Genomic DNA, 55867 nt, shown 5'->3' with positions numbered 1-55867 from the left:
GGAACAGATAGGCGGCCAGCATGCCGATGACCGGGAACATCCAGCGCATGATCACCGAGGGCACGAACAGATATTCGGCGACGCTGTCGCCCTTGTTGCGATCCGGGTGATCGTCGTCGAAGGCATTCTGGACACGCTGCTGTTCCGGCGCTTCCAGGCTGTCGGCCTGCGGGCGGAAGCGCAAGAGCAGGGCGAAAACCGTCAGCGCGACGATCGCCAGAACGCCGATTTCGCCAAGCGTGTCGAAGCCGCGGAAGTCGACGAGGATGACGTTGACGACATTGGTGCCACCGCCCTCCTTGTAGGCGCGCTCGAGGAAGTAGCTGGCGATCGTCTCGGGCAGCGGACGGGTCATCATCGTATAGGCGATGAGCGCCACGCCGCCGCCGGCGGTGATCGCCAGCAGGAAGTCGCGCAGGCGCCGGAAGCGGACCTGCAGCGAAAGCAGCTCCGACTCTTGCGTATCCTCGATGCGCTTCGGCAGCCAGCGAAGACCGAGCAGGATGAGGACGGTCGTGACGATCTCGACGAGGAGCTGGGTCACTGCAAGGTCGGGCGCCGAAAGCCAGACGAAGGTCAGGCAGGTGGTGAGACCGGCGCCGCCGAGCAGCACGAGCGCAGCCAGGCGGTGGAATTTCGCGAGAAGCGCCGCGCCGATCGCGCAGGCAATGCCGACGGCCCAGAGCAGGGCGAAGGCAGGATCGATGCTGCGCACGCGAAGCGGCGGCAATTCGTAGTGACTGAGAAGCAGCGGCAGGGCGGCGGCGGCGATGGCGATGAAGACGAGGAAACGCATCTGCGGCTGCAGCCGTCGCGTGCCGAGACGTTGTTCGAGTGAACGCGCCCATTTCCACGAGAGCGTCACCAGCACGCGCTCGAAGATGCGCTGGCCGTGCAGCAGGCGGAAGATCGGCGGTCCTTCGATGCTGGTCGCAAGGTAGTTGCGCATCAGGAAATAAAGACCGACGCCGCCCGCCAGCGCGACGAAACTCATGATCAGGGGCAGGTTCCAGCCGTGCCAGACGGCGAGGCTGTATTGCGGCGTGCTGGCGCCGAGGACGGCGACGACCGCCGTATGCAGGAACGGCCCGATGGTGATCGCCGGGATGATGCCGACGACGAGGCAGGCGAGCACCAGGAACTCGATCGGCGCCCGCATCCAGCGCGGCGGCTCGTGCGGCACCTTCGGCAGATCCTCCGGGGTCTTGCCGTAGAAGACGCTGTGGATGAAACGCAGCGAATAGGTAACCGCGAACATGCCGGCGAGCGTCGCGACATAAGGCGTCATCGTGTCGAGGATGTTGGCCTGGTGCGTTTCGATCGCTTCGGCGAAAAACATTTCCTTGGAGATGAAGCCGTTCAAGAGCGGTACGCCGGCCATGGCCGCGCTCGCGACCATGGCGAGCACGGCCGTTCCAGGCATGTAACGTATCAGCCCTCCGAGCTTGCGCATGTCGCGCGTTCCGGTCTCGTGGTCGATGATGCCGGCCGCCATGAACAGCGACGCCTTGAAGGTGGCATGGTTGACGATGTGGAAGACCGCGGCGACGGCGGCAAGCGGGCTGCCAAGGCTCAGGAGGACCGTGATCAGACCGAGATGGCTGATGGTGGAATAGGCGAGCAGGCCCTTCAGGTCCTGCTGGAAAATGGCGAAATAGGCGCCGAGCAACAGCGTCGAAAGTCCGGCCAGGCCAACGATCCAGAACCAGGCGTCGGTGCCGGCCATGACCGGCCAGAGCCGCGCCAGCAGGAAGACGCCGGCTTTCACCATCGTCGCCGAGTGCAGATAGGCCGAGACCGGCGTCGGCGCGGACATCGCATGCGGCAGCCAGAAATGGAACGGGAACTGCGCACTTTTCGTCAGCGCGCCGAGCAGAACCAGGATCAGTACCGGCATGTAGAGCGGCGAGTTGCGGATCAGGTCGCCCGAGGCGAGCACGACGTCGAGATCGTAGCTGCCGACGATACGGCCCATCAGCAGGAGGCCAACGAGCATGCAGAGACCGCCAGTGCCGGTAATGGTCAGTGCCATGCGCGCACCGTCACGGGCATGGGCATTGTGATGCCAGTAGCCGATCAGCAGAAAGGAAACGATGCTCGTCAGTTCCCAGAAGACGGCAAGCAGAATGAGATTGCCAGAAAGCACCACGCCGAGCATCGAACCCATGAAGGCCAGAAACAGCGCCAGGAAGCGCGGCACCGGGTCCTCTGCGGCCATGTAATAACGCGCATAGAGCACGACGAGCACGCCGATTGCGGTGACGAGGACCGTGAAGAGCCAGGCGAAGCCGTCCATCCGGAGCGTGAAATTGAGGCCGAGCTCAGGGAGCCAGGCGATGTCGTAGCGCAGCACGCCACCTGAGGTGACGAAGGGATAGAGGCCGGCGGCGACGAGGAAACACAGGAGCGCGATCGCCCCCGCAAACCAGGCTGTCGCACCACGCTGATCGGGCGGAAAGAAGATTGCAAGGAGGCTTCCCGCAAATGGGGCGAAAATGAAGACAGAAAGCAATTTTCCCGCGTATTCGATCGTACCGTTCCCTTCGTTCGGGTTTCATGGAGGGCGGGCACCAGAGCGCCGTGCTTTCAAACGAATGCACAAGGGACGCACCAGGATGTTGAATCTAGAGCATCTTTTCCGCTTTAGTGGGTTGCACTTGCAGCGGGACGCTCTAGAGGCCCGAAAGGGCGGTCGCGTCAGCGACTGCCGCAGATGATGCCGCCGGTCCCAAGATATGGAGGCAGGCAATTGTTTTTATGGCGATTCGCGGCAGGGCTGCCAAGTCTTGCCCGTGCGAAAAATGCACGCACCGTGTTTTTTGCAGCGAGCGGGCGTGCTTCTCAGGCGGCGAGCCAGCGACGCTCGAAGGCGAAGGTGGCAAGGTCGTTGGCGTTCATCGGCCGCGCGAAGGCGTAGCCCTGCAGCCCGTGGCAGCCGAGTTCCTTCAGGATATGGGCGTGTTCCAGCGTCTCGACACCCTCGGCGATCACTTCGATGCCGAGCGACGTGCCGATATCGATGATCGACTCGACAAGCCGCTTTTCGGTGGGCGACTCGCGGATCGGCAGGACGAGCTGACGGTCGATCTTCAACCGCCGCGGGGTCAATTTCAAAAGGCTCAGGATCGAGGCATAGCCTGTGCCGAAATCGTCGATCTCGATGTCGATGCCGAGCTCCTTGATGCGCCGGATATTGGACAGCACCGTCACGTCGCTCTCGTCGAAGGAGATCGATTCCAGCAGTTCGAAAGACAGGCGGCCGGGCGGAATCTGCAATTGTTCGAGACGATCGATCAGGTTTTCATCGTGAAGGCGCGCATAGGACAGATTGACCGAGACCTTGGGAATATGGATGCCATTGGCCTCCCAGCGATAGATCTGGAACAGCGCCTGTTCCAGGATTGCCTGGTCGATCGATGCGACGACGTTGATGTCTTCCGCCGTCTTCAGGAACGTGTGGGGACCGAGCAAGCCCTTGGACGGATGATCCCAGCGGGCCAGTGCCTCGACACCGATGATGTCGAGCGATCGTGGGCAGAACTGCGGCTGGAAATGCGCGATGAACTCGTTGTGCTCCAGCCCGCGAAGGATCTCGTCGGCCGTCTGCTTCGTCTTGAAAACGGCCGTCTTCAGCTCGCCCGTGAAGGTCTCGTGGCGGTTGCGGCCGCGGCGCTTGGCTTCGTAGAGCGCAATGTCGGCATTGACCAGCACGTGCGACAGGTCATCCGTTGCCTTGGTCTGGGCAGCAATGCCGATGCTGACGCCGATGCGGCACTCCTGATCCTTGTAGCGAACGGGCACGCTCATCGCCTCGATGATGCGGGAAGCGAGCGTGGCGTCCGGTTCTGCCCCGCCATCCTGACGAACGATGACGAATTCGTCGCCACCGATGCGGGCGACGAAGTCCTTTGCATCCGCATTGCCGCGCAGCAGTTCGGCGGCGTGGCGCAGGATCTCGTCGCCGGCGGCGTGGCCGAGCGTATCGTTGATCTGCTTGAACCGGTCGAGGTCCATATGAAAGATGCTGAGCCTTGCCTCGGGCGCGAAGTGCCTGTCGCGCTCGGCCAGGACCTGGTCGAGGAAGCGGCGGTTCGGCAGGCCGGTCAGCGGATCGTGCAGGGCATTGAATTCCATGCGATGACGCGCCGCCTCGAGTTCGACGCTGTGCGCCTCGGCCATGCGCTTGGCTTCGAACAGGGTTTCGCGGGTCTCGATATCGGCGGTGACGTCCCAGTTGACGCCGACGACCTTCCTTAAGCCATCGGTGCCGGTATAGGCGGAGCCGATCGCGCGAATGTGTCGCAAACTGCCGTCGCGGAGGCAGATGCGGAAGTCCGAATTGTAGGCGTCGCCGGTCTCGAGCGCTTTCTTGAATTCGGCCTCGGCACGCCGGAGATCGTCGGAATGTAGCGCGCTCCTCCAGTCCTCGTAGGTCTCGCTTGTGGAACCGACGCGGCCGTAGAGTTCCCGCATCCGGTCATCCCAAATCAGCTTGCCGCTCGCGATGTCGAGTTCCCAAATGCCGATCTGCGAGGAGTCCAGCGCGATTCTCAGGCGATGGGAAAGTTCCTGCAGTTGCGCCTTGCTGTGCCTGAGCGCGCGAATGTTGCTCTGCCGCTCGCTCATCAGGCGGCCGGTCAGCACCATCGGCAGGATGATCATCAGGCCGCCGAGAACGATCAAGCCGCGGATCAACCAGGCATTACCGGCCGTCGCCGGCCATCCGCCCTTGGGAACGGCTGCAATGCGCCAGCAGCCGCCAGGCAAGAGCACGGTCATCTCGACAGGCGAATGCTTGAAGACTGCCGGGTCGCCGAAGAAGACCGGTCCCTTTGCGCCCGTCCCGTCGCGTCCGGCTATGGCGATATCGATGCCGGGCTGCTTCGAATAGAGCCCGCTGTCACGATAGAGGCGTTCGATGTCGATGATGGCGGAGACGATGCCCCAGAAGCGATTGCTGCTGCCGCCGGCGTCGATCGATACCGGGAACCGGCCGATCAGTCCCCGCCCGCCCTGGACGAGGTCCACGGGACCGGCAAGGACCATCTGGCCGGTGTCCTTGACCCGCATGACGGCAGCGCGCTGCGCCTCATTCCTGCGATAATCGAGCCCCAGCGCCTTCTCATTTCCTTCGAGCGGGTAGACGAGCGAGACGATGAGGTTCGGCGCGGCGGCGATGCTGCGCAGTTGCGAGCGTTCGGTGAAGATGCTGCGCGAGAGCGCAGCGAAGCGTTTCTGATCCATGCCGGGCTCGGTGACGAGCGTGCCGATCAATCCGCGCACCAACTGGATGTTGCCGTTGACGTTGGCCTCGAGCTTGGCGCGGATGGGGTTGAGCTCTTCGGCGACCCGTGCGCGCAGGCGCGCCTCAGCCACTACCTGGTTCTGATTGTCTGCGAGGATGCCGGCCACCAGGACCACGAAAGCCGCTATGAGCGCCGGCAGGTAACTTGGCGTCAAAACCCTGGAGAGCCTCTTCATTCCGAGGTTCAAAGCATGTCTGGCAGGCACAAATCACCCCGGCGGCACGCGAATGGCTGTGTATCGACCGGGATAATCCCAAAAGGGTCTTAACAATTCTTGTTTTAGGCGGTTCTTTTGTTCGAGGTCCCGCGCTCAGTCGTCCTTGCGTTCGGGCAGCTTCTTGCGCTTGGTTTCGGCAAGTTCCTTGAGTTCGCTTTCGCTCATGGATTTTTCCATCCCGCGGGACGCGCCCTTGAGGCTGGATTTCTTGATCTCTCCGCGCTTTGCGGCAAGGGCCGCACCGGCTGCCTGCTGCTGAGCCTTCGACTTGGCTGGCATGGAACACCACCTTTCCGTTGATAGCCTTCTCCCAACGCGCGGCGATGGCCGGTGTTCCCAGATTTCCGGACGGACCGCGATCCTACGTGCCTTCGCGTGCTTCGATCATCGCTTGCAGCGTCTCCAGGCGATCGGCGTCGCGCGGCAGCTTGTCCTGCCGAAGGCGGGCTATGCGCGGAAAACGCATCGCCACGCCGGATTTGTGCCGCGTCGAGCGATTGATGCCCTCGAAGGCGACTTCGACGACGAAACCGAAATCGGGCTCGGCGCGCACGGCCCGAACCGGCCCGAAGCGCTCGGTCGTGTTGTCCCTGACGAAACGGTCGAGAACCTCCAGCTCGGCGTCGGTGAAGCCGAAATAGGCCTTGCCGACCGGTACGAGCGTCTCCTTCCCGTCGACCGTGGTCCAGACGCCGAAGGTGTAGTCGGAGTAGTAGCTCGAGCGTTTGCCGTGGCCGCGCTGCGCATACATCAGCACCGCGTCGATGTTGAAGGGCGCACGCTTCCACTTGAACCAGGGACCTTTGACACGGCCCGGCGTATAGGGTGAATCGAGCCGTTTCAGCATGATGCCTTCGATGACCGGATCGGGCGGGTCGGCGCGCAGCCGATCAAGCTCGTCCCAGGACGAGAACGGCACCAGCGGCGACAGGTCGAAATGCTGCGGCGAGGCGTGTTCGACCAGATCGGCAAGCATTGCCCTTCTTGCGACGAAGCCTTGCGGGCGAACGTCCTCCTCGCCTGAAAAGAGAATGTCGTAGGCGCGGATAAAGGCGGGGTAGGTCTCGAGAAGCTTGTGGCTGACGGTCTTGCGGTTCAGGCGCTGTTGCAGATCGGCGAAGCTCCGGGTTGCGCGATTGGTGCGCGCCGTACCGCCGACGAGCAGTTCGCCGTCGATGACGCCGGTGAAGTCCGCCGCTTCCAGCACATCGGGAAAGGTGCCGGAAATCTCATCGCCGCTGCGGGAATAGAGCCGGCGCACGCCGCCGATATTGGCAAGCTGCACCCGGATCCCGTCCCACTTCCATTCGGCGGCGAAGTCCCCGGGGTCGAGCGCGTCGAGATCGCCTTCGCCGACGGGGTTGGCAAGCATGACCGAATGGAAGACGGCCGGCGTCGAAAGCGCAGGTTTCTCGGCCTTACCCGAAAGCCAGCGGAAGAGCTGCAGATAGGGCGGCGACAAGCCGTGCCAGAGCGTCTCGATCTCGGCGACATCCTTGCCGCCCATCTCGGCGAGTGCCTGCTTGGCGAGCTTGGCCGACACGCCGATCCTTAGGCCCCCGGTCACCAGTTTGAGAAAGGCGAAGCGCGCGGAGGTGTCCAGGTGGTCGAGCATGTCGCGCACGACGCTGCGGGCGTCGGCGCGGCCGGTCATCTGCAGACGCTCGATGGCTTCACCGAGCGGAATATCCGATGCGACGGTGCCGGCCGGCGGCTCCCAGACGAGCGAGACCGTTTCGGCCAGGTCGCCGACATAGTCGTAGGAATACTGGAACAGCACGGCGTCCATGCGTTCGAGCAGCAGGTCGCGGATCATAGCCGGCTTGACGGTGTTCAGCGACAACGTACCGGCGATGGCCGCCAGCGCGTAGCCGCGGCTCGGATCCGGGGTGGTCCGGAAGTAATCGGCCAGCAGGCGGATCTTGGCGTTGCGCTGCGGGCTTAGAACGAGACGGTCGAGCAGTTCGGCAAAGGCATGCATCCGTCACTCTCCCTCGTCGTCGTAGCCGACGAGGTGCAGCGGGCGGGCGGCGATGCCCTGAAGCTCGCACCAGCGCACCAGCGCTTCCTCACGCCCATGCGTGACCCAGACTTCGCCCGGTGCGATCTCGGTGATCGTCGCCGTGAGCTCGGCCCAGTCGCAATGGTCGGAGATGACGAGCGGCAGTTCGACGCCGCGCTGCTTCGCTCTTTGACGGATCAGCATCCAGCCGGACGCGAAGATGGCGATCGGATCGGCGAAGCGCCGCGACCAGCGATCGGCGAAGGCGGCGGGCGGGCCGATCACGATCGTGCCCCTGAAATCCTGCTTTTCGTCTGCGGCGAGCGTTGCCGGACGCAGCTCGCCGAGGTCGATGCCCTGGCTCTGGTAGTAGTCGCAGAGCCGCTGCAGGGCGCCGTGGATGAAGATCGGCTCGTGGTAGCCCGCTTCGCGCAGCAGCGCGATAACGCGCTGCGCCTTGCCGAGCGCATAGGCGCCGACGACGTGGGTCCGCTCGGGGAATTGCGCAAGCGACGTCAGCAGTTTGCGCGTTTCGGCCCGGTCGTCCGGGTGGTGGAAAACCGGCAGGCCGAAGGTGGCTTCGGTGATGAAGACGTCGCAGGCGACCGGTTCGAAACCGGCACAGGTCGGATCCCGCCGACGCTTGTAGTCGCCGGAGACGACGATGCGGGTGCCGTTGGCGCGGACGGAGATCTGTGCCGAGCCGAGCACGTGGCCCGCCGGATGGAAGCCCAGCTCGACCCCGTTCAGTGTCAGCCTTTCCCCGAGTTCGACGGCCTGGCTCGTGCCGCAGAAGCCATCGCCGTAGCGAATACGCATGATGTCGAGGGTTTCGCGGGTGGCGAGCACCTGGCCGTGGCCGGCGCGGGCATGGTCGGAATGGCCATGGGTGATCAGCGCCCTTTCGACCGGCTGCACCGGGTCGATGTAGAAATCGCCGATCTGGCAATAGAGGCCCTTGGGGGCGGGATAGAGCAGGGCGTCCGGTTTCATGGACATAAAGATAGCCGGCGAACGCGTGTCCGCCAGCCATCTTGTTCACGTTTTTCAAGGCACAACATCGGTCGCGCCCCGGTCAGGTTCAGCCGTTCAGGACCAGCGTGTCGCTGATCAGCTTCAGCGTACGCACGGCATCGATGTCGATGCAGGCCTTCTGGCTCGGCAGATCGTCCCAAGGGCTCGGCGGGAAGAGCTTGTTGTCCGGGCGCTGGATCGTCTGGCCGTCGGCAATGCCGCCGCAGACGACGCGGATCGAGCCGCTTCGGACGGTGAAGAGCTCAGGCGCCACGACATAGGCGCAGGCGCAGCTATCATGCACGACCATGCCGTCGGGCACGTGCTGCTCGTAGAAGGTGACGTAGAACTTCGAGATGTCGGCGAGCAGCTTGCCGGCTTCGCCGCCGTGCTCGGCGATCTCGGCGATCATCGCCTTGGTCATCACCGTCTTGGTGGTGACGTCGAGACCGACGACGGTGACCGGCCACGGGGCTGTCATCACCACATCAGCGGCTTCCGGGTCGCCGTGGATGTTGGCTTCGGCCGCCGGGGTGATGTTGCCGTTGATGTCGAAGGCGCCGCCCATGATGACGACTTCGCGCACGAGTGCGGCAAAATCCGGATCCTCGCGCAGCGCCAGCGCCAGGTTGGTCATGCGGCCAACCGCGATCAGCGTCACTTCGCCCGGATGGGCGCGGACCGTATCGATGATGAAGCGGTGCGCCGGGCGCGGGTCGATCGGCAGATCGACCGTCTCGGGGACGTCGATGTTGCCGAGGCCGTCGTCGCCGTGGATGAAAGTCGGCCAGCCGACATGCGGGCGGTCGGGGTTGAAGGTCTTGTCGAGACCCTTGGCGACCGGTGCGTCGATGCCCCAGCGCTGCTTCAGGAACAGGGCGTTGCGCGTGGTGGTTTCGACCGAGGCGTTGCCGAAGACGGTGGTGATGCCGATCAGGTCGATAGCCGGATGCCGATGCAGGAAAAGCAGCGCCATCGCATCGTCGATGCCCGGGTCCGTATCGAATATGACTTTGTGCATTTTCGTTCTTCTTTTCTTGTTCTTGTGTTTGACGGCCCGCAATGGAGGCAAGATGGCCGTGAAAGTCAATCTCCCTCTCGGGCGCCTGGGCGGAGATCGAGCGCCTTCCCGGCGCGTTTCCGTGGGAACATCGCTGCCCCGGCGGACATGGCAAGCTCCTTCACATGGATGGCAACCGCTCATCCAGCGTCAACCGGGAGGTCATGTCATGCATAAGCTGGTACTCGTTTCGATGATCGTCATCACCGCGGCCACTTCGTTTGCCGCTCCCTCCTTTGCCCAAAGCGCCGGCGGCAAGGGCCGCGGCGGCGGTGGCGGGCACAGCTCTTCCGACAGCAGCGATTGGTATCCCGGCATCGGCTCCTTCACGCATGGCAACGACAACTACAACCGCCGCCGCCCCAGGGTGATCCTGACGAAATCCGGGGCCTATTGCGTTGAAAACCGGCGGTGGGTGGATGCGTCAGGGACCATACACGTCTCGCCCTATCGCGAGTGCCGCAACCGCGTGGACATCGCGATCGATTGAGCAGCGCCAACAGGCGACAGCGATGCGCAGGCGGGTCAATCGCCTGCGCATCTCTGTGCCGTTTCAGTGACCGCGCTGGTTGCGGCTCCGTGACCCTTCTCGGCAGCAGCTTAAACTTTCCGAAAGGTGGCGGGCCTTATGTTGAGGCGCCCTTCGGGCTTTTCTGCAATTCCTGGATATGACGGCGGAGTCACCCTCGTGAAGGCTATCCTCGGCAAGTTTCGGCCATCGAAGAGACTGCTGGTCATCCTCGCGGCCGCCTTCGGCGTCTCGGCCGCATCCGGCGGGGCCGCCGTCTATGTCAGCCGGGACGCTCTGATGGCGGGGCTTTCCAAGCCGAATACCTCGGGTCTCGAATGCACGCTGCTGCGGACCCTCAAGCTCAGCCACAATGGCCAACGCTGGATCCGCATGCACGTCAAGACCGATCGCGCCGACGGCGAGGCGCGCATGCGCACGGCCTTGCGTGTGGTCGGGGCGCTGGCGAAGGCCGAGCGGGCCGATCTCTATCAGGTCGTCGTGCTCGACGCCGCCGGCCCGGAGGACCGCGCGCAGGTCCGCGGAGCCGCAATCGGCGCGGAGGTGCTCTTTGCTCCCGGTCCGCAGAGCGTGCCTGGCATGAGCGAAACGTTCCGCGCTTCCTATAACGCCGGCACGGCCAACTCTGCCGGCGTCTTCCACGGCAAGACGGTCGATCTCTCCATGGACGATATCCGCACGATGATGGCGGCGATGGACGACCACTCGCCTTGCATCGATCCGTTGGCGGACCCTGCCGAAGCCAAGACCGGCGACGCAGGCGGTGCCGAACATCGGGCCGAACCGGCTGAAACGGCCGAGGCACCCGCCGGGCATTGAGCCCGCGTAATCGAATAGTTTCTTCTGAAAATCAAAAAGGCCCGACGCGTGCGCGGCGGGCCTTCGTATCCGTGGCAATGCGGCCTTGATCAGTCGGCCTTCTGGCGGCGTGCCGGGAAGAGGATGACGTCGCGGATCGACGGCGCATTGGTGAGCAGCATGATCAGACGGTCGACGCCGATGCCGAGGCCACCAGCCGGCGGCATGCCCTGGTCGATGGCATCAAGGAACTCGTCGTCCAGCTGCTTGGCCTTTTCGCCGCGGGCGTGCGCTTGCTCGAGCTGCTCGACCATGCGGGCGCGCTGTTCTTCCGGATCGTTGAGTTCGGAGAAGGCGTTGCCGAGTTCCCAGGCGTTGCAATAGGTCTCGAAACGCTCGACGAGGCGCGGCTCGCCCGGCACTTCCTTGGCGAAGGGCGAGATGTCCTTCGGGAAATGCGTGACGTGAGCCGGCTGGATCAGCGTTCCCTCGACCTTCTCCTCGAAGACGAAGGCGAGGCACTCGCCCCAGGTCCAGTCCTTCTCGACCTCGAAGCCGGCAGCCTTGGCGGCAGCGCGGGCTTCCTCGTCGGTCTTCATCGCCAGGAAGTCGATGCCGGTCGCTTCCTTGACGGCATCAGGCATCGGCACGCGGCGGAACGGGCCCTTGAAGGAGAGCTGCTTGTCGCCATAGGCGAACTCGGTCGAGCCGTGGATCGCCACGGCGAGTTCGGCGAACATGCGTTCGACGAGGTCCATGACGTCCTCGTAGTCGGCATAGGCCCAGTAGCACTCCATCATGGTGAATTCCGGATTGTGCCGGGTGGAGACGCCTTCGTTGCGGAAGTTGCGGTTGATCTCGAAGACCTTGTCGGTGAGGCCCGAGACCAGCGTCCGCTTCAGATACAGTTCCGGCGCGATGCGCAGGTACATGTCGAGCTTCAGCGTGTTGTGATGCGTCTTGAACGGCTCGGCGGTGGCGCCACCATAGACCGAATGCAGCATCGGCGTCTCGACTTCCATGAAGCCGTCGTTTTCCATGAAGCGGCGGATGCCGGAAACGATGCGGCTGCGCTGCTGGAAGCGCAGTTTCGATTCCTCGTTGGTCATGATGTCGAGATGGCGCTTGCGGTAACGCAGCTCGATGTCGGAGAGGCCGTGCCACTTCTCGGGCATCGGCAGCAGCGACTTCGTCAGCATGGTGATCGCCTGCGCGTTGATCGTCAGCTCGCCGCGCTTGGTGCGGCGCACGACGCCGGTGACGCCGATGATGTCGCCGATGTCGATCATCGGCAGCAGGCCGCGGGCTTCCTCGCTCGTCACGTCCTTGTGGCTGAAGATCTGGATCTTGCCGGAGGCGTCATGGATGTCCATGAACATGCCGGAGTTGCGCGAGGAATAGACGCGGCCGGCAACGGTCACGACATCCTGTGTCTCGGTGTCCGGCTCCAGGCCTTCGTACTTCGCAATGAGTTCGGCATTGGTCATCGTCCGGTGGAAATGCGCCGGATAGACGTCGCCGATCTGTTCGCGCAGGAGCTTCAGCTTCTGTGCGCGCACTTCCGTTGCGTCGGAGGAGAGGCCAGTGGTCTCGGTCTTGTCGCTCATCGTGCTCTCCTTACTTTCCGCTGCCGACCATGGAGGCGACCACCTGGGCCGCCACCTTCAGGCGCTGGCGTACCACGGCGCGGCCCAGGATTTCCATGCTGTCGAACAGTGGCAACGAACGCTGCGAGCCCGAAACCGCCACGAAGAGCGGCGCCACGATGACCTTCAGCTTCTTGCCCATGCGTTCGGCGACCGCACGCAGTTCCGCTTCGATCGACTCCTTGTTCCACTCCAGGATCTTTTCGAGATCCGGCTGAACGGTGTTCAGGACTTCGAGCAGTTCTTCGGGCGTCGACTTGACGCCGGCAAAGGCGGCCGGCTGCAGTCCGAGGTCGGACTTGAACAGGAAGCTTGCGAGGTCGGGCAGTTCGCCGAACTTCGAAATACGCGACTGGCTGAGCTTGAGACCCTGCTTCAGACGGTCGTTTTCCATTGCCCATGCAAGGACGCGGGCGGCGAATTCTTCTTCCGACAGCTTCTCACGGATCCAGCGGGCATTCAGCCAGTCGAGCTTCTGGATGTCGAAGATCGCGCCGGCCTTGGAGAGGTTTTCCGGATCGAACTTGGCCGCGAGTTCGTCGATCGTCAGCAGTTCCTCGCCTTCGGCGATCTGGATGAAGAACAGGCCGAGGAAGTTCATCAGCGCTTCCGGCAGGTAGCCGAGCGCGGTGTAATAGGAGATCGACGTCGGGTTCTTGCGCTTCGACAGCTTCGACTTGTCGGCATTGCGCATCAGCGACAGGTGCATGAACTTCGGCGGCTCGAGGCCGAGATACCGGTAGATCAGGATGTGCTTCGGAACCGAAGCCAGCCACTCCTCGCCGCGGGCGACGTGGGTGATCTTCATCAGGTGGTCGTCGACGACGTTCGCCATGTGGTAGGTCGGCATGCCGTCGGCCTTCAAGAGGACCTGCATGTCGACGGCATCCCATGGAATCTCGACGTCGCCATAGACGCCGTCGTGGAACTTGCACGAGCCCTCGGTCGGGATCTTCATGCGCACGACATGCGGTTCGCCGGCGGCGACGCGCGACGTCACTTCCTCGGCGGAGAGGTTGAGGCAAAGGCCGTCATACTTCGACGGCTTGCCGGCGGCGCGCTGGCTCTCGCGCATCTGCTCGAGCCGCTCCGGCGTACAGAAGCAGCGGAAGCCGTGACCGTTCTCGACGATCTTCTCGACATAGGGACGATACATGTCCTTGCGATCGCTCTGGCGGTAGGGGCCATAGGGACCACCGATGTCGGGACCTTCCGACCATTCAAGCCCGCACCATTTCAGCGCGTCCAGCACCTTCTGTTCGAACTCCGGCGTCGAGCGGGTCGCATCCGTGTCTTCGATGCGCAGGATGAATTCGCCGCCATGCTTCTTCGCGAAGAGATAGTTGAATAGGGCGATATAGGCCGTGCCGACATGCGGCTCGCCGGTGGGGGAGGGTGCGATGCGTACCCGGACTGCTGAATTTGCCATGGTCTTTGCCCGTCTGACGTGCTTTTCGCCCCTTGCCGAAGAAGATATTCGGCCGCCGGGCGCGCATTTTATGGGAAGGAAAGGCCCGCAAGGGTGCCGCAACAACGGTATCGGCAGGCTATTCCAGTCGGCTCGCGTGAGACCATAGAACGCCGATCATGTCAACGGAAACCGGATCACGCCGGTTTTTGTTGACACTGCCTGCCCCGAGCGATAATGAACCAAAAGGTTATTTAACTGAAAGGTTTTTTAGAAGATGCCGGAAGACCGCCTGTCGACGACGCTCTCAGCCTTAGCCGACCCGACGCGAAGAGCGATCCTCGCCCGCCTCGCCCTCGGAGACGCCTCGGTCGGCGAACTGGCGGAACCCTTCGAAATGAGCCTGCCCGCGGTCTCCAAGCATCTCAAGGTCCTCGAGCGCGCCGGGCTGATCAGCCGCGGCCGCGAAGCGCAGTGGCGCCCGTGCCGGCTCGAGGCGGCACCGCTCAAGGACGTCAACAATTGGCTCGACGGCTATCGCCGCTTCTGGGAGCAGAAATTCGACCGTCTCGACGCCTATCTGCAGGAGTTGCAGCGCATCGACCCGGATGCCGGGAAGAACTGATTGCCGTCGCCTCTTCCGTCCCCGGCCGTTCTGCGGTAAGCCGAACGCGTCGAAAAAGGCAGGACCGGAAATGGTAAGCCCGGTCCCTTCGGTTTTCCAACGAAGCTCTGCTCGAACGTCCCGTTCGAACCCACGACGTGGTTCCGATGCAATCGCATCGGTCCGCGGCGGGGTGTGCATATCGACGCAGTCCGCCGCGTTTCTCGAACACGGAGACTGTGAACATGCGACTGAATCACATCGACCTCTATAGCCCCGTCGTCGCCGAAACGGCTTCATTCCTCATCGACCATTTCGGCCTGACGCTGGTCGAAAAGCGCGGCAAGGACGCCTTCTACCGTTTGACTGACGGGGCCGGCCTGGTGCTCGTCGTCAGCCCGCCGATCGCGGCGCTCGGCGGCGGCGACCAGGTAAGGCTCGGCGCTCAGACCTACCACATCGGCTTCCTGCTGCCGGCGCGAACCGAGGTCGACGACGTCTATCGGCGGGTGCACGGAGCCGGCGTCCAGGTGACCGCGCCGCAGGACCGGCACGGCGCCTATGTCTTCTACGCGGTCATTCCCGGCAACATTCTCGTCGAGGTCGGCCACCGCGCGGACGTCTGAACGGGCCGGAAGGCCGGCGGAACGTTTCCTGCGGTGAGGCGTTCTCCAACCAGAAGGCGTGGGGCCGGGCCACCGGCATGACTCAGCGAGAGAGGAGGAATGATCCTGTTTTCGCTGAGGGCTCGCGGTCGACGGCCGGTCGGCTCGGCTCCGCGTTTTCGTGATCTCCCGCAAAATCACGCCCTTCACCTGTGATGGAGGGCGTGACTTTCCTCATCTTTCGCCTGTTATCGCAAAACCGCTGCGCACTTTTGCGCGACAGGCTTCAGTCGAGCTTGCCTGCCTTCCTGAGCCGTGCGTTGCGTGCGACCATGTTGAGAATTTCGACGAGCGCCGAGAAAGCCATGGCGGCGTAGATGTAGCCCTTCGGCACATGCAGGCCCATGCCTTCGGCGATCAGCGTCGTGCCGATCATCAACAGGAAGGCGAGCGCCAGCATGATGATCGTCGGGTTCTTCTCGATGAAGTTCGCCAACGGATTGGCGGCGACGAGCATCACGGTCACGGCGGCAATCACGGCGATGACCATGATCGGCAGATGCGGCGTCATGCCGACGGCGGTGATGATGCTGTCGACGGAGAAGACGAGGTCGAGCAGCAAGATCTGGCCGATCGCGGCGCCGAAGCTGTTGATCGCCGAGGAGGCGATGAAATCCTCGCCGTGATCGCTCGGATCGACATTGTGGTGGATTTCCTTGGTTGCCTTCCAGACGAGGAACAGGCCGCCGGCAATCAGGATCATGTCCTTCCAGGAGAAACCGTGGCCGAAGGCCTCGAAGACCGGCGTTGTCAGCTTGACGATCCAGGCGACGGTGCCGAGCAGAGCGAGGCGCATGACGAGCGCGAGTCCGATGCCGACGCGGCGGGCTTTCTCACGATGTTCAACCGGCAGCTTGTTGGTAAGGATCGAGATGAAGATCAAGTTGTCGATGCCGAGAACCACCTCCATGACGACGAGGGTAACGAGGGCGACCCAGGCGGCGGGGTCTTGGGCAAGCAACAGGATATCCTGCATCGGCGATCTTTCCTTTCTGGGTGGCGCGTCGTCGCGCAAGAATCGCCGCAGTATTTAAGTAACATCGCGGAAGTGACAAGCGCCGCCGGCCCTTTGCGGCAGCGCTTTACCGTTTACGATTTGATCGGAATCCACAGTTCGACGGCGCCCATGCCCGAATGCGGGTCGAAGCGCTCGTCGTAGCGTTCGATGAGATCCGGCGTCTCCCCATGCTGCAGGCCGGACTCCGGCAGCCAGGTGCCGAAGATGTGGTCCGCCGTCTTGGCGATCGCGGAGATGTGGCCGCGATGCAGGAAGACGGCATAGCGCTGCTTCGGCAGTTTCAGCGTCGAAAAGCCATCGGGCAGTTCGTCGGCTTCGCTGACTTCTGCGGCTGCCATGTAACGGAAGGTTCCGGCCTCGCCATTGCTTTGGCTGCACACGCCATAGGCGATGTCGCCCCTCTGGCCGGGTATGTTGCCGAAATGGCGGTTGAACCGCTGCCAGAGCGACGGGATGCCCTCGGTGCGGCCATAGGCATAGGTTTCCGCCAGTCCGGCCAACAGCAGGGGCGGGCTGTCTTCGAAGCGTGGCGGGTCGATCTTGAGAAGGCGGGTGTCGTCCATTCTGATAGGCTCCATCAGTTCGATGTTGCGAACGTGCCCTTGCTTGCGGACCGTCTCGGGCGTTACGCCGAACTGGTCGCGAAAGGCGCGGGTGAAAGCCTCGTGCGAGTTGTAGCCCGCTTCGAGGGCCACCGAAAGAATGCTGAGAGAGCCATCGGCCAGGGCGTAGGCGGCATCGGTCAGCCGTCGGCCGCGAATATAGACGCTGATCGAGCGGCCGGTGACTAGCCCGAAAACGCGCGAGAGATGGTAGCGCGAGAGACCGGCGGCCCCGGCGATTTCATCCAGCGATATATCTTTTGCGAAATGGCTCTCGATGAACCAGACCGCCCGTCCGATGGCACTCATCATCACTCCTCAGGCTGCGCCCTGGTGATAGGGTCTTGCCGGAAGGCGCGCTTGATCGCAGTTGCTGAATTTGAAACGCCGCCGACAGCGCCGCGCGTCTTGTCAGACGCGCAAAGGTCACTGTAGCACTTTGAAGTGCTGCATGTTTTTATCCTTAATTCGGCAGGGATTTAGGGAAACTTGCAGAGTTCGAAGAGTTCGACGCCGATCGGCCTATTTCTTCGGTCCGTAGGCGGCCATGAAGACGCGGACGGCGGCGGTGACCGTCGCCTCGATCTGTTCCTTGGGCGGCGCAGAACACATGCCGCCGAACAGCCGGTGCTTGAAGAGCCCGGCCTGGGCCATTTCGATGAACTGGCGGGCAGCCATCTCGGTGTTGTCGATATTGAGCGTGCCGGCGGGAACCTGCCGGTCGAGATAGGCCTTGAGCACGGTGTAGCCGTTTTCCGGCGCCTCGCTGAAGAAGCGTTCGGCCAGATGCGGCATCCGGTCGATCACGCCGATCACCATGCGCATGGAGCGGATCGTTTCCTCGGCCGTCATGCTGGTCGTCAGCGTCACGCCGAAATCGTAGAGCGATTCCTCGACGTCGTCATGATCGTTGAGCGCATGCTTGGCCGTCTGGACCACCCGGGTCTTGCCCTTGATGATCAGGGCCTTGAAAAGGTCTTCCTTGTTCTCAAAATAGACGTAAAGCGTGCCCTTCGAGACGCCAGCCTCGCGGGTGATGTCGTTCATGCTGGCGGCGTCGAAGCCATGGCTCAGAAAGGCACGCCTCGCACCTTCGAGGATCTGCTCGCGCTTGATCGGGTCCTCACCGGCGGCGTGGCGACCGCCGCCCGGACAGAGATCTTCCTCCATGCCGGTTACCGGCTGCACGATGTCCCGTTTCCCGGTCTTCGCCGTACTCATGATGGTCGCTTGTTTCCGTCCTGCTCGCATTAAATTTCAGGCCATCGAACCGCGTGGTTCGATTTCCTCTTGATATGCGACCAGAAAGGCCTTATGTCAAGTTCCGATCGAACCGAACGGTTCAGTTCGTTCATCAATCTTTAACCAGGCCGGTGCCCAATGTCCGCATCCCACACATCCAGCGCTGCTCGCGTCCGTCCGGTCGACGAGGATTTTGAAGTGCAGCAGGAAACCGCGCTTGAGGCAAAGGCGCCCGCCGCGGAACAGACCGCTGTCCAGGCCCCTGCAGAAGCGGTGCAGCCGCCGAAGAAGGCGCGCAAGCCCATTCTCCCCGTGCTCGGTCTGGCGCTTCTGGCCGCCGGAGCGTGGTTCGGCTACGACTGGTGGACCAATGGCCGCTTCATGGTCTCGACCGATGACGCCTATATCGAGGGCGACATCGCGACGATCTCGCCCAAGGTCTCGGGTTACGTCGCCAAGGTCGACGCCGTCGCGAACCAGAAAGTGAAGGCCGGCGATCCGCTCGTTACCCTTGACGATGGCGACTACCGCATCGCCGCCGAGCAGGCGGAGGCAAAAATTGCCACCCAGAAGCTGGCACTCAGCCGTTTCGATGCGCAGATTGCCGGCGCGAAGGCGGGCCTTGCCCAGACCGAAGCGCAGAAGAAGGCTCTGGAAGCGACGGTGCGCGGTGCCGAGCTCGCGCAGAAGCGCGCCAGCGACCTCCAGTCCAAGGCCGTTGGCACCGTCGCCTCGCTTGACAATGCAGACGTCGCGCTCGATCAGGCACGGGCAAACCTTGCCGGCGCCGATGCCAACATCGCTGCCTCCAAGGCGAGCATCACCGTTCTCGAAGCGCAGCGCACGGAAGCGGAAAGCGAGATCCGCTCGCTCGAGCTTGCGCGCGACAAAGCCAATCGCGACCTCGGCTTCACGGTCCTGAAGGCACCCTATGACGGCGTCGTCGGCAACGTCGCGGTTCAGGTCGGCGACCTCGTTTCTGCCGGCCAGCGGCTCGCCGCCCTCGTTCCGGTCGACCAGCTCTATATCGACGCCAACTTCAAGGAGACCCAGATCGCCCATCTGGTGCCGGGCTCCAAGGTCAAGGTCCATGTCGACGCCTATGAGGACCACGCGATCGAAGGCACGGTTGCCTCGATCTCGCCGGCCTCCGGCTCGGTCTTCTCGTTGCTGCCGGCGGAAAACGCCACCGGCAACTTCACCAAGGTGATCCAGCGCGTGCCGGTGCGCATCACGCTGCCGGCCGACGTGCTGGCCGAAGGTCACCTGCGTGCGGGCTTGAGCGTCATCGTCGATGTCGACACCCGCACGGCACCGGATGCGACGAAGGTCGCCGCTACCAAGTAGGCGGACGAAATGCCGGCGCGCCCCTGGGCGCGCCTTACTGTCGAGAGCGCGCCACGGAGCGCGTTCAAGTCCGGAACGCCGGCGCGGCGAAATGCGCATGTCCAGAACGCTCGCGCCAGCGGCGCCCATGCAAGGAGTGGCTGAGATGGCCGCAACGGCAACAGCAGGTTCGGTGGCGGCCGCCGCACCGAAGGTCGAGGAACATATGGACCCGAAGAGGCTGATCGCCTTCTTCGCCATGGTCGTCGGCATGTTCATGGCGATCCTCGACATTCAGATCGTCTCGGCTTCGCTTGCCGAAATCCAGGCAGGCCTCTCGGCCGGCTCGGACGAGATCGGCTGGGTGCAAACCTCCTATCTCATCGCTGAAGTCATCATGATCCCGCTGTCGGGAACGCTGGCGCGCATCGTCTCGACGCGCGTCCTGTTCTCGGTTTCGGCGGCAGGCTTCACCGCGGCGAGCGCGCTTGCGGCGACCGCGACCAACATCGACCAGATGATCGTCTACCGCGCGATCCAGGGCTTTATCGGCGGCGGCATGATTCCCTCCGTCTTCGCCGCCGCCTTCACCATCTTTCCGCCGTCGAAGCGCAACGTCGTCTCGCCGATCATCGGCCTGATCGCGACGCTGGCGCCGACGATCGGCCCGACGGTCGGCGGCTACCTCAGTCACGCCTTCTCCTGGCACTGGCTGTTCCTAGTCAACGTCATTCCCGGGATCATCGTCGCGACGCTCACCTGGAGCTTCATCGACTTCGACAAGCCGGAACTCGGCCTTTTCAAGAAGTTCGACTGGTGGGGCCTGGCGTCGATGGCCGTCTTCCTCGGCGCCCTCGAATACGTGCTGGAAGAGGGCAATACCAACGACTGGTTCAACGACGAGCATATCGTCATGGGTGCGGTCGCCTCGGCGCTGGCGGCGATCGTGTTCTTCTACCGCGCCTTCAAGGTGGAGTTCCCGGTCGTCGACCTCAGGGCTTTTGCCAACCGCAACTTCGCCTTCGGCTCGATGTTCTCCTTCGTGATGGGCATCGGCCTCTACGGCCTCACCTATCTCTACCCGCTCTATCTCGGCCGCATTCGCGGATACGATTCTTTGATGATCGGCGAGACGATGTTCGTCTCGGGCCTTGCGATGTTCTTCACCGCGCCGGTCGCCGGCATACTCTCGGGCAAGCTCGATCCGCGCGTGCTGATGACGATCGGTTTCACCAGCTTTGCCGGCGGCACCTGGATCATGGGCCACCTGACGGCCGACTGGGATTTCTACGAGCTGTTCATTCCGCAGATCCTGCGCGGCGTCGGGCTGATGCTCTGCATGGTGCCGATCAACAACATCGCGCTCGGCACCATGCCGCCGGCGCGCATGCGTGGCGCATCCGGTCTTTTCAACCTGACGCGCAACCTCGGCGGCGCGGTGGGGCTTGCGATCATCAACACGATCCTGACCCAGCGCCAGGACTTCCACTATGCGCGCCTTGCCGAGCACGTGCAGTGGGGCAATCCGGAGGCGATGGAGCGGTTCGGCAACCTCGCTGCCAGCTTCAATGCGCACGGCCTCGACGGCACGACGATCGCAATCAAGCAGCTTGCCGCCATGGCGCAGAAGCAGGCGGTCATCCTGTCCTTCAGCGATATTTTCGTGCTTCTGACGGTGCTGTTTTTGTCGCTGATCCTCGGCGTGATGATGATCAATAAGCCACAGGGCGTCGGCCCCAGCGGCGGCGGCCATTAAAGCAGGATAATGGGCCAAGGCGGCCACTATCATTGCCCATGAGGGACAAGGAAGCGGGCGATCGCGTCTTCCTCGTCCCCATGCCGAGCGTCTGCGCGGTTTACGCAAGGCACGCCTTGCGGCACACTTCCGTCGACGGATATCGAGGGGCGGCGGTATGACGGAGCTGGTTTCGGCGGCAATTTCGCGGCGGTCTTTCATGACGGGTTTCGCCGGCTTCGGGTTAGGGCTTGCGGCCTCCCGCAGCCGCGCAGCCGCTCCGGCCATCGATGCGACATTCCTGTTCTCCAGCGACATCCATGCCTGCCTCGTGTCGATCGAGGGGCTTGCGCCGAATTGCGCGGCGGAAGGCAAGACCGACGCCAACCTGTTGCGCCATGTGGCGGCGCTGAACGCCGTGTATGCCCTGCGCTGGCCGGCAACGGTCGCGGACAAGCCGAGCGGACTCGCAAGCGGCGGACGGCAGATCGGCAAGCCACTCGGCCTGGTGCTTGGCGGCGACATCACCGACGATGGCGGCGGCCAGGTGCGCCAGCCGCGCGAAGGGCGGCAACTGCAGCAGTTCTCCAGCCGCTACCAGGAAGGGGCGGGAAATGATCGCGTCCACATGCCCGTCTTTGTCGGGCTCGGCAATCATGACCTCGACCAGGACGGCACGCCACCGCATGTCGACTGGTATCGCCGCGAGCTGCGTGACTATGTCGAGCTCAACCATCGCCAGACGGTCTTCTACAAGCCGCCGGTGCCGGTGACCAACTACGACCCGCTCTCGGATTGCTACTCCTGGGACTGGGGCGGACTGCATCTCGTGCAATTGCAGCGCTTCGGCGGCGACGAAAACAAGGGAGCGGTGAACGCCTTGCCCTGGCTGAAGCAGGATCTCGCGGCCTATGCCGGCGATGGCCGACCAGTGATCCTGTTCCAGCACTATGGCTGGGACGCCTTCTCGACGGAGGTCTGGGATACGAAGTTGAAGACCTTTGACGACAACGGTGACGGCAGCCCGCATTGGTGGAGCGTCTCTCAGCGCCAGGCACTGCTCGACACCATCAAGGGCAGCAACGTCATCGGCCTGTTCCACGGGCACCAGCACGAATCGGCAATGATCTACCGACAGAACGGGCTCGACATCATCAAGCCGAAGGCGGCCTATATGGGTGGCTTTGCGATCGTGCGTGTCACGGACGGCTTCATGGATGTGGTGCTTGCCGAGGCTGGCGAGCTCCATGGCGAAGTCGTCTTTACCGCGGCCTTCAGCAAGCGCCTCGGATAATCCGGGAAATACAACCTAAATCAAACAGTTAATGCGTGTAATCCGCTGGATCGGGTCGGGGCGCGGAGCTCTGTTTTCCGCCTTCTGCAGATTCTTGATTTACGTACATCAAAAAATCCTCTAAAGGCAGAGCCCGGAGGAAACATGCGCCCGACAGTTCACGATATCGCTGCCGAAGCGGGGGTCAGCCTCGCGACCGTCGACCGGGTTTTGAACAATCGGCCCGGCGTGCGTGCTGTCACCCGCGACAAGGTCGAGCGCGCCATTGCGACGCTTGGTTATGTACGCGACGTCGCCGCCGCCAATCTCGCCAAGAGCCGCAGCTACCCGCTGGTCTTCATTCTGCCCGAGGGCGACAACACCTTCATGCGTGGCCTCGCGACCGAGGTGGAGGCGGCAAAGGCGCGCTCGGCAGTCGAGCGCACAGCAATCACCGTGCTCTCCGTACCGGCCTTTGATGCGGCGGCCCTTGCCGCGGCGCTGGAAAAGGCGCGGGCACTCGGCCCGGCCGGTGTCGCCGTGGTTGCGATCGATGCGCCCGAGGTGGTTGCGGCTGTCGATCGGCTTCGTGAGGACGGCATTGCCGTGGTGACGCTGGTCTCCGACCTGCCGGGATCGTCGCGGGATCACTTTGCCGGCGTCGACAACATCGCCGCCGGCCGGACCGCCGGCAGCCTGATGGGTCGTTTCCTCGGCAGTCGCGAGGGGCCGGTTGCGATCGTTGCCGGCTCGATGCTGGTGCGCGACCATCGCGATCGCCTCGAAGGCTTCAGCACGGCAATGGCCGAAAGCGCCCCCGGCCGCCGGCTTCTGCCGGTCGTCGAGGGCCATGACGATCCGACCGAGGTCGAGCAACTCGTCTCGAAGCTCGTCGCCGATCATGCCGGTCTCGCCGGCATCTACAGTCTCGGCGCCGGCAATCGCGGCCTGATCACGGCACTCGAAAAGGCCGGGCGTCAGAGGGATGTTTGCGCCATCGCGCATGAACTCACGCCCCATAGCCGCCGGGCACTCTCGTCCGGCACCTTGGACGCGCTGTTGAACCAGGATGCCGGTCATGAAGTGCGCAGCGCCGTCCGCGTGCTCAAGGCCCGCGCCGATGGTCTCGCCGTGATCGGAGCACAGGAGCGCATCCGCATCGAGATTTTCCTGAAGGACAACCTGCCGGTCGAGCCGGCGTAACGATTTGGAACGACGCAGTTCCAGATGGGAAGCCGGTCTGGAATTGCTCAATGGAGGCAAGCATGTATCTCGGACTGGATCTCGGCACCTCGGGCGTCAAGGCAATGCTCATCGATGGCGACCAGCGCATCGTCGGTTCGGCCTCGGGCGCGCTCGACGTCTCGCGCCCGCATCCCGGCTGGTCGGAACAGGATCCGGCAGACTGGGTGCGCGCGACCGAAGAGGCGATCGCCGGGCTGAAGGCGGCGCACCCGGCGGAGCTTGCGGCTGTGAGCGGCATCGGCCTCTCCGGCCAGATGCACGGCGCGACGCTGCTCGACGCCGACGATCGGGTGCTGAGGCCCTGCATTCTCTGGAACGACACCCGCAGCTTCCGCGAGGCGGCGGCACTCGATGGCGATCCACAATTCCGCGCGATCACCGGCAATATCGTCTTCCCCGGCTTCACCGCGCCGAAGCTTGCCTGGGTGCGGGCCAACGAGCCCGAAATCTTCGCCAAGGTGCGCTGGGTGCTGCTGCCGAAGGACTATTTGCGCCTATGGCTGACCGGCGAGCACATGTCGGAAATGTCTGACTCCGCCGGCACCGCCTGGCTCGATACCGGAAAGCGGCGCTGGTCGGAAAACCTGCTTGCCGCCACGGGCATGGACGAAAAGCAGATGCCGAGCCTCGTCGAGGGAACCGACCCGGCCGGGAAGCTGCGTTCGGAACTCGCGGCACGCTGGGGCATCTCCGGTGATGTCGTGGTTGCCGGCGGTGCCGGTGACAACGCGGCGTCTGCCTGCGGCATGGGCACGGTTGGCGAAGGGAACGCCTTCGTGTCGCTCGGGACCTCGGGCGTTCTCTTCGCGGCGAATGCGAGCTACCTGCCCAACCCGGAAAGCGCCGTGCATGCCTTCTGCCACGCCCTGCCGAACACCTGGCACCAGATGGGCGTCATCCTCTCGGCGACCGACGCGCTCAACTGGTATTCCGGCATAGCCGGGCGCAGCGCCGCAGAGCTCAGCTCGGAACTCGACGACACCATCAAGGCGCCCTCAGGCGTGACCTTCCTTCCCTATCTCTCGGGCGAGCGCACGCCGCACAACGACGCGGCGATCCGCGGCGCCTTCGTCGGGCTCGGCCATGAAAGCAGCCGTGTAGCGCTGACGCAGGCGGTCATGGAAGGCGTGTCCTTTGCCATCCGCGACAGCCTGGAAGCTCTTCGAGCCGCCGGTACGACGCTTTCGCGCGTGACGGCGATCGGCGGCGGCTCGCGCTCGCGCTACTGGCTGAAATCGATCGCAACCGCGCTCAATCTGCCGGTCGATCTGCCTGATGATGGCGATTTCGGCGCCGCCTTCGGGGCGGCCCGCCTTGGCCTCATCGCCGCGACGGGCGCGAATCCGGTGGCGACCTGCTTTGCCCCGCGCACCGCCGAAACCATCGCGCCGGAAGCGTCGCTGGTTTCGGCCTACGAGGAGACATATCAGCGTTATCGCCGGCTCTATCCGGCGATAAAGGGCACCGCGTCGTGACGACGCTGTGCCCCACGTCTGGCTCAATTGCCGGTCGCTCAGCGGGCCGGAACCTTGTCGAGAAAGCCGGTGATCGCCTTCAGGCGGCCGTTCTCGATCTGGCAGACATCGGTGCCCTCGATGACCGAGGGAACGCCGTCCGGGCCCAGCGCCCAGGAGAAGCGGATCGCGTCGGCATAGCCGTCCGCCGCACCCTTCAGCGTGAAGCGGAAGCCGGGAAACTGGCCGTGCACGCCCGCAATCAGGGCATCGATGCCGGCGTGGCCGTCGCCCTGCATGATCGGGTCGCGGTAGGCGACGTCGGCGGTGAAGGCCTTCTCGATCAGGGGCGCGCGGCTTGCGGCATCCGTCGTGTTCCAGGCGGCGATGTAGGCTTCGGCGATGGCGTTGAAGTCGTGCATCGAAGTGTTCCTTTCGTTTGGCGTTTCGATGCTTTCCGTATCGCCGGACGAGGGAATGAAACCAATTACCTTCCACGTAATGGCTGGACCCATCGGATGGACGATGTCGGCCGAAACCACTCTTGAAAGAGGAGCAAGACCCGTGAGCACAGGATTTTTCGGCGATATCGCCAAGATCAAGTATGAGGGACCCGAGAGCACCAATCCGCTCGCCTTCCGCCACTACAACAAGGACGAGATCGTTCTCGGCAAGCGCATGGAAGATCACCTGCGCTTCGCGGTTGCGTACTGGCACACCTTCGTCTGGCCGGGCGGCGATCCCTTCGGCGGCCAGACTTTCGAGCGCCCCTGGTTCAAGGACAGCATGGACGCGGCGAAGCTGAAGGCCGACGTCGCCTTCGAATTCTTCGATCTGCTCGGCGTTCCCTTCTATTGCTTCCACGATGCGGACGTGCGCCCGGAAGGCAAGACTTTTGCGGAGAACACGAAGAACCTCAACGAGATCGTCGATCACATCGAGAAGAAGCAGGCCGAAACCGGCGTCAACCTGCTCTGGGGCACGGCGAACCTCTTCTCCAACCGCCGCTACATGTCGGGTGCCGCCACCAATCCGGATCCGGATGTCTTTGCTTTCGCGGCCGCGACGGTGAAGACCTGCCTCGACGCCACCAAGCGTCTCGGCGGCCAGAACTACGTGCTCTGGGGCGGGCGCGAAGGTTATGAGACGCTGCTGAATACCGACATGAAGCGCGAGCTCGACCAGCTCGGCCGCTTCGTCAATCTCGTCGTCGAGTACAAGCACAAGATCGGCTTCAAGGGCGCGATCCTGATCGAGCCGAAGCCGCAGGAACCGACCAAGCACCAGTATGACTACGACGTCGCGACGGTCTACGGCTTCCTGAAGAACTACGGCCTCGAAAACGAGGTGAAGGTCAATATCGAGCAGGGCCATGCGATCCTTGCCGGCCATTCCTTCGAGCACGAGCTGGCGCTCGCCAATGCGCTCGGCATCTTCGGCTCGATCGACATGAACCGCAACGACTACCAGTCCGGCTGGGATACCGACCAGTTCCCGAACAACGTGCCGGAGATGGCGCTTGCCTATTACCAGGTTCTCTCAGGTGGCGGTTTCGTGACCGGCGGCACCAACTTCGATGCGAAGCTGCGCCGTCAGTCGCTCGATCCGGAGGACCTGCTGATCGGCCATATCGGTGGCATGGACTGCTGCGCCCGTGGCCTCAAGGCGGCGGCGAAGATGATCGAGGACAAGGCGCTCTCCGCTCCGCTCGAAAGCCGCTATGCCGGCTGGCAGGTGCCGGAAGCCAAGAAGATGCTCGACGGCGGCTTCTCGCTCGAGGAGATCGAAGCCTGGGTGCTGAAATCGGACCTCAACCCGCAGCCGAAGTCCGGCAAGCAGGAATTGCTCGAAAACGTCGTCAACCGCTACGTCTAAGAGCTTTCCTGAATTGGTTCGTGCGGCGGCTCCGAGTTCTTCGGGCCGCCGTTCGTTGGGAGGCTCTGCCACTGCAATTTGCATCTTCTGCGCGTAAAAAATCCATGACGCTTTCTGGTTGTTGCCGGCGCATGCGCTTGATGAAATTCTACATCCTATGATTCTGAAATGGTCTTGTGGCCGTGGACACACCGGGTGTCTTCGGCGATGTGAATGCTTGCGTCATCGAGTCTCAATCTTCGATAGCATAATTGACCATACACAATTTACAGTTATTTCTATATTATAATATGGTAAACCTTCGGTGCAGGGTGCGCCGTACCTTGAGCTGCAGCGGCCACCTCGTCACGCGTGCTGTCGCGGCGCCAGGGGAACAATCCGTATGACCAGCTTCGATTCGAAAACCAAACTTCTCAATGAGCGTCTGCAGTTCGTCGATCTCGATGACGCTCAACGGACCGCGCTTGCGCGCTCGCTGCCCGTTATTTCCGCCTCGCTCGATACGGCGCTGAACAAGTTCTACGCCAAGGCGCGCGCCAATCCGGAAACGGCGCGCTTCTTTGCCAGCGAAGCGCATGTGCAGGGCGCCAAGGCCAGGCAGGCCAGACACTGGGAATTGATCGCCTCCGCCAGGTTCGATGCGCAATATGTCGATGCCGTCACCACCATCGGCAAGACTCATGCGCGTCTCGGCCTGGAGCCGCGCTGGTATATCGGCGGCTACGCACTGATCATCGAATCCATCCTGAAGAGCGTCATCGAGAGCCACCTGAAAGGTTTCCTGCATCGCAACAAGGCGAAGGAGATCGGCACCGATGTGGCTGCCGTCGTCAAGGCTGCGATGGTCGATATGGACTATGCGATCTCCGTTTATCTCGACGCGCTGCAGGAGGAACGTGAACGCTCCGAAGCGGAGCGGCAGGTTTTGAACGGCCAACAGGAGGAAGCGCTCTCGGCGCTCGAAGATTGTCTGAAGCGCCTGGCCGACGGCGACCTGACCGCCGTCATTGCCAGCGAACTCGCACCGCAATTCGCAAGCCTTCGATCCAACTTCAATGCCGCGCTCGGCAAGCTCGACCAGACCTTCGGTGCGATCGTCGGGGCTTCCGAGGAAACGGCAAACAATGCCGGTGAACTGGTATCGGCCACCGACGACATGGCGCGGCGCACCGAGCAGCAGGCGGCCTCGCTCGAGGAAACGGCGGCCGCACTCGAAGAAATCACCACCATTTCCAAGGAAGCGGCGTCACGCGCGGAAGAGGCGCGGCGGGTCGTCGGAAACGCCACCGACGAGGCGCGCAAATCCGGCGCCATCGTCGAGCAGGCGGTGGCGGCGATGAGCGCGATCGAGGACTCGTCGCGCAAGATCACCCAGATCATCAGCGTCATCGACCAGATCTCCTTCCAGACCAACCTTTTGGCGCTGAACGCCGGGGTCGAGGCGGCGCGGGCGGGCGAGGCAGGCAAGGGCTTTGCGGTCGTTGCGCAGGAGGTGCGCGAACTGGCGCAGAAGTCAGCGGAAGCGGCGCGCGAGATCAAGGAACTGATCGACAAGTCGTTCGAGGACGTGCTGATGGGCGTGTCGCTGGTCAACAAGACCGGCGAGGCGTTGCATCACATTGGCGACCAGGTGATCAACATCAACGGTCACATCGACGCGATCGCCGGCTCGGCGCGCGAGCAGTCGGCCGGTATCGCTGAGATCAACACCGCCGTCACCAACATGGATCAGATGACGCAGCAGAATGCGGCGATGGTCGAGGAAACCAGCGCCGCGACGCATACGCTCATGCAGGTCAGTACCACGCTCAGGGGGCTTGTCGATCAATTCACCGTATCGGCCGGGCGGCAAGGGAAACCCAGCCTGGTGGCAACGAACCGGCGTTACGGATGACCGTTTGAAGAGAGCTACGGACGAGGGGAGGGGGCGCTTTGATGGCCCCCTTTTTCCTTGCCGCTGCCAGCGGTCCAGACGCTCAACTCACCGCTTCCGTGCGTTTGACGAGGCCTGTGGCATCGCGAGATGAAATCGATTACAAATCTTCCGCGAATCTGCGTCCTTGCCTGTTGCCCCGTGCCGAAAATCTGTTAGCTTCGGCGCCTGCAACGTTTCAGGTCTGTCCGTTTAAGCGGAAATCGGGTGTTTTGTACTTCCGATCGCTGACGGTCCGGGCGGGCCGATGCCGTTCCATCGGGAGGAAAATCGGGATGAAGACCATCAAGGGGCCAGGGCTCTTTCTTGCGCAATTTGCCGGCGATGCGGCGCCGTTCAATTCCTGGGACGCGATCACCAAATGGGCAGCGGATTGCGGCTACAGGGGCGTGCAGGTGCCGAGCTGGGATGGGCGGCTGATCGACCTGAAGAAGGCGGCGAGCTCGAAGGCCTATTGCGACGAGTTCGCCGGCACGGCGCGCGAAAACGGCGTCGAGGTGACCGAGCTGTCGACGCATCTGCAGGGCCAGCTCGTGGCCGTGCACCCGGCCTATGACGAGGCCTTCGACGGCTTTGCCGCCGCGGAGGTGCGCGGCAATCCCAAGGCACGGCAGCAATGGGCGGTCGAGCAGGTGAAGCTGGCGCTGACGGCCTCGAGGCACCTCGGCTTGAATGCGATGGCAAGCTTCTCCGGCGCGCTCGCCTGGCCCTTCGTCTATCCCTGGCCGCAGCGGCCGGCCGGTCTCGTCGAGACTGCCTTCGACGAGCTGGCGAGACGCTGGACGCCGATCCTCGATCACGCCGAGGACTGTGGCGTCGACATCTGCTACGAGATCCATCCGGGCGAGGACCTGCACGACGGCATCACCTACGAGATGTTCCTGGAGCGCACCGGCAACCATGCGCGCGCCTGCATGCTCTACGACCCGTCGCACTACGTGCTGCAGTGCCTCGACTATCTCGACAACATCGACATCTACAAGGAGCGCATCCGCATGTTCCACGTCAAGGATGCGGAGTTCAACCCAAGCGGACGCCAGGGCGTCTATGGCGGCTATCAGGGCTGGGTCAACCGCGCCGGCCGCTTCCGCTCGCTCGGCGACGGCCAGGTGGATTTCGGCGCGGTGTTCTCGAAGATGGCGGCCAACGATTTTGCCGGCTGGGCGGTGGTCGAGTGGGAATGCGCGCTGAAGCATCTGGAAGACGGCGCGCGCGAGGGCGCCGACTTCGTCAGGCACCACATCATCCGCGTCACCGAGAAGGCCTTCGACGATTTCGCCGGCGCCGGCACCGACGAGGCGGCGAATCGGCGCATGCTCGGGATCTGAGGATTTGCCCCTCTCCTCGGGTTTAACCCGAGGACTAACCCTCTCTCCGCAGGCGGGGAGAGGGACGCGGACTGCGGCGGACCTCGGATTGTTGAGGTGTTGCGGTCACAGGCGTGCGCGCGGGTGCGGCATATCCCTTCTCCCCGCGTGCGGGGAGAAGGTACCGGCAGGCGGATGAGGGGCAGATCGCACGACAAAAACCGAAGATACGAACGGAAACAGGGGAGAAGATTATGGCAATCGAAGGAACGAGCGAGAAGCGCGAGCGCCGCATCCGGCTCGGCATGGTGGGCGGCGGCTCCGGCGCCTTCATCGGCGCGGTGCACCGCATCGCCGCACGGCTCGACGATCACTATGAGCTGGTGGCGGGTGCGCTGTCGTCGACGCCGGAAAAGGCGGAAAGCTCGGGCCGCGAGCTCGGGCTCGATCCGTCGCGCGTCTATTCCGACTTCAAGCAGATGGCGATCCGCGAGGCGAAGCTGAAGGACGGCATCGAGGCGGTGGCGATCGTCACGCCCAATCACGTGCACTATGCCGCGGCAAAGGAGTTCCTGAAGCGCGGCATCCACGTGATCTGCGACAAGCCGCTGACCTCGACGCTATCAGACGCGAAAAAGCTGAAGAAGGCGGCCGACGACAGCGACGCGCTGTTCGTGCTCACGCACAACTATACCGGCTATCCGATGGTGCGCCAGGCGCGAGAGATGGTTGCCAATGGCGAGATCGGCGCGGTGCGGCTGGTGCAGATGGAATATCCGCAGGACTGGCTGACGGAGAATATCGAGCAGTCCGGCCAGAAGCAGGCCGCGTGGCGCACCGATCCCGCACGCTCCGGCGCTGGCGGCTCGACCGGCGACATCGGCACCCATGCCTATAATCTCGGCGCCTTCGTCTCCGGTCTCGAACTGGAGGAGCTTTCGGCCGATCTCGACAGCTTCGTTCCTGGCCGCCAGCTCGACGACAATGCCCATGTGATGATGCGCTTCAAGGCGAAGGATGGTGAACGCGCCAAGGGGCTGCTCTGGTGCAGCCAGGTGGCGCCCGGCCACGAGAACGGCCTGATGGTTCGCGTCTACGGCACCAAGGGCGGGCTCGAATGGACGCAGAAGGATCCAAACTATCTCTGGTTCACGCCGTTCGGTGAGCCGAAGCGGCTGCTCACCCGAGCCGGTGCCGGCGCGAGCGCGGCGGCAAACCGCGTCAGCCGGATCCCGTCCGGTCATCCGGAGGGTTACCTCGAAGGCTTCGCCAACATCTATAGCGAAGCGGCGCGCGCCATCTTCGCCAAGCGCAAGGGCGAAAAGGTCGATCCGGCGGTCACCTATCCGAACATCGACGACGGCATGAAGGGCATGGTCTTCGTCGATGCCTGCGTCCAGTCATCCAAACGAAATGGTGCCTGGGTAAAGGTGTAACGAACTGCCAAAACGCGGCGGAAGGGCGGGGCTTTCCCGCCCTTTTTCGCGAATTGACATTTGCAGGCACGACATTACAGCGGGCCCGCCAAAGGCGAGAAAGCAACGGGGTCCCGCTCGACGCGGGGCCGGAGCGAGACGAGACAGAGAGATGACCGATCCCAAGATCCTGGCCCAGCGCTTCCCTGGCGATTTCGTATTCGGGGTGGCGACCGCCTCCTTCCAGATCGAAGGCGCCACCAAGGCGGACGGCCGCAAGCCGTCGATCTGGGATGCCTTTTCCAACATGCCGGGGCGTGTCTTCGGGCGTCACAATGGTGATGTCGCCTGCGACCACTACAACAGGCTGGACGAGGATTTGGATCTGATCAAAAGCCTCGGCGTCGACGCCTATCGCTTCTCGATCGCCTGGCCGCGCATCATCCCGGAGGGTACCGGTCCGATCAACGAAAAGGGGCTCGATTTCTACGATCGCCTCGTCGACGGCCTGAAGGCGCGTGGCATCAAGGCCTTCGCAACGCTCTACCATTGGGACCTGCCGCTGGCGTTGATGGGCGACGGCGGCTGGACGGCGCGCACGACGGCCTACGCCTTCCAGCGTTATGCCAAGACGGTGATCGCCCGCCTCGGCGACCGGCTCGATGCGGTTGCGACCCTCAACGAACCCTGGTGCTCGGTCTGGCTCAGCCACCTCTACGGCATCCATGCGCCGGGCGAGCGCAACATGGATGCGGCGCTCCATGCGCTGCACTTCACCAATCTGGCGCACGGTCTCGGCGTCGATGCCATCCGCTCCGAGCGGCCGAGCCTGCCTGTCGGCATCGTCATCAATGCCCACTCGGTCTATCCCGGCAGCGCCAGCAAGGCAGACAAGGCGGCTGCCGAGCGCGCCTTCGACTTCCACAATGGCGTCTTCTTCGGCCCGATCTTCAGGGGCGAATATCCCGAGAGCTTCATGAGCGCGCTCGGTCACCGCATGCCCCTGATCGAGGACGGCGACATGGAGACGATCTCGCGGCCGCTCGACTGGTGGGGCCTCAACTATTACACGCCGATGCGGGTCAGCCACGATCCGGCGAAGGGTGCGGAATACCCGGCGACGATCAATGCGAAGCCGGTGAGCGAAACCAGGACGGATATCGGCTGGGAAGTCTATGCCCCGGCGCTTGGAGTATTGGTCAAGACGCTGAACGCGACCTACCAACTTCCGGAATGCTACATCACCGAGAACGGCGCCTGCTACAACACGGGCGTCGAGAACGGTGTCGTCGACGACCAGCCGCGGCTCGACTATATCGCCGACCACCTGTCGGTGACGGCGGACCTGATTGCCGAGGGCTATCCGATGCGCGGCTATTTCGCCTGGAGCCTGATGGACAATTTCGAATGGGCCGAAGGCTACAAGATGCGTTTCGGCATCGTCCATGTCGACTACGACACCCAGGTCCGCACCATCAAGAAGAGCGGGCACTGGTACAAGGCGCTCGCCGAAGAGTTTCCGAAGGGCAACCACGTCTGACGATTGGGACAGGTGGGGTCAACCCGCCGCCACCACCGAGCGATTCTCCGTCCGCAGCCTCACCGGCGAACCGGCAGAACTTCGAGGCTCTGTCGGTCGAGTTGGGCCAGTACCTCCTTGAAACCGTAGCGCGGCTTCCAGTCGAGCTTTTCGATTGCGGCACTCGGGTCGTAGACCCGATCGATCGTCTCCGGCAGCGCCCAGCCGCGATCGGCGAAGGCCTGGGACAGTTTTGGCGCCCGCTCGCGCAAGAGCCCTGCCGCATCCTCTGCCAGACGGCGGCAATCGGTGGGAAGCAGCGGTGTTTCGCCCGAGATGATGTAGCGCTGGAAGGCGGGGCCGCCATTGTCGAGCGCCGCCAGATGCGCCGCAGCCACGTCGCGCGCATCGATACCGCGGTGCAGGCGATAGCTTGCGACCCGGTCCGCAGCCTCCGGGAAAGAGCGCGACATGCGCAGCACCCGCACATGCAGGGCACGATCCGCGACGTTTTCGAGCAGGGCTTCGGACGCAAGCTTGGTGTGGTGATAGATCGTGTGCGGCTTCGGCGGCGTTTCCTCGGTGATCCAGGCGCAGCTTCCCTCCGCGACTGCGTGGCCATAGAGCGCGGTCGTGCTGGTAAAGACGATGCGGCCGACGCCCGCGGCCTGCGCCGCGGCAATCACCAGATGCGTGCCCATCACGTTGACGCGCTCGAACTCCTGATCGGCGACCGTATCGACGTGGGGCGCATGCAGTGCAGCCGCATGGATGACGGCATCTGCGCCTTCCATCGCGTGCTCCAGCAATTCGCCATCGACGAGATCGCCGACAACGGCCGTCGTGCCGAAGGGTATGCGGTCGATGCCGATTACGTCATGGTCGGCGGCGAGTGCGTTGTAGATGGCTCGGCCAATACGGCCCGAGCTTCCGGTCAAGACGATGCGCATGTTCTACCTCGTAACCCTGTTCCTGCCCGTTAGCATGAAACGAGATCGGGTGCAGTCCGTTCGAACAAGGATATCCAAGGCGGGGAATTGCCCGCTGCGGGCACGCGTGCAGCAAAAGAGCATGGTTTTGCCATTCTCGCGCCGATCGCGGAAAAACATGCCTGTGAAATCCAGCGGCAATTCTCCATAAGAGCCGTAGATTATGTCGCATGCGGGCCATGCGGCGCCAAAGTTGAACTGACTGGTTGCTTGATGATAGAGAAGTGCTCCCTGTTCCGAATGCGTTGTCGAATGTCGGCCTGACCGGACGCGCCTTCCATCCCGTCTTCCGTCGGGATCATGAGTTTTGAACATTCCGAGAGCACCTATGTATCCGCACATTTCGACTGCGCCTCTTTCGGGGATCTCCGAACGATGAGCGTTTCCGCCCAAAGTGCCGCGCCATCGGCTGACGCAGCCGTCGTCTTCGATGGCGTTTCCAAGCATTTCCCCGCCTCCGGCAGCAGCGGCGCTTTCACCGCGCTCGACAATGTCTCGCTGACGGTCGATCGCGGCTCGATCACCGGCATCATCGGCCGCTCCGGCGCCGGCAAGTCGACGCTGATCCGGCTGGTCAACGGCCTGGAAAAACCGACGGGCGGCAAGGTGCTGGTCAATGGCGTCGACGTCGGCGCGCTCGACGAGGCGGCGCTGCGGGCGCTTCGCCGTTCGGTCGGCATGATCTTCCAGCACTTCAACCTGCTTTCGTCGCGCACCGTGTTCGGCAACGTCGCGTTGCCGCTGGAAATTGCCGGCATGGACAAGCGCGCGATCGAACAGCGCGTGCGGCCGCTGCTCGATCTCGTCGGCCTTGCCGACAAGCATGGACGTTATCCGGCCGAACTCTCCGGCGGTCAAAAGCAGCGCATCGGCATTGCCCGGGCGCTCGCGACCGAGCCGAAGTTGCTTCTCTCCGACGAGGCGACATCGGCGCTGGACCCCGAGACGACACAGTCGATCCTCGAACTTCTGAAGCGCATCAATGCCGAACTCGGGCTGACGGTGCTGCTCATCACCCACGAAATGGAAGTCGTGAAGGCAGTGACCTCCGATGTCGCGGTCATCGATCACGGCCGCATCGTCGAGCGCGGTCATACCTTCGACGTCTTCACCCATCCGAAGCACGAGACGACGCGCGCGCTGCTTTCGGGCCTGGCGGGTTCAAAGCTTCCCGATGCGGTGGTCCGCGCCCTGAAGTCGCAGCCCGCCGCCGGCGACCGTGCCGTGGTGCGGCTCACCTTCTTCGGCGCTGCCGCCGAGAAGCCGCTGATCTCGCAACTGATCAAGTCTGTCGGTGCCGAGGTCAACATCATCGCCGGCACGATCGACGAGATCGGCGGCGCACCCTATGGCTCGTTGGTCGTCGCCTATGGCGCGGATGTGGAGACATCCGGTCGCGCCGAACGCTTTTTCACCGAAAACGGTCTGGTCACGGAGGTGCTCGGCTATGTCGCCTGATCTTCTGCTGCGCATCGGCAGCGCCACCATCGACACGATCTACATGGTCGCGGTCGCCGGCCTGATCGGCTCGCTGATCGGCATGCCGATCGGCATCTTCCTCGCCACCAGCGGCAAGGGTGAGCTCTTCCCGGCGCCGACGCTGAACCGCATCGTCGGGCTGATCGTCAACGCCACGCGCTCGACGCCGTTCATTATCCTCGTCGTTGCCATCATTCCCTTCACCCGGCTGCTCACCGGCACCTCGATCGGCACCAAGGCGGCGATCGTGCCGCTGACGATCGCGACCATCCCCTTTGTCGCGCGTCTGGTCGAAGCCGCGATCCGCGAGATCGACAAGGGGCTGATCGAAGCGGCGCGCGCCATGGGCGCAACGCCGATGCAGATCGTCTTCAAGGTGCTGCTTGCCGAAGCGCGGCCGGCGCTGACGCTGGCGCTCACCATGACCGCCGTTAGCCTCATCGGCTATTCGGCGATGGTCGGCGCCGTCGGCGGCGGCGGACTCGGCGACCTCGGCATCCGCTACGGTTACCAACGCTTCATGCCCGACGTGATGCTCGTCGTCGTCATCGTGCTGATCGTGCTCGTGCAACTCGTCCAGAGCGCCGGCGACGGCCTGGCGCGGCGCTTCGACAAGAAGAACCGCAAGACCTGACTTCCTCCCAAGACTTGAACATGAACAAGGAGACATCCATGAAGAAGCTCATCATCGCAGCGGCGATCGCCGCTCTCACGGCCGGCACGGCGCTTGCCGAAACCATCAAGGTCGGCGTAACGCCGGGCGAACATGCCCAGATCATGGAGAAGGTGAAGGAGATCGCGGCACCGAAGGGCCTCGATATCGAGATCCTCGAATTCTCCGACTACGTCGTTCCGAACCAGGCGCTGGCCGATGGCGATCTCAATGCCAACTCGTTCCAGCACCAGCCCTATCTCGACAACCAGATCGCCGATCGCGGCTTTGACATCGTCAGCGTCGGCACCACCATCACCACGCCGATGGGCGTCTATTCGAACAAGGTGAAGAGCCTCGACGAGCTTCAGGACGGCGCGACGATCGCCATCCCGAACGACCCGACCAATGGCGGCCGCGCGCTGCTCGTCCTCGCCTCCAAGGGGCTGATCAAGGTCAAGGAAGAGGCCGGCCTGAAGGTCACTCCGGCCGACATCACCGAAAACCCGAAGAACATCACCTTTGCCGAGCTCGATGCAGCACAGCTTCCGCGCTCGCTGCAGGATGTTGATGCGGCCGTGATCAACACCAACTACGCCATGGAAGCCGGCCTGCACCCGAAGAAGGACGCGATCGCCATCGAAAGCGAGAAGTCGCCCTACGCCAACGTCATTGCCGTGCGCAAGGCCGACAAGGATGCGCCGTGGGTGAAGACGCTGGTCGAATCCTACCATGATGAAAAGGTGAAAGCCTTTATCAACGACACCTTCAAGGGTGCGCTGATCCCGAGCTGGTAAGCTTCTCTCTCAAAAAGAACACGAACCGCGCGCTGCAATCGCGGCGCGCGGTTTTTCTTTGACCGCAAGGCTCGCTTGGCTATCCTCCTGACGCTTCGAGGAGGATGCAACATGAGTGTGATGAACGGCGGCTGCCTCTGCGGCGCAATCCGGTACGAGGCGAAGGGGCAACCCCTCTATTCCGGCTTCTGCCATTGCCGCGATTGCCAGCGCACGACCGGAACGGGTCATTGCTGCTACATGATCTTCGATCGGGCCAACGTTTCGATGTCAGGCACATGCCGCGGCTACGAGACGCGCGCCGAAAACGGCAATCCCTCGATCCGCTATTTCTGCGAAAACTGCGGCAGCCAGATCTTCGGTTCCGGTCCTCCAGGCGATCCGCGCCTGTCGATCTATGCCGGCACGCTCGATGATCCCTCGGTGTTTCAGCCGACCGATGCGATCTTTACCCGCAGCCGGCACGAATGGGACCGCAGCGCGCTGCCGCTCGAGGAATGCGAGGCGTTGCCGGGTTAGGCACAACAGCAAGATTTGCCCCTCACCCTATCCCTCTCCCCGCAAGCGGGGCGAGGGGACGTGCGCAACAGCAGCCGTTGTGCTGGAGCCGCCGGTGCCGGCCGGCCTGAAAGTGGCGGCCCGGAAGTCGGAGATTGATCTGTGGTACGGGGCGGTGCCGCAAGTCCCTTCGCCCCGCTTGCGGGGAGAAGATGCAGGCAGGCGGATGAGGGCCTTCCCCACCGCGCGGATGAGGGGCGAACCCGTCGTTCAGCTTCCCAGGTGACGCTCGCCGCGCTTCTTCGCAAGCTCGATCTGCTTCTGGCGCTGGCGGTAGCGTTCCCGATCTTCGTCAGTGCGGATCTCGTAGCAATGGATGCAGGAGACACCTTCCTCGTGATGGGGCGAGGCGAGATCGGCCGGGGTCAGCGGCTGGCGGCAGGCGTGGCAGAGCGTGTGCTCGCCTTCTTTCAGGCCGTGGGTCACGGAGACGCGTTCGTCGAAAACGAAGCAGGCGCCCTCCCACAGGCTTTCTTCCTGCGGCACCTGTTCGAGATATTTCAGAATGCCGCCCTTGAGATGGTAGACCTCGTCGAAGCCCTGCTCCTTCATGAAGGCGGTCGCCTTCTCGCAGCGGATGCCGCCGGTGCAGTACATGGCGATCTTCGGCTTGTTGTGCAGGCCGGTTTGGTTGCGCACCCAATCCGGAAACTCGCGGAAGGTCTTGGTCTGCGGATCGACCGCGCCCTTGAAGATGCCGATCGCCGTCTCGTAATCGTTGCGTGTATCGATGACGATCGTATCGGGATCGGAGATCAGCGCGTTCCAGTCCTTGGGATCGACATAGGTGCCGACGATCTTGTTGGGGTCGATGTTCTCGACGCCCATGGTGACGATTTCCTTTTTCAGCCGCACCTTCATGCGCAGAAACGGCATCGAAGTCGCCCGGCTTTCCTTGTGCTCCAACGCCGCAAGCTCCGGCTGGGCACGCAAGAGCGCGAGGACGGCGGCGATGCCAGCATCCGTGCCGGCGATGGTGCCGTTGATGCCCTCATGGGCGAGCAGCAGGGTACCCTTGACGCCGTTTTCGTCGCAGACGGCCTGCAGCGGTTCGCGGAATTCGGCGAAGCGCGGGAAGCTTGCGAAATGATAGAGCGCGGCGACGAGGAACTGGCCATGCGTCTGCGGGCGCGGGGTCGTGGAAATGTCGGTCATGGCCGGTGCAAATACAGCTTTCGCGCCGCAAGCGCAATCGCGGTGGCCGAGAGGGGCACTCCTGTCACGCTGCGGACGATCGGCCGGGGCGGCCCTGTTAACGCGCGGCGTCCAGCCAAAGGAGCCGGATCGTCCGGCTCTCTTCGTCGGGCTGCTCCTGGAAGACCGTTGCAGCCAGCTTCAAAGCGTCGCCGCGCAAGATTTCCTGCCTTGCGATGACGGCGGCGATGAGATGGGCCTGGTCCTGGCTGTTGCCGGCGAGGCCCGGCTCCTCGTTGATCAACTGGACCAGGACGGCGAGATCGTTGAGGTGGCCGAGTATGTCGACCAGCATCTTGGCCTCGTTGCGTTTGGCCTGCATGGCCGACCGCCAGGTCTCGCGCATAAGCCCGAGATGCATGCGGTAGTCCTGTGCGCGCTTGCGCAATTCGTGAAACGGGTCCGCCTCCGTGCTCGATCCGCATGCCTCCTTGGCGCGGGCGGCGCGCTTGAGTGTCCGCTGCCAGCCTTTCGTCAACCGGGCCGCCGTCTTGCTGCGGCGGTCGTCGAAAGATACTTGGGCCAGTGCCCCCAGCGCCTGCTCGCAATTGACTAGGGTGCCGGCGACGCGATCCTCGATGTCGATCTCGCGGGCGGCAATATGGTCGCGACGGGTCGTCAGCCGTTCGCAGACATGGGTGAGGGCTCTTTCTTCCTCCTCGCTGCAAGCCCCAGCCCTGAGATAATGGGCGTTTTCGACGAGGGCGGCGGCATCGCGGACGATCGAGAGGTTGCGGGCCATGTCGCGAATGCGCGCGTTTTCGTACTTCTGGAATTGCGGCGCGTCGGCGGCGACGAGCCGGTAGAGCGAGCGCAGGCGCTTGAAGTTCTTGCGGGCGTCATGGATGGCCTCGTGCAGGCCCTGAGGGCGGTCTTCGAGGATCATGACCGCCTCGGTGAGCTGTTCGGCGGCAATGGCACGGAAATCGTCAGTGAACGGCCGTCCGGGCCGGAAGGCGTAGGTCATGACTGGGGTTCCATCAGCCCCTCTGTGGCAAGCGCCTGGTTGGAGTAGCGACGGTCGCCGGTGACTTCGCGACCGATCCAACTGGGCAATGCCGGTATGTCGGTCTCGCGCTTCATCTCCACTTCGGCAACGATCAGGCCCTTGAGCGCGCCTCCGTAGACATCCACTTCCCAGATGAAGCCCTTGTGCGGCACGCGGTAGCGCCGTTTTTCAATGATGATGCCGATCGCCTGAGACAGCATCTCGCGCGCGTCGTCCAAAGGCAAGTCGTATTCATACTCGTTTCTGACGAGCGCCGATTTGCCGATCTTTATGGTGAGGCGGGCCCATTTGTTGCCGTGGATACGCACGCGGAGCGAGCGGTCGTCCATGGTCACGACATAGGCTTGCCTGAGGTCGATGCCTTTGTCCGCATGCTCTCGCCACCCGTCGGAAGCGACCAGAAACTTGCGTTCTATTTCCTTCGCCATGGATAATCCGCCATTTCGATAGGCTCGCCGCCATCAAACTATCGCTTTCGCGCGAGGGCTCAAGTCATCTCTTTGTTGTAGGTAATATTTTATCTTCGACTTTCATGAGAATGCCGCACACTTGTGCCCTTGGGTCTCGACAACCGATGACCGGCGGAGTATGCGGAAGGCATATTCAATCGTTTTAAAAAGGACGATCGGCATGAGCGCGAAAACCGATAGGCTTCTTTCCATCCTCAAATTGCAGCCGGTCGTTCCGGTTCTGGTGATCGACGACGTCGCGACTGCCGTGCCGCTGGCGCGCGCCCTGGTTGCCGGCGGGTTGAAGGCGATCGAGATCACGCTGCGCACGCCGGCTGCGCTCGAAGCGATCAGTGCCGTTGCCCAGGAAGTCGAAGGCGCGGTTGCAGGTGCCGGCACGATCCTCAATGCCGCACAGTTCCAGGCGGCGGTCGAAGCCGGCTCGAAATTCATCGTCAGCCCCGGCACGACGCAGGAACTGATCGACGTCGCCAACGACCACGAAGTGCCGTTGCTGCCGGGTGCCGCCACGGCGAGCGAAGTCATGGGCTTGCGTGAAGAAGGCTACGACGTCATGAAGTTCTTCCCGGCCGAGCAGGCCGGCGGTGCGGCCTATCTCAAGTCGCTGTCCTCGCCGCTTGCCGGCACGCTGTTCTGCCCGACCGGCGGCATTTCGCTTTCGAACGCGCGCGACTATCTGACGCTGCCGAACGTCGTCTGCGTCGGCGGCTCCTGGGTCGCGCCGAAGGATCTGGTCGCCAAGGGCGATTGGGCCGGCATCACCAAGCTTGCGGCCGAAGCCTTCGCGCTCAAAGGCTGAGCGCGACGCCATCGATGTCCAGTTCCGAAGGCCGGGCCGACGCCAGGCCTTTTTCGTTGGCCGCGCATCGACCTTCTCGCCTCTGGCGCGAATTTGTATTTTCCCTGCAACGTTCCTATGTCTCAATCCATTCAGCGATGGGCGCGCGGGCGGCGTTCCCTTTCGCTCGTCCCCGACCGTCCGGAACCGAGAAGGAGCGAAACCCGATGTTCGACGCGAAGAAATTGCTGGATCAGTTTCTGGGATCGCAGGTACCCGGTGCCGGTGGCACGGTGCGCGATCGCGCGACCCAGGTGACGCAGCTTGCCAAGGACAATCCGCTGGCGACCGGCGCCATCGCCGCTGTCCTGCTCGGAACTAAATCGGGTCGCCAGCTTGCCGGCAATGCCGCCGTGCTCGGCGGCCTCGCAGCGATCGCAGGTCTCGGTTACCAGGCCTACAAGAATTATCAGGCCGGCAATACGCCGGGAGGCTCGACGGTTGCCAAGGGCGAACCGGAACTCCTGCCGCCGCCGGCCGATTCCGGCTTCGCGTCTGCGCCGGAGGCCGTCAGCCACGATTTCGCGCTGACGCTGGTGCGCGCCATGATCGCGGCCTCGCGCGCCGATGGCCATATCGATGAGGCCGAACGCCAGCACATCATGGACAAGCTGTCGGTTTCCGGCCTTTCGGCCGATGCCGCCGCCTTCCTGGAGAGCGAGCTTGCCAACCCCGTCGATATCGACGCGATCGTCGGCGCCGCAAAGACCGAGGAAGAGCGTGTCGAGATTTATACCGCATCGCGCCTGACGATCGAGCCGGAGACGCGTGCGGAGCGTGGTTATCTCGACCTGCTCGCCGGGCGCCTCGGACTTCCGGACGCGCTGGTCGATCACATCGAGGCGACGGTATCGGCCGCCAAGGTGCCGGCTACGGCCTAACACATCGGCTGAGCGCTGATGGCTGCATCACCGGTTTGAACAAGGTTCATCGTTCATAACCAGTTTGAATTTGTGTCGGCCGTCACTCTGGCCTATGCCGAAGCGCGAGGGATGAAGGAGGAGCGGCGATGCGTGATCTCAGGAACTGGAAAGGATGCCCGGCGCCGAAGGGCGTCGCGCTCGAAGGGCGCTTCGTCAAGCTCGAGCCTTATGAGCGCGACCGGCATCTGCAGGACCTCTGGGACGGTCTCGGCGGCATGGCGATCAATCCGCTGCTCAGATATTTCACGCAGCCGGATTTTAGGGATATTGAGGAATTCGACGCGTGGCTGACGGCGGCGCAGGAGAAATCCGGTTGGGTCACCGAGGTCTTTCGCGACAAGGCGACCGGCATCGTCGTCGGTATGGCCAACTACATGCGCGCCGATCCTGCCAATGGCGTCGTTGAAGTGGGAGCCGTGGCCCATGGCGCCGCCATGGCGCGCTCGCCGCTCTCGACCGAAGTCCATTACCTGATGGCGAAACACGTCTTCGAGGATCTCGGCTATCGCCGCTACGAATGGAAGTGCCACAGCGAGAACATGGCGAGCCGCAACACGGCGGCGCGCCTCGGCTTCACCTTCGAGGGCATCTTCCGCCAGCACATGATCTCCAAGGGCGAAAACCGCGACACGGCCTGGTTCTCGATGATCGACAGCGAGTGGCCGCTGCTCAATGCCGCATTCGAAACCTGGCTCGCAGTTGATAATTTCGACGAGGATGGTCGCCAGATAAGGCGGCTTGAAGATATACGTGCGGACTTGGAGCGGCTGGCGTCCAAGTAAGCGCCTGACGTTTCGTCGCACCAGACAACAGCAGGGAAATCATGCAGAACAAGGAAAAGTCACCGGCGATCGCCGCTGCGATCATTCTCGTCGTCGCCGGCCTCGGCTTCTTCGTGCTGCCGTCGATCATGCTGAAGCTCGGCGACATCTCGCCCTGGCTGGCCGTCGCCTTCGGCGTGATCTTCGTCCTGGGTTTCTTCCTGCTTTTCTGGCTCCGGGCCCGCTACCAGCGCAAGCGCGGGCTTTGAGGATCGTTTCCTGCCAGAGCATCCCGCTTTCAAATGGCACACTGGAAGCGGAAAGACGGCCTACTGCATGTTTCCTTTAATCGTATCCGATTAAAGGAAACATGCAGTAATTCAAAATGCTACAGCGACCTTTGCGCGTCTGATAAGACGCGCGGCGCTGTAGAAACGAAATGCCGGAGCGTCAGCTCTGTAGGGCCGCGCCGAGAAGCACCAATCCAAGCAACAGAACCAAGGCTGCACCGGCGATCTCGATGCCATGCGAGATCCGGGCGGCGGCGGTGCCGCTCGAAGCGTAGCGGAGCGCAAAGCCTTTGGCGGTCACCGCCATGGTCGCGAGGATCGAGACGGTGATTGCCGTGCCGATCGACATGGCGAAGACGGAGAGAACGCCGCCGAGATAGAGCCCGTTCAGCAGCGCGAAGGAAAGCACGATGAGCGCGCCGGAGCAGGGCCGCAGGCCGACGGCGATGACGGCCGACCAGGCTTCTCGAAGCGCGAAGCGGTCACCCTTCAGCAGCGACGGGTCGGGTGCGTGTGCATGCCCGCAGCTGGCGCAGACTTCGCCCGGGCCATGGCTGTGCCCGTGGTGCTCATCGTGGGTGTGATGATGATGGTGATCGTGATGATGATGGTCGTGATCGTGCGCGAGATGGATATGTCCGCCGCCGGCGACTGAGGCCACGGCGGCCGGACGCAGCATCGACCGCAGCTTGCGCAGGAGCAGCCAGCCGCCGAATGCGGCGATCAAGGCGTAGCTGGCGATCTCCAGCCAACGCGTCGCGGTGGTCATGTTGATCGAAGAACCGCGCAGCAGCAGGTAGACGGCGCCGATCAAAAGGATCGCGACGATCCCCTGCAGGATCGAGGACAGGAAGGAGAGCATCACGCCGCGCTTCAGTTCCGTCTCATTGGCGATCATGTAGGAGGAGATGACCGCCTTGCCGTGGCCGGGGCCCGCGGCGTGCAAAACGCCATAGGTGAAGGAAAGCCCGACCAGCGACCAGAGCTGCCAGGGGTTCTCGCGCATGCCCTTCAGCGCGCTGGTCATCATGCGGTAGAAGCCCTGCTGCTCCATGTTCACCCAGGCGAAGAAGCCGCCAAGCAAACCGGTCGTCTTGAACGCAGGTTCGGCGGTGCCGATGCCGAGCGGCGACTGGGCCGCAGCGAAGGTTGCGGAAAGCGCCGTGACGACGAGCGCCGCGGTGACCAGACGTCCAATGCCGCGGATGTTCAGCATGAGATCTCTATCCTGGTTGCGAAGAGCTTCGACATGTCCGTGCCTGTCGGATCGTTCCAGAAGGCGTCGGTCAGGGTGTTCTTGTTCTCGGCGAGAACCTCGTCGGGGTCGGGGCGGACGACCTTGTGTTCGCAGGCGCTGATCTTGTCGCCGACGACGGTCAGGTCGTTGTCGGTCGGAAAATCCATCGCCGTATACATGGTCGGATCGTAGACGCCGAAGGAAAGCTTGCCCTTGAGCGGCATCGGCTCGGCCGGCTTGACCGCGAACATCATCAAGAGCTGGCCGTCCTTGTAGTCGACGTTGATGCTTTCCGGCTTGTTGACCTTGATGGTTTTGCCGTTGTCGAGGATCGTCGTGTAGTAATTGTACTCGGAGAGCGACTCCAGCACGGTCTGGCCGACTTCCTTTAGCTCGTCCGGATCGAGCATCGCATTCGAGTTCTTGTCGAAATCGAGGACCACGCTCGACGAGAACAGCTCGTCGAACCGCCAGACGTTCCGAAGCTCGCTGACTTCGGCCTTGTCGTCGGAGACCACCTCGAGCCGCGCTTCCGCGAAGATATGCGGATGGGCAAAGGCCAGCGACGGCGCAAGCAGCGTGGCAAGGCCGACCGTGGCGAGGCGCTTGATTCTCATGAGGCGGCAATCCTTTCGGCTGGGGCAACCGCCCCGCGATTCGTTTCCGGCAATGTACCGGAAATGGGACGGAATTGGGACTTTGCCGATCACATCCGCTGCTGGCCTTTCTGTCAGTGCGGCCTGCGGAACCAGGCGTGGAGGAAATCGACCAGGGTCCGGACCTTGGCCGGCAGGTAGCGGCGATGCGGATAGATCGCATAGATGCCGCGGTCGCGCGGCAGGAAATCGTCGAACAACGTCACGAGTTCGCCTGTCGCGATCTTCGGCCGCGCGATGAAGTCCGGAATGACGGCGATGCCCATGCCGGAGACGGCGGCCCGTAAAGCGGCAAGCGGACTGTTGACCTCGATCGGGCCGCTGACTGGAACGGTGAAGGCCGAACCATCGGCCTCGACGAAGCGCCAATTGGAATAGGAACGGCCATTGGTGTCGAGAATGCAGGGGATCTTGGAAAGGTCGGTCGGGTGCTCGATCGGGCCGGATTTATCCAGGAATTCCGGGGCGGTGCAGATCAGCACCTGGAAATCATCGAGCTTGCGCGCGATCAACGTCGAATCCTCCAGCCGCGTGATGCGGATGGCGACGTCGAAACCTTCCTCGACCAGATCGACGAAACGGTCGTCGGAGACGATTTCAAGTGAAAGTTCCGGGTGCTGCTTGCCGAAGTCCACGAGCGACTGGCCGATCTCCGCATCGACGAAGGTGCGCGGTGCGGTGATGCGCAACCGCCCTTTCAGGTCGGAATTGTTGGCGCGCACGAGATCGGCGAGGTTGTCGATCTCCTTCAGGATCTCCGATGCCGTGCGATAATAGGTGTGGCCGGCCTCCGTCAGCGAGAACTGCCGCGTGGTGCGGTTGAGCAGCAGCGCGCCGAGCTCGTCCTCGAGTTCACGCACATATTTCGAAAGCAGCGCCTTCGACTTGCCGACGCGCCTCGCGGCGGCCGAAAACCCCTCGGCGTCCACGACATCGATAAAGGCGCGGATGCGGGTGAGTGTGTCCATGGCGGTCTTTCTTTCTTGCTCTCGGGGCACGTCGCCGATTCGTCGTCGAAGGCTTCTCATTCGCGACGATGCAGGCGCCAGGTTGTCCGTCGCTTGCGTCTGTTGCACCGGCTTCAGCGAACGCTGACGAGCTTCCTATTAACATTAGCCTTTTCAATAGTTTACGCCGGTGATCGATCTGGCGAAGTTCGTTCAATGATAGTGAACACCAGCAATTTTGCCCGTATGGGAAAAAATTCAACTGCCAGTGCGAAAAAACTCTTGATTACGACAAGGTTTTTTCTTACCTACGCCCTTGCCCAAAGTCGCACGTGCCTGTGGGTGTCCGCCGACCCTCGATTAGGTGAGGGTATCGGTAAGGTACCTGGAACTAACCCCTCCAGTCGCTATTCCGGCCAACCGGGAAATGCGAGGACATCTTGAAGCAACGACGGTGCGGGCCTTTCTGGTGTCTGCCGGCTCTCCAACAGCCGGGGTTACTGAAGAGGCACACCTTCATTGCCGGAAGTGCGGTTGGGTTATCCCCTCCAATCCATGGCAGACAAAGCCGAATTGAAGCCTAGGCGGGCTTTGGTTCACCGTTCGCGCATCGAGCGCATGCATGGTTCCGGGGTCTCCACCGGCTGGTTCCAGCGCATGTGCGCGTATGCCCTTTGTCCTCCGTGAAAGCGGAGTATTTTGGATCAGGGGAATATGGCCATGACCACCGCACGCATTATCGACTTCATCAACACCCGACGACCCGAAGGTCCGTGCCTCGTTGTCGACCTCGACGTCGTGCGCGACAACTTCAAGGCCTTCCGCCACGCGCTGCCCGACAGCTCGATCTACTATGCCGTCAAGGCCAACCCGGCGCCGGAAATCCTGCGCCTTCTCGCCGGTCTCGGCTCCTCTTTCGATTGCGCGTCCGTCGCTGAAATCGAAATGGCGCTTGATGCCGGTGCGACCCCGAGCCGCATTTCTTATGGCAACACCATCAAGAAGGAGCGCGACATTGCCCGCGCCCATGCGCTTGGGGTCAACCTGTTCGCGGTCGACAGCCACGAGGAAGTCGAGAAGATTGCGCGTGCAGCCCCCGGCGCCCGCGTGTTCTGCCGCGTGCTGACCAATGGCGAAGGCGCCGAATGGCCGCTGTCGCGCAAGTTCGGCTGCGTCCCGCAGATGGCCGTCGACGTTCTCGTCTACGCCCATCAGCACGGCCTCGTCTCCTACGGCGTCTCGTTCCATGTCGGTTCGCAGATGACGAAGCTCGACGCCTGGGATGCGGCTCTCTCGGATGCCAAGCGCGTCTTCGTTCAGCTTGCCAAGCGCGGCATCGAGCTGAAGATGGTCAACATGGGTGGCGGCTTCCCGACGAAGTACCTGAAGGACGTCCCGACGGCGGAAGCCTACGGCCAGGCGATCTTCGGCGCGCTGAAGAAGCACTTCGGCAACAACATCCCGGAGACCATCATCGAGCCCGGTCGCGGCATGGTCGGCAATGCCGGCGTGATCAAGGCGGAAGTCGTTCTCGTGTCGAAGAAGTCGGACAACGACGCCCATCGCTGGGTGTTCCTCGACATCGGCAAGTTCGGCGGCCTCGCGGAAACCATGGACGAGGCGATCCGCTACCCGATCCGCACGGCGCGCGATGCCGATGATATGGAGCCTTGCGTGCTCGCCGGCCCGACCTGCGATTCGGCCGACGTGCTCTATGAGAAGAACATGTATCCGCTGCCGATCACGCTTTCGATCGGCGACGAGGTTCTGATCGAAGGCACCGGCGCCTATACGACGACCTATTCGGCCGTCGCCTTCAACGGCTTCGAGCCGCTGAAGGCCTATGTGATCTGATCCGGCTTGCTCCCGTCCTGGGACGGGAGCGCCATCTCACAATTTTCGTTCGGTCCGCCTGAAGCGGTTTTGATGACGGGAGGCCCCGATGGCCGCTGTTGTTGACGCCCTGCGCGCATTCTTCGCGCCCACCACATTTGTAATCGATGCCGAAAATCCGGGCGACGTCGTCGCTCGCGAGAACCTGCTCGACCGTGCCATGGGGCCGGAGCGTCGCCGCAAGTCGTCGGAAAAGCTGCGCAGCGGTCGGCTGCCGGCTGAAGGCCTCGCCTTCGTCGCGCGTGACATCGACGGTCACGTGATCGGCACGGTACGTCTCTGGAACGTCGAAGCCGGCGTCAGCCGCGAAGGCCACGCCGTGCCGGCGCTGCTGCTCGGTCCGCTCGCCGTCGATCCGGCGCACGAGGGCAAAGGCATCGGCGGCATGCTGATGCGGGCGGCGATCGAAGAGGCCAAGAACCGCGGCCACGGCGCGATCCTGCTCGTCGGCGATGCGGCCTATTACGAGCGCTTCGGCTTTTTTGCGGGCCGCACCCAGCATCTCGTCATGCCCGGCCCGTTCGAGCGCAATCGGTTCCTGGCGCTCGAGCTCAAGGACAACTGGCTCGAAGGCGCTGCCGGCATGATCGTCGCCAGCGGCCGCAAGCTCGCTATGCCGCCGGTCCGCCGCGCTGCCTGAGCCCCTCTTTCCGCCTCCAACCCTGCGGAGGCGGATCTTTCGCTGCTCCCTCGCTGGTCCGATGCGATCGGTGAGGGGCAGTCGCTCCATGGGGCGGGCGCTCTCTTCCGATGAATTCGTGATCTGCCTTGACAACGCGGCTTCGCTGGCCTGTGCTTGCGCACAAGGCCTCGTTGTACGCGGATGGAAACCTCGCGCATGGATCCGTTCATTCTCGGGGCAGCGACCCTGCTGCCCTTTCTGCTGACATCTTTCATCATCGAACTGACACCGGGACCGAACATGGCCTATCTCGCCATGGTTGCGGCCTCGGAAGGGCGTCGGCCCGGCATCGCGACGGTCGCCGGCGTGGCGCTCGGTCTGGCACTCGTGGGCTTCGCCGCGTCCTTCGGGGTTGCCGAGTTCGTCGGCCAGTCGGACATGCTCTATGCAGCACTTCGCTGGGCCGGGGTCGGCTTCCTGCTCTATCTCGCCTTCGATGCCTGGTACGGCGATGGGGAAGAGGCCGGTCCGAGCGGCAAGCCCGCATCCTTCTATTTCCGGCGCGGCCTGATCACCAATCTGCTCAATCCGAAGGCGGCCCTGTTTTTCGTCACCGTCCTGCCGACCTTCGTTGACGATGCCCGGCCGCTATTGCCACAGAACCTGACGCTTGCGGCAATCTATGTCGGCGTCGCGACCGCGGTGCATGCCGCGATCGTGCTTCTGGCGGGCGCATTGGAGCCGGTCCTGAGTTCCCCCTCACGCGAACGCTTGGTGCGCCGCGGCCTCGCACTGCTGCTGGCGGCGGTAGCGATCTGGTTCGGCTGGTCGACGCGACGCTAGGGTGTCCGGCGAAAAGACTGACTAGAGCAGACGGAGGCAAGCTTGCTGTCGACAAGTGCGGCTTGGCGGAGCCGCATCTCAGGCGGTCGCGCGGCGATAGAGGGCGAGCGAACCGGCGAGGGCCAGTAGCGCGCCGCCGCATAGCCGGTCGAGCCACACGGCGCCGGATTGCTTGAGGAAGGCCGTGGCCTGTGCACCGAGCAGCGCATAACCGAACATCACGGCAAGATCGACCGAGGCAAAGACGAGTGCCAGGATGGCATATTGCGGCGCTTGCGGCGCGGCGGCGTCGATGAACTGCGGCAAGAAGGCGGTGAAGAACAGGTAGCCCTTGGGATTGGTCACCGCGACGAGGAAGCTCTTGAGGAAGATGGCGACAGAGGAAACGGGATGCCCGGAGCCGCTTGCCTCAGTTGCGACCTGGATCGAGCCTTTCGACCGCAACAGCATGATGCCGAGAAAGGCGAGATAGGCCGCACCCAGCCATTTGACGACGGTGAACCAGAATTCGGAGGCGGAGAGGAGCGCCCCAAGACCGAGTGCGACCGCACCGATCAGCACGAAATCGGAGAGGACCGCACCGATCATGCCGGCGGTCGCGCGCCTTACGCCATAGCGCGAGCCGTTGGTGAGTGCGAGCAGGACCGTGGGGCCTGGCGTCGCGATGCCGATGAAGGCAACCAGCGCGAATGCGAATATCGTCATCTCGGTCATGATATCCTCCCTGCGTCTTCCGTGCCGTAGTCGTCCCACAGCTTTTGCGCGTGTGCAATCCTCTTCTGCGCTCGCGTGATCGCCGGTTTTCCGGGCCGAGTTTGACAGCACAGCCGGCATCCCCTATGGAGACGGCAGGGTGAAGGTCCCTGCCGTCCGCGAGCGTCATGCTTTGGTGAAGTCCTTCTTGGAGACACGGTCAGCCGAAACGGCATGCGAACCGGTGGCAATGCGGACCCCATCTCAAGGAATGCATGCCGCTGCAGGAGACCCTCTCATGACGCGCGGATCAACCACGCTTCCCTCACTCGTTGCCCTGAAAGACCAGGCGAAACGCCTGCGCACCCGCCTTGCATCCGAAGGCGAAACCATCGGCCACTCCCGATCGCTCGAGCTGATCGCTGCCCAATACGGCTATCGCGATTGGAACACGCTGCATGCCGCCCTTGGCAACCGGCCGCCCTTCAATCCCTGGATGCTGGGCTCGCGGGTGAAGGGGCGCTATCTCGGCCAGGCCTTCGAAGGCGAGGTCCTGTCGGTGCAGGCGCTGACGGCGCAGCCCGGGCGGTATCGCCTGACGATGAAATTCGACGAACCGGTCGATGTCGTCACCTTCGAGAGCTTTTCCGCTTTTCGCCAGCGGGTGACCGCGACGGTGGACGAGACGGGAAGGACGATCGAAAAAACCTCGAACGGGCTTCCTCAACTTGAACTCGAATGGTGACGCCGCGCTGGCGCGGTCAGGGCAGGCGCGATCCTGCAGGGGCTCGTCGCAGCCGCCTTCATGTACGTGCCCGCCGCGCTGGTGAGAGCCGGATCATCCCGGCTCCCGCTTGAGCTTGGCTGTTGTTACCGATCGCTCCTTGGCAGCAGCGGAAGGGCGATCAGCGCGATGGAACTGAAAACCGCACCCATCACGAAGGTCGCGGCCGCGCCGTATCCGTCCCACAGCAGGCCGGCGGCGAGATTAGCAACGACGACGGCTGCCCCGGTCATCCGGTTGAACAGGCCGAAGGCGCTGCCGCGCAGATCGGCGGGCGCGGTGTCGGTCACAAGCGTCGCGATCGCGACCAATGGGCCGACGAAGTCCCCGACCGTGTCGAGGGACTTGCGCAGCCTGAAACTCGCGCCGTGAATTTCGTCACGGTCGCAACGGCGACGGACAGGCCCTCGATCAGCCCGATCATAGCAGCGGACGCTCCAACCGCTGACGAGGTAGAGCGGCAGCGGCGTTTGGACCATCTCCGAGGAGATATCCATGAGCATGCTGACGAAACCCAGCAGCCACACGGTGGCTGGTATGATGGAGCCTGGCGCGGAGGGCGGGGAGGCGATGCTCATCGGAGGTCCGGATCGAAGCGGTCGAGATTTCTGGTGTCGGTTACTCCAGTTATCTCAGGGCGCACAGAAACGAAAGCGCCGATCCGCAGCGGTACCTCCGGCGTCATGGATCAGACGATCGTCTGGTCCATCTCCGCTGCTGGTACCTCGTCGACGCGGTGAATGCGCACGACGGTTGCCGGGACGCCCGCGACCGTTGTGCGCGGCGGGACGGGTTTCAACACCACACTGCCTGCCGCGATCTTGCTGAATGCGCCGACCTCGATGTTGCCGAGGATCTTGGCGCCGGCGCCGATCATGACGCCGCGGCGGATCTTCGGATGCCGGTCGCCGGTTTCCTTGCCGGTGCCGCCGAGCGTGACGTTCTGAAGGATCGAGACCTGGTCCTCGATGACCGAGGTCTCGCCGATAACGATGCCGGAACCGTGGTCGAGCATGACTGCACGGCCGATCCGGGCGGCCGGGTGGATATCGGGGCCGAAGACGAGCGAGGCGAGGTTCGAGAGCCAGTTGGCGACGTCCCTGCGGCCGTCGATCCAGAGCCGATGGGCGGCACGATAGGCCTGTAGCGCCTGAAAGCCCTTGAGGTTGAGGAGGACATGCAACAGACCCGGGCAGGCCGGATCGCGCTCCATCACCGCCTGAAGGTCCGCCTCGGTGGCGGTGAGAGCGTCGGCGTCCGCTTGGAAAACATCCGAAAGCAACTGTGCCAGCGATCGTTCGTCGACGCGGGCGACGGAAAGCCGATTGGCGAGAACGGCTGCGAGCACCGCCGCATCCGACCGGGCCTCGGTGATCAGCCGCAACGTTTGCGCCATGACCGGTTCGCGCACCGCGAGCGCTCGGGCTTCCGCGCGGATGAGGTTCCAGACCTCGCCGTCCGCCAGCGGCACAACGGTCGAGCCAGCATAGAGTGGAGCTTCGGCGCCTGCGGTCATTGTTCGCCTGTTATCCCGCGATATCGACGACGCCGCAGTCACCCTCGGCCGAACCGAAGGCGAGCTGGCGGCCGTCCTTGTTCCAGGCCATGGCGGTGATGGCGCCCTTGCCCGGGCGGCGCAGCAGCACTTCCTTGCTGTCGGCAAAGCGGGCGCCGAGGATCATGCCGTCCTGATAACCGATGGCGACGATGTCTTCGGCCGGATGACAGCAGACCGAGGTCACCATGATGTCGGCGCGGGTGCCGAGTTCCAGCGGTGCCTTGCCCATCGGTCCATCCTTGCCCTGGAAGGGCCAGACGATGGCCGCCGGCGCACCCGAGGAGGCCAGCCACTTGCCCTTGGCCGACCAGGAGAGCGACTTGACCTTGGCCGGATAGCCGGTCATGCGCATGTGGCGCGCCTCTGTACCGGCCTTGGCATCGAGCTTCCAGCCATGCAGCGCGTTTTCCTGCATCGTCGTCACGAGGAAACGGCCATCGGGCGAGAAGGTCACGCCGGTGTGGGCGCCCTTCCATTCCAGATCGATCGGCTGTCCCGAGGTTCCGACCCAGTGCATCGAGACGCCATTATAACGGGCGACGGCAATGCGCAGACCCTTCGGCGCGAAGGCGAGACCCTCGACGGTGCGCTCCTCGGCGAATTCCTTCGTCGTGCCATCGGCGAGACGCACATGGGTGGACTTGCCATAGGCATAGGCGACGGCGCCTTGCGGGCCCGCGGCAACTTGCGCGATCCACTTGCGTGGTGCTTCGGCGACCAGCGAGGTGGTGCCGTCGGCGGCCGTACGCATCACCTTGCCGTCTTCGCCGCCGGTCAGCAGCGTATCGTTCGCCTCGTCGACGACGAGCGACAGCAGTCCCTCGTGGACCTCCGTCGTCTTGTGGCCGAGGTCGAGGCGGTGAACGGCACCAATGGCTTCGGCGAAGAAGGGGACGCCTTTGAGAAAGGCCACGCCGACGACGTGACCTTCGAGATCGAGAGGAGCGACGGTCGGCATCAGTTCGGCTGCGCCTCGCATGCCTTAAAGGTGCGCTCGAGCTTTTCACGGTCGAGATCGCGGCCGATGAAGACGAGGCGGCTCTCGCGCTTCTCGCCATCCTTCCAGGCGCGCTGGTGGTCGCCCTCGATGATCATGTGCACGCCCTGGACGACGTAACGCTCGGCATCGCCGGCAAAAGCGATGATGCCCTTCAGGCGCAGGATGTTCGGGCCGTCCGTCTGGGTGATCTTCTGGATCCAGGGGAAGAAGCGGTCGGGGTTCATCTCGCCGCCGCGCAGCGAGATCGACTGCACCGTCACGTCGTGGATCGGCGAGGGCGCGTGATCGTGGTGATGATGGTCGTGATCGTGGTCATGATCATGGTGGTGGTGATCGTGATCATGATGGTGGTGATGGTCGTGATCGCAGTCCGGACCACAGACGTGATCATGGTCGTGCTCGTCCTGGTCGAGGAAGTGCGGATCGTTTTCCAGCGCCTTTTCGAGATTGAATGCGCCCTGGTCGAGGACCTTCGCCAAATCGATGTCGGAGCGTTGCGTGCGGTAGATGCGCGCCGAGGGATTGATGACGCGCACGGTCGCTTCGATGCGCTCCAGTTCCTCAGGCGTAACGAGGTCGGTCTTGTTGAGCAGCACGACGTCGGCAAAGGCGATCTGGTCTTCGGCCTCGCGGCTGTCCTTCAGGCGGAGCGGCAGGTGCTTGGCGTCAACGAGTGCAACGACGGCGTCGAGCTCGGTCTTGGCGCGCACGTCGTCGTCCATGAAGAAGGTCTGGGCAACCGGTACCGGATCGGCAAGGCCCGTGGTCTCGACGATGATCGCGTCGAAACGGCCGGGGCGGCGCATCAGGCCCTCCACCACGCGGATCAGATCGCCGCGCACGGTGCAGCAGACGCAACCGTTGTTCATTTCGTAGATTTCCTCGTCGGACTCCACGATCAGGTCGTTGTCGATGCCGATCTCGCCGAACTCGTTGACGATGACAGCGTATTTGCGGCCATGGTTCTCGCTGAGAATGCGGTTCAGGAGCGTCGTCTTGCCGGCGCCGAGATAGCCGGTGAGCACGGTGACGGGGATCGGCTTCTGCGGGGATGTTTCGGTCATGGGAACCTCTGGGATTTCCGGATGCGGCAGGCAGGCATCCATGTCGCGTTTCATATAGGAGATGCAGCGGCGATGCGCAAATGGCGTTGACGATTTTGCCGGCCGCAAGGCTGTGGTCGCCGGAGCACCCGATAACCCTCCTTTCATCAAAATCGGCGAGAGTGCGCGCCACATCGTAGGGGTGCGCAGGTGAAGACGATTTCCATCAACGGCCGGTTCCTGACCCAGCCGCTTACCGGCGTGCAGCGCTTTGCCCGCGAGATGACCCGGGCGCTTGACGCACGCATTGCTTCCGGCCAGGTGCCGCATGGCCTGAAGGGAGTGCGCTGGCGGCTGCTGATACCGGGCAAGACGGTTGACGACCTCGGTTTGAAGGCGATCTCGGTCGAGTCTTTCGGCTCGGGTCCGGGCCATGTCTGGGAGCAGGGAGCGCTCTACTGGCGGGCGCGGCGCGACACGCTCATCGGTTTCGGCGGCAGCGGTCCGGTATTGCACGGCGACCAGATGGTGGTGATCCATGACGTCACCTTGTTTCGCCACCCAGCCTCGTTCGGCCGCGGCTACCGGCTGTTCCACGGGACGCTCGGCTACCTTCTCACGCGGCGGGCGAAGATCGGAACGGTCTCGAACTTTTCGCGCCAGGAACTCGCCGACGTCTTCCGCGTGCCGGCCGCCGGCATCGACGTGATCTACAATGCCACGGACCATTTCGCAGCGCTGCGGCCGGACGAGGGGATCATCGAGCGGCTGGGGCTTGGCGACACGCCGTTCTTCCTGCTCGTCGGCACGCTGAAGCCCAACAAGAACGTCGAGTTCGCAGTCCGCGCCTTCGAGGCCCTTGGCGCCGGCAACCACAAGCTCGTCGTCGTGGGCGGGACCGATCCGACGGTGTTTCGCGACGTCGCGCCGACGTCGAAGGGCAACCTGATTTTTCCGGGCCGCCTGACGGACGAGGAGATCGCCGGGCTGCAGCGGCGCGCCGTCGCCTTCGTCTTTCCGAGCCTCTACGAAGGCTTCGGCATTCCACCGCTCGAAGCGATGACGCAAGGGTGTCCGGTTCTTGCGGCCGATATCCCGCCGGTCCGCGAGGCCTGTGGCGATGCGGTGCGCTACTTCGATCCCGTGAAGACGGAGACCTTGGTCGAAGCGATGCGGACGATCTCTGCCGACGAAGCTCTTCGCCGGGCGTTGCGGCGTTCCGGCTTCGACAATGCCAAGCGCTTTTCCTGGGAGGGAAGCGCCGTGGTGCTGCTCAACATGCTGGCCGCGCGGCAGGGATGATCCGTTCTGCGCGGGACGTCAGAGATCGAGAACGCGCAGGGGGTCCAGCCGACCGCGGACAAAATCACCAAGGGCAATCAGGTTGCCCTTGAGGCGGCCGCGGCGATCGACCAGGCCCTGTGGTTTGAGGCTGCCC

At 63.3% G+C, this 55867-nt stretch carries 52 protein-coding genes (2 of these 52 running past the window's edge); 27 read left to right on the top strand and 25 right to left on the bottom strand.

Features of this window, described 5'->3' with window-relative positions:
- From AC1Z3V_RS15195 to AC1Z3V_RS15170, 6 genes are all read right to left on the bottom strand, one after another.
- A protein-coding gene (locus AC1Z3V_RS15195) for a monovalent cation/H+ antiporter subunit A (protein ID WP_483500127.1) crosses the window boundary here: on the bottom strand, nt 1–2512 show its 5' portion. The gene continues 395 nt to the left of window position 1, outside the view; the window shows 2512 of its 2907 coding nt (coding positions 1–2512); the start codon lies at nt 2510–2512; its stop codon lies beyond the left edge, outside the window.
- Nucleotides 2513–2841: 329 nt separating this feature from the next.
- On the bottom strand, nt 2842–5481 hold the full coding sequence (locus tag AC1Z3V_RS15190; protein ID WP_483500125.1) for a bifunctional diguanylate cyclase/phosphodiesterase: 2640 nt from the start codon (nt 5479–5481) through the stop codon (nt 2842–2844).
- A 135-nt stretch (nt 5482–5616) separates the two neighbouring features.
- A complete protein-coding gene (locus AC1Z3V_RS15185; RefSeq protein ID WP_483500123.1) occupies nt 5617–5802 on the bottom strand; it encodes a DUF3008 family protein in 186 nt (61 codons plus the stop codon).
- An 82-nt stretch (nt 5803–5884) separates the two neighbouring features.
- Nucleotides 5885–7504: a cisplatin damage response ATP-dependent DNA ligase gene (locus tag AC1Z3V_RS15180; protein WP_483500121.1), complete on the bottom strand. Its 1620-nt coding sequence runs from the start codon at nt 7502–7504 to the stop codon at nt 5885–5887.
- A 3-nt stretch (nt 7505–7507) separates the two neighbouring features.
- Nucleotides 7508–8518 (bottom strand): ligase-associated DNA damage response exonuclease, encoded by a 1011-nt coding sequence (locus AC1Z3V_RS15175; RefSeq protein WP_483504089.1) that lies wholly within the window; start codon nt 8516–8518, stop codon nt 7508–7510.
- An 88-nt stretch (nt 8519–8606) separates the two neighbouring features.
- A complete protein-coding gene (locus AC1Z3V_RS15170) occupies nt 8607–9560 on the bottom strand; it encodes a nucleoside hydrolase (protein WP_483500119.1) in 954 nt (317 codons plus the stop codon).
- Nucleotides 9561–9768: 208 nt separating this feature from the next.
- Between AC1Z3V_RS15170 and AC1Z3V_RS15165 the strand changes: the two genes are divergently transcribed.
- Complete coding sequence (locus tag AC1Z3V_RS15165) at nt 9769–10089, top strand: hypothetical protein (RefSeq protein WP_483500117.1); 321 nt, start codon at nt 9769–9771, stop codon at nt 10087–10089.
- Between the two features lie 198 nt (nt 10090–10287).
- The gene (locus AC1Z3V_RS15160) at nt 10288–10947 is read left to right on the top strand and encodes a hypothetical protein (RefSeq protein ID WP_429813039.1); all 660 of its coding nucleotides are present in this window, start codon (nt 10288–10290) and stop codon (nt 10945–10947) included.
- A gap of 89 nt (nt 10948–11036) precedes the next feature.
- On the opposite strand, the gene lysS is transcribed toward AC1Z3V_RS15160, so the two are convergent.
- Both lysS and gltX read right to left on the bottom strand, forming a co-directional pair.
- Nucleotides 11037–12533 carry a lysine--tRNA ligase gene (lysS, locus tag AC1Z3V_RS15155; RefSeq protein ID WP_483500115.1) on the bottom strand — a complete coding sequence of 499 codons (1497 nt, stop codon included), beginning with the start codon at nt 12531–12533 and terminating at the stop codon, nt 11037–11039.
- 10 nt (nt 12534–12543) lie between these two features.
- Nucleotides 12544–14001: a glutamate--tRNA ligase gene (gene gltX / locus AC1Z3V_RS15150; RefSeq protein ID WP_483500113.1), complete on the bottom strand. Its 1458-nt coding sequence runs from the start codon at nt 13999–14001 to the stop codon at nt 12544–12546.
- Between the two features lie 256 nt (nt 14002–14257).
- On the opposite strand from gltX, the gene AC1Z3V_RS15145 reads away from it, so the two are divergent.
- Both AC1Z3V_RS15145 and AC1Z3V_RS15140 read left to right on the top strand, forming a co-directional pair.
- Nucleotides 14258–14605, top strand: coding sequence for an ArsR/SmtB family transcription factor (locus AC1Z3V_RS15145; protein WP_483500111.1), 348 nt, complete (start codon nt 14258–14260; stop codon nt 14603–14605).
- Nucleotides 14606–14829: 224 nt separating this feature from the next.
- The gene (locus AC1Z3V_RS15140; RefSeq protein ID WP_483500109.1) at nt 14830–15210 is read left to right on the top strand and encodes a VOC family protein; all 381 of its coding nucleotides are present in this window, start codon (nt 14830–14832) and stop codon (nt 15208–15210) included.
- Between the two features lie 265 nt (nt 15211–15475).
- Here AC1Z3V_RS15140 and AC1Z3V_RS15135 read toward each other — a convergent pair whose 3' ends face one another.
- From AC1Z3V_RS15135 to AC1Z3V_RS15125, 3 genes are all read right to left on the bottom strand, one after another.
- Entirely contained in the window at nt 15476–16225 is a 750-nt protein-coding gene (locus AC1Z3V_RS15135) for a TerC family protein (protein WP_483500107.1), read from the bottom strand.
- A gap of 113 nt (nt 16226–16338) precedes the next feature.
- Entirely contained in the window at nt 16339–17178 is an 840-nt protein-coding gene (locus AC1Z3V_RS15130) for an AraC family transcriptional regulator (protein WP_483500105.1), read from the bottom strand.
- Nucleotides 17179–17391: 213 nt separating this feature from the next.
- Entirely contained in the window at nt 17392–18039 is a 648-nt protein-coding gene (locus AC1Z3V_RS15125; RefSeq protein ID WP_483504088.1) for a TetR/AcrR family transcriptional regulator, read from the bottom strand.
- Nucleotides 18040–18249: 210 nt separating this feature from the next.
- On the opposite strand from AC1Z3V_RS15125, the gene AC1Z3V_RS15120 reads away from it, so the two are divergent.
- The 5 genes from AC1Z3V_RS15120 (at nt 18250) to xylB (ending at nt 25165) form a co-directional block, all read left to right on the top strand.
- Nucleotides 18250–19458, top strand: a complete 1209-nt coding sequence (locus tag AC1Z3V_RS15120) for an HlyD family secretion protein (protein WP_483500103.1) — start codon at nt 18250–18252, stop codon at nt 19456–19458.
- Nucleotides 19459–19603: 145 nt separating this feature from the next.
- On the top strand, nt 19604–21193 hold the full coding sequence (locus AC1Z3V_RS15115) for a DHA2 family efflux MFS transporter permease subunit (RefSeq protein ID WP_429813058.1): 1590 nt from the start codon (nt 19604–19606) through the stop codon (nt 21191–21193).
- A 199-nt stretch (nt 21194–21392) separates the two neighbouring features.
- Nucleotides 21393–22466 (top strand): metallophosphoesterase, encoded by a 1074-nt coding sequence (locus tag AC1Z3V_RS15110; protein WP_483500102.1) that lies wholly within the window; start codon nt 21393–21395, stop codon nt 22464–22466.
- Between the two features lie 144 nt (nt 22467–22610).
- Entirely contained in the window at nt 22611–23648 is a 1038-nt protein-coding gene (locus AC1Z3V_RS15105; RefSeq protein WP_483500100.1) for a LacI family DNA-binding transcriptional regulator, read from the top strand.
- 62 nt (nt 23649–23710) lie between these two features.
- Nucleotides 23711–25165: a xylulokinase gene (gene xylB / locus AC1Z3V_RS15100; protein WP_483500099.1), complete on the top strand. Its 1455-nt coding sequence runs from the start codon at nt 23711–23713 to the stop codon at nt 25163–25165.
- A 38-nt stretch (nt 25166–25203) separates the two neighbouring features.
- Here the strand turns inward: xylB and AC1Z3V_RS15095 are convergent, their stop codons facing one another.
- Nucleotides 25204–25566, bottom strand: coding sequence for a nuclear transport factor 2 family protein (locus tag AC1Z3V_RS15095; protein ID WP_483500097.1), 363 nt, complete (start codon nt 25564–25566; stop codon nt 25204–25206).
- A 142-nt stretch (nt 25567–25708) separates the two neighbouring features.
- On the opposite strand from AC1Z3V_RS15095, the gene xylA reads away from it, so the two are divergent.
- The 5 genes from xylA (at nt 25709) to AC1Z3V_RS15070 (ending at nt 33214) form a co-directional block, all read left to right on the top strand.
- Nucleotides 25709–27019 carry a xylose isomerase gene (gene xylA / locus AC1Z3V_RS15090; protein ID WP_483500095.1) on the top strand — a complete coding sequence of 437 codons (1311 nt, stop codon included), beginning with the start codon at nt 25709–25711 and terminating at the stop codon, nt 27017–27019.
- Nucleotides 27020–27401: 382 nt separating this feature from the next.
- Nucleotides 27402–28913, top strand: coding sequence for a methyl-accepting chemotaxis protein (locus tag AC1Z3V_RS15085; RefSeq protein WP_483500093.1), 1512 nt, complete (start codon nt 27402–27404; stop codon nt 28911–28913).
- Nucleotides 28914–29227: 314 nt separating this feature from the next.
- Entirely contained in the window at nt 29228–30280 is a 1053-nt protein-coding gene (locus AC1Z3V_RS15080; RefSeq protein ID WP_483500091.1) for a sugar phosphate isomerase/epimerase family protein, read from the top strand.
- Between the two features lie 233 nt (nt 30281–30513).
- A complete protein-coding gene (locus AC1Z3V_RS15075; protein ID WP_483500089.1) occupies nt 30514–31695 on the top strand; it encodes a Gfo/Idh/MocA family protein in 1182 nt (393 codons plus the stop codon).
- A gap of 151 nt (nt 31696–31846) precedes the next feature.
- Nucleotides 31847–33214 (top strand): GH1 family beta-glucosidase, encoded by a 1368-nt coding sequence (locus AC1Z3V_RS15070; protein ID WP_483500087.1) that lies wholly within the window; start codon nt 31847–31849, stop codon nt 33212–33214.
- Between the two features lie 59 nt (nt 33215–33273).
- On the opposite strand, the gene AC1Z3V_RS15065 is transcribed toward AC1Z3V_RS15070, so the two are convergent.
- Complete coding sequence (locus AC1Z3V_RS15065) at nt 33274–34143, bottom strand: NAD-dependent epimerase/dehydratase family protein (protein WP_483500085.1); 870 nt, start codon at nt 34141–34143, stop codon at nt 33274–33276.
- 414 nt (nt 34144–34557) lie between these two features.
- Between AC1Z3V_RS15065 and AC1Z3V_RS15060 the strand changes: the two genes are divergently transcribed.
- The 4 genes from AC1Z3V_RS15060 (at nt 34558) to AC1Z3V_RS15045 (ending at nt 37629) form a co-directional block, all read left to right on the top strand.
- Nucleotides 34558–35640 carry a methionine ABC transporter ATP-binding protein gene (locus AC1Z3V_RS15060; RefSeq protein ID WP_483500083.1) on the top strand — a complete coding sequence of 361 codons (1083 nt, stop codon included), beginning with the start codon at nt 34558–34560 and terminating at the stop codon, nt 35638–35640.
- Nucleotides 35630–36295, top strand: coding sequence for a methionine ABC transporter permease (locus AC1Z3V_RS15055; RefSeq protein WP_429813089.1), 666 nt, complete (start codon nt 35630–35632; stop codon nt 36293–36295). The genes AC1Z3V_RS15060 and AC1Z3V_RS15055 overlap by 11 nt, the downstream gene beginning before the upstream one ends.
- Before the next feature lie 38 nt (nt 36296–36333).
- Nucleotides 36334–37110 (top strand): MetQ/NlpA family ABC transporter substrate-binding protein, encoded by a 777-nt coding sequence (locus AC1Z3V_RS15050; RefSeq protein ID WP_429813092.1) that lies wholly within the window; start codon nt 36334–36336, stop codon nt 37108–37110.
- A gap of 111 nt (nt 37111–37221) precedes the next feature.
- Entirely contained in the window at nt 37222–37629 is a 408-nt protein-coding gene (locus AC1Z3V_RS15045) for a GFA family protein (protein WP_483500081.1), read from the top strand.
- A gap of 249 nt (nt 37630–37878) precedes the next feature.
- Here the strand turns inward: AC1Z3V_RS15045 and trhO are convergent, their stop codons facing one another.
- The 3 genes from trhO to AC1Z3V_RS15030 form a co-directional block, all read right to left on the bottom strand.
- Nucleotides 37879–38823: an oxygen-dependent tRNA uridine(34) hydroxylase TrhO gene (gene trhO / locus AC1Z3V_RS15040; RefSeq protein WP_483500079.1), complete on the bottom strand. Its 945-nt coding sequence runs from the start codon at nt 38821–38823 to the stop codon at nt 37879–37881.
- A 97-nt stretch (nt 38824–38920) separates the two neighbouring features.
- Nucleotides 38921–39829 (bottom strand): CHAD domain-containing protein, encoded by a 909-nt coding sequence (locus tag AC1Z3V_RS15035; RefSeq protein ID WP_483500077.1) that lies wholly within the window; start codon nt 39827–39829, stop codon nt 38921–38923.
- Nucleotides 39826–40299 carry a CYTH domain-containing protein gene (locus AC1Z3V_RS15030; RefSeq protein WP_483500075.1) on the bottom strand — a complete coding sequence of 158 codons (474 nt, stop codon included), beginning with the start codon at nt 40297–40299 and terminating at the stop codon, nt 39826–39828. The genes AC1Z3V_RS15035 and AC1Z3V_RS15030 overlap by 4 nt, the downstream gene beginning before the upstream one ends.
- A 202-nt stretch (nt 40300–40501) precedes the next feature.
- Here AC1Z3V_RS15030 and AC1Z3V_RS15025 point away from each other — a divergent pair, with 202 nt between their 5' ends.
- From AC1Z3V_RS15025 to AC1Z3V_RS15010, 4 genes are all read left to right on the top strand, one after another.
- Complete coding sequence (locus AC1Z3V_RS15025) at nt 40502–41140, top strand: 2-dehydro-3-deoxy-phosphogluconate aldolase (protein ID WP_247959830.1); 639 nt, start codon at nt 40502–40504, stop codon at nt 41138–41140.
- Nucleotides 41141–41346: 206 nt separating this feature from the next.
- On the top strand, nt 41347–42060 hold the full coding sequence (locus AC1Z3V_RS15020; RefSeq protein ID WP_429813106.1) for a tellurite resistance TerB family protein: 714 nt from the start codon (nt 41347–41349) through the stop codon (nt 42058–42060).
- Nucleotides 42061–42188: 128 nt separating this feature from the next.
- Entirely contained in the window at nt 42189–42884 is a 696-nt protein-coding gene (locus AC1Z3V_RS15015) for a GNAT family N-acetyltransferase (protein ID WP_483500073.1), read from the top strand.
- 41 nt (nt 42885–42925) lie between these two features.
- Nucleotides 42926–43132: a hypothetical protein gene (locus AC1Z3V_RS15010; protein ID WP_429813110.1), complete on the top strand. Its 207-nt coding sequence runs from the start codon at nt 42926–42928 to the stop codon at nt 43130–43132.
- 181 nt (nt 43133–43313) lie between these two features.
- Here AC1Z3V_RS15010 and AC1Z3V_RS15005 read toward each other — a convergent pair whose 3' ends face one another.
- The 3 genes from AC1Z3V_RS15005 to AC1Z3V_RS14995 all read right to left on the bottom strand — a co-directional run bounded on the left by AC1Z3V_RS15005 (nt 43314) and on the right by AC1Z3V_RS14995 (nt 46014).
- Entirely contained in the window at nt 43314–44369 is a 1056-nt protein-coding gene (locus AC1Z3V_RS15005; RefSeq protein ID WP_483500071.1) for a nickel/cobalt transporter, read from the bottom strand.
- The gene (locus tag AC1Z3V_RS15000) at nt 44363–45007 is read right to left on the bottom strand and encodes a DUF1007 family protein (protein ID WP_483500069.1); all 645 of its coding nucleotides are present in this window, start codon (nt 45005–45007) and stop codon (nt 44363–44365) included. Before AC1Z3V_RS15000 ends, AC1Z3V_RS15005 begins: the two co-directional genes overlap by 7 nt.
- Nucleotides 45008–45120: 113 nt before the next feature.
- Nucleotides 45121–46014, bottom strand: a complete 894-nt coding sequence (locus tag AC1Z3V_RS14995) for a LysR family transcriptional regulator (protein WP_429813118.1) — start codon at nt 46012–46014, stop codon at nt 45121–45123.
- A 693-nt stretch (nt 46015–46707) separates the two neighbouring features.
- Here AC1Z3V_RS14995 and odc2 point away from each other — a divergent pair.
- The 3 genes from odc2 (at nt 46708) to AC1Z3V_RS14980 (ending at nt 49351) form a co-directional block, all read left to right on the top strand.
- Nucleotides 46708–47847: an ornithine/lysine decarboxylase gene (odc2, locus tag AC1Z3V_RS14990; RefSeq protein ID WP_429813121.1), complete on the top strand. Its 1140-nt coding sequence runs from the start codon at nt 46708–46710 to the stop codon at nt 47845–47847.
- Nucleotides 47848–47935: 88 nt separating this feature from the next.
- Nucleotides 47936–48526 carry a GNAT family N-acetyltransferase gene (locus tag AC1Z3V_RS14985; RefSeq protein ID WP_483500066.1) on the top strand — a complete coding sequence of 197 codons (591 nt, stop codon included), beginning with the start codon at nt 47936–47938 and terminating at the stop codon, nt 48524–48526.
- A 198-nt stretch (nt 48527–48724) separates the two neighbouring features.
- On the top strand, nt 48725–49351 hold the full coding sequence (locus AC1Z3V_RS14980) for a LysE family translocator (RefSeq protein WP_483500065.1): 627 nt from the start codon (nt 48725–48727) through the stop codon (nt 49349–49351).
- A gap of 78 nt (nt 49352–49429) precedes the next feature.
- Here AC1Z3V_RS14980 and AC1Z3V_RS14975 read toward each other — a convergent pair whose 3' ends face one another.
- Complete coding sequence (locus tag AC1Z3V_RS14975; protein ID WP_483500063.1) at nt 49430–50065, bottom strand: LysE family translocator; 636 nt, start codon at nt 50063–50065, stop codon at nt 49430–49432.
- 277 nt (nt 50066–50342) lie between these two features.
- On the opposite strand from AC1Z3V_RS14975, the gene AC1Z3V_RS14970 reads away from it, so the two are divergent.
- On the top strand, nt 50343–50789 hold the full coding sequence (locus AC1Z3V_RS14970) for a glyoxalase superfamily protein (protein ID WP_483500061.1): 447 nt from the start codon (nt 50343–50345) through the stop codon (nt 50787–50789).
- A gap of 125 nt (nt 50790–50914) precedes the next feature.
- Here the strand turns inward: AC1Z3V_RS14970 and AC1Z3V_RS14965 are convergent, their stop codons facing one another.
- From AC1Z3V_RS14965 to AC1Z3V_RS14950, 4 genes are all read right to left on the bottom strand, one after another.
- Nucleotides 50915–51406 (bottom strand): hypothetical protein, encoded by a 492-nt coding sequence (locus AC1Z3V_RS14965; RefSeq protein ID WP_483500059.1) that lies wholly within the window; start codon nt 51404–51406, stop codon nt 50915–50917.
- Between the two features lie 110 nt (nt 51407–51516).
- Nucleotides 51517–52344, bottom strand: a complete 828-nt coding sequence (gene cysE, locus AC1Z3V_RS14960; protein ID WP_483500057.1) for a serine O-acetyltransferase — start codon at nt 52342–52344, stop codon at nt 51517–51519.
- Nucleotides 52345–52354: 10 nt separating this feature from the next.
- Nucleotides 52355–53344 carry a WD40 repeat domain-containing protein gene (locus tag AC1Z3V_RS14955; RefSeq protein ID WP_483500055.1) on the bottom strand — a complete coding sequence of 330 codons (990 nt, stop codon included), beginning with the start codon at nt 53342–53344 and terminating at the stop codon, nt 52355–52357.
- The gene (locus AC1Z3V_RS14950) at nt 53344–54450 is read right to left on the bottom strand and encodes a CobW family GTP-binding protein (RefSeq protein ID WP_429813139.1); all 1107 of its coding nucleotides are present in this window, start codon (nt 54448–54450) and stop codon (nt 53344–53346) included. Before AC1Z3V_RS14950 ends, AC1Z3V_RS14955 begins: the two co-directional genes overlap by 1 nt.
- 189 nt (nt 54451–54639) lie before the next feature.
- On the opposite strand from AC1Z3V_RS14950, the gene AC1Z3V_RS14945 reads away from it, so the two are divergent.
- Entirely contained in the window at nt 54640–55731 is a 1092-nt protein-coding gene (locus AC1Z3V_RS14945) for a glycosyltransferase family 4 protein (protein WP_483500053.1), read from the top strand.
- Nucleotides 55732–55749: 18 nt separating this feature from the next.
- Here the strand turns inward: AC1Z3V_RS14945 and AC1Z3V_RS14940 are convergent, their stop codons facing one another.
- On the bottom strand, nt 55750–55867 hold the end of the coding sequence (locus AC1Z3V_RS14940; RefSeq protein WP_483500051.1) for a glycosyltransferase family 2 protein. The gene runs 761 nt beyond the window's last position; 118 of the gene's 879 nt are visible here — the last part of the coding sequence; its start codon lies off the right edge, out of view; its stop codon occupies nt 55750–55752.

The organism is Ensifer sp. 38_S197, assembly GCF_056924495.1.
This window is presented reverse-complemented; position numbering and strand designations above follow the sequence as displayed.

Excerpts from the sequence above, each read along its gene's own strand:
- AC1Z3V_RS15130 (WP_483500105.1), bottom strand. The coding sequence starts at position 17,178 with ATGAGTGCCATCGGACGGGCGGTCTGGTTCATCGAGAGCCATTTCGCA.
- AC1Z3V_RS15070 (WP_483500087.1), top strand. The coding sequence starts at position 31,847 with ATGACCGATCCCAAGATCCTGGCCCAGCGCTTCCCTGGCGATTTCGTA.
- AC1Z3V_RS15075 (WP_483500089.1), top strand. The coding sequence starts at position 30,514 with ATGGCAATCGAAGGAACGAGCGAGAAGCGCGAGCGCCGCATCCGGCTC.
- AC1Z3V_RS15120 (WP_483500103.1), top strand. The coding sequence starts at position 18,250 with ATGTCCGCATCCCACACATCCAGCGCTGCTCGCGTCCGTCCGGTCGAC.
- AC1Z3V_RS15015 (WP_483500073.1), top strand. The coding sequence starts at position 42,189 with ATGCGTGATCTCAGGAACTGGAAAGGATGCCCGGCGCCGAAGGGCGTC.
- cysE (WP_483500057.1), bottom strand. The coding sequence starts at position 52,344 with ATGACCGCAGGCGCCGAAGCTCCACTCTATGCTGGCTCGACCGTTGTG.
- AC1Z3V_RS15030 (WP_483500075.1), bottom strand. The coding sequence starts at position 40,299 with ATGGCGAAGGAAATAGAACGCAAGTTTCTGGTCGCTTCCGACGGGTGG.
- AC1Z3V_RS15140 (WP_483500109.1), top strand. The coding sequence starts at position 14,830 with ATGCGACTGAATCACATCGACCTCTATAGCCCCGTCGTCGCCGAAACG.
- AC1Z3V_RS15085 (WP_483500093.1), top strand. The coding sequence starts at position 27,402 with ATGACCAGCTTCGATTCGAAAACCAAACTTCTCAATGAGCGTCTGCAG.
- gltX (WP_483500113.1), bottom strand. The coding sequence starts at position 14,001 with ATGGCAAATTCAGCAGTCCGGGTACGCATCGCACCCTCCCCCACCGGC.
- AC1Z3V_RS15180 (WP_483500121.1), bottom strand. The coding sequence starts at position 7,504 with ATGCATGCCTTTGCCGAACTGCTCGACCGTCTCGTTCTAAGCCCGCAG.
- AC1Z3V_RS15005 (WP_483500071.1), bottom strand. The coding sequence starts at position 44,369 with ATGCTGAACATCCGCGGCATTGGACGTCTGGTCACCGCGGCGCTCGTC.
- AC1Z3V_RS15020 (WP_429813106.1), top strand. The coding sequence starts at position 41,347 with ATGTTCGACGCGAAGAAATTGCTGGATCAGTTTCTGGGATCGCAGGTA.
- AC1Z3V_RS15145 (WP_483500111.1), top strand. The coding sequence starts at position 14,258 with ATGCCGGAAGACCGCCTGTCGACGACGCTCTCAGCCTTAGCCGACCCG.
- AC1Z3V_RS15065 (WP_483500085.1), bottom strand. The coding sequence starts at position 34,143 with ATGCGCATCGTCTTGACCGGAAGCTCGGGCCGTATTGGCCGAGCCATC.
- lysS (WP_483500115.1), bottom strand. The coding sequence starts at position 12,533 with ATGAGCGACAAGACCGAGACCACTGGCCTCTCCTCCGACGCAACGGAA.
- AC1Z3V_RS15110 (WP_483500102.1), top strand. The coding sequence starts at position 21,393 with ATGACGGGTTTCGCCGGCTTCGGGTTAGGGCTTGCGGCCTCCCGCAGC.
- AC1Z3V_RS15165 (WP_483500117.1), top strand. The coding sequence starts at position 9,769 with ATGCATAAGCTGGTACTCGTTTCGATGATCGTCATCACCGCGGCCACT.
- AC1Z3V_RS14970 (WP_483500061.1), top strand. The coding sequence starts at position 50,343 with ATGACGCGCGGATCAACCACGCTTCCCTCACTCGTTGCCCTGAAAGAC.
- AC1Z3V_RS15175 (WP_483504089.1), bottom strand. The coding sequence starts at position 8,518 with ATGAAACCGGACGCCCTGCTCTATCCCGCCCCCAAGGGCCTCTATTGC.
- AC1Z3V_RS15010 (WP_429813110.1), top strand. The coding sequence starts at position 42,926 with ATGCAGAACAAGGAAAAGTCACCGGCGATCGCCGCTGCGATCATTCTC.
- AC1Z3V_RS15190 (WP_483500125.1), bottom strand. The coding sequence starts at position 5,481 with ATGAAGAGGCTCTCCAGGGTTTTGACGCCAAGTTACCTGCCGGCGCTC.
- AC1Z3V_RS15185 (WP_483500123.1), bottom strand. The coding sequence starts at position 5,802 with ATGCCAGCCAAGTCGAAGGCTCAGCAGCAGGCAGCCGGTGCGGCCCTT.
- AC1Z3V_RS14965 (WP_483500059.1), bottom strand. The coding sequence starts at position 51,406 with ATGAGCATCGCCTCCCCGCCCTCCGCGCCAGGCTCCATCATACCAGCC.
- AC1Z3V_RS15095 (WP_483500097.1), bottom strand. The coding sequence starts at position 25,566 with ATGCACGACTTCAACGCCATCGCCGAAGCCTACATCGCCGCCTGGAAC.
- AC1Z3V_RS14980 (WP_483500065.1), top strand. The coding sequence starts at position 48,725 with ATGGATCCGTTCATTCTCGGGGCAGCGACCCTGCTGCCCTTTCTGCTG.
- AC1Z3V_RS15170 (WP_483500119.1), bottom strand. The coding sequence starts at position 9,560 with ATGCACAAAGTCATATTCGATACGGACCCGGGCATCGACGATGCGATG.
- AC1Z3V_RS15080 (WP_483500091.1), top strand. The coding sequence starts at position 29,228 with ATGAAGACCATCAAGGGGCCAGGGCTCTTTCTTGCGCAATTTGCCGGC.
- odc2 (WP_429813121.1), top strand. The coding sequence starts at position 46,708 with ATGGCCATGACCACCGCACGCATTATCGACTTCATCAACACCCGACGA.
- AC1Z3V_RS14950 (WP_429813139.1), bottom strand. The coding sequence starts at position 54,450 with ATGACCGAAACATCCCCGCAGAAGCCGATCCCCGTCACCGTGCTCACC.
- AC1Z3V_RS15025 (WP_247959830.1), top strand. The coding sequence starts at position 40,502 with ATGAGCGCGAAAACCGATAGGCTTCTTTCCATCCTCAAATTGCAGCCG.
- AC1Z3V_RS14975 (WP_483500063.1), bottom strand. The coding sequence starts at position 50,065 with ATGACCGAGATGACGATATTCGCATTCGCGCTGGTTGCCTTCATCGGC.
- AC1Z3V_RS14955 (WP_483500055.1), bottom strand. The coding sequence starts at position 53,344 with ATGCCGACCGTCGCTCCTCTCGATCTCGAAGGTCACGTCGTCGGCGTG.
- AC1Z3V_RS15000 (WP_483500069.1), bottom strand. The coding sequence starts at position 45,007 with ATGAGAATCAAGCGCCTCGCCACGGTCGGCCTTGCCACGCTGCTTGCG.
- AC1Z3V_RS15105 (WP_483500100.1), top strand. The coding sequence starts at position 22,611 with ATGCGCCCGACAGTTCACGATATCGCTGCCGAAGCGGGGGTCAGCCTC.
- AC1Z3V_RS14985 (WP_483500066.1), top strand. The coding sequence starts at position 47,936 with ATGGCCGCTGTTGTTGACGCCCTGCGCGCATTCTTCGCGCCCACCACA.
- trhO (WP_483500079.1), bottom strand. The coding sequence starts at position 38,823 with ATGACCGACATTTCCACGACCCCGCGCCCGCAGACGCATGGCCAGTTC.
- AC1Z3V_RS14995 (WP_429813118.1), bottom strand. The coding sequence starts at position 46,014 with ATGGACACACTCACCCGCATCCGCGCCTTTATCGATGTCGTGGACGCC.
- xylB (WP_483500099.1), top strand. The coding sequence starts at position 23,711 with ATGTATCTCGGACTGGATCTCGGCACCTCGGGCGTCAAGGCAATGCTC.
- AC1Z3V_RS15125 (WP_483504088.1), bottom strand. The coding sequence starts at position 18,039 with ATGGAGGAAGATCTCTGTCCGGGCGGCGGTCGCCACGCCGCCGGTGAG.
- AC1Z3V_RS15135 (WP_483500107.1), bottom strand. The coding sequence starts at position 16,225 with ATGCAGGATATCCTGTTGCTTGCCCAAGACCCCGCCGCCTGGGTCGCC.
- AC1Z3V_RS15060 (WP_483500083.1), top strand. The coding sequence starts at position 34,558 with ATGAGCGTTTCCGCCCAAAGTGCCGCGCCATCGGCTGACGCAGCCGTC.
- AC1Z3V_RS15045 (WP_483500081.1), top strand. The coding sequence starts at position 37,222 with ATGAGTGTGATGAACGGCGGCTGCCTCTGCGGCGCAATCCGGTACGAG.
- AC1Z3V_RS15050 (WP_429813092.1), top strand. The coding sequence starts at position 36,334 with ATGAAGAAGCTCATCATCGCAGCGGCGATCGCCGCTCTCACGGCCGGC.
- AC1Z3V_RS15035 (WP_483500077.1), bottom strand. The coding sequence starts at position 39,829 with ATGACCTACGCCTTCCGGCCCGGACGGCCGTTCACTGACGATTTCCGT.
- AC1Z3V_RS15055 (WP_429813089.1), top strand. The coding sequence starts at position 35,630 with ATGTCGCCTGATCTTCTGCTGCGCATCGGCAGCGCCACCATCGACACG.
- AC1Z3V_RS15115 (WP_429813058.1), top strand. The coding sequence starts at position 19,604 with ATGGCCGCAACGGCAACAGCAGGTTCGGTGGCGGCCGCCGCACCGAAG.